Origin of the sequence: Streptomyces sp. NPDC087420 (genome assembly GCF_044744165.1) — a bacterium.
Lineage (GTDB): Bacteria > Actinomycetota > Actinomycetes > Streptomycetales > Streptomycetaceae > Streptomyces.
Map to the genome: position 1 here is coordinate 340,805 of NZ_JBIUXU010000008.1, position 56,877 is coordinate 397,681.

General features: G+C 72.4%; 49 protein-coding genes, 1 pseudogene and 1 riboswitch (1 of these 51 running past the window's edge). Of the genes and pseudogenes, 32 read left to right on the forward strand and 18 right to left on the reverse strand.

The window, feature by feature from the left end:
- Positions 1-76 precede the first annotated feature (76 nt).
- Entirely contained in the window at positions 77-490 is a 414-nt protein-coding gene (locus ACIO1C_RS19010) for a cobalamin B12-binding domain-containing protein (RefSeq protein WP_401864807.1), read from the forward strand.
- Positions 491-2,151: 1,661 nt separating this feature from the next.
- On the opposite strand, the gene ACIO1C_RS19015 is transcribed toward ACIO1C_RS19010, so the two are convergent.
- Both ACIO1C_RS19015 and ACIO1C_RS19020 read right to left on the reverse strand, forming a co-directional pair.
- The gene (locus ACIO1C_RS19015) at positions 2,152-3,915 is read right to left on the reverse strand and encodes a DUF5691 domain-containing protein (protein ID WP_401864810.1); all 1,764 of its coding nucleotides are present in this window, start codon (positions 3,913-3,915) and stop codon (positions 2,152-2,154) included.
- Between the two features lie 386 nt (positions 3,916-4,301).
- Positions 4,302-5,648 carry an SWIM zinc finger family protein gene (locus tag ACIO1C_RS19020; protein WP_401864813.1) on the reverse strand — a complete coding sequence of 449 codons (1,347 nt, stop codon included), beginning with the start codon at positions 5,646-5,648 and terminating at the stop codon, positions 4,302-4,304.
- A 134-nt stretch (positions 5,649-5,782) separates the two neighbouring features.
- Here ACIO1C_RS19020 and ACIO1C_RS19025 point away from each other — a divergent pair, with 134 nt between their 5' ends.
- The 6 genes from ACIO1C_RS19025 (at position 5,783) to sucD (ending at position 13,391) form a co-directional block, all read left to right on the forward strand.
- On the forward strand, positions 5,783-6,241 hold the full coding sequence (locus ACIO1C_RS19025) for a hypothetical protein (protein ID WP_401864816.1): 459 nt from the start codon (positions 5,783-5,785) through the stop codon (positions 6,239-6,241).
- A gap of 118 nt (positions 6,242-6,359) precedes the next feature.
- Complete coding sequence (locus ACIO1C_RS19030) at positions 6,360-7,472, forward strand: AAA family ATPase (RefSeq protein WP_401864819.1); 1,113 nt, start codon at positions 6,360-6,362, stop codon at positions 7,470-7,472.
- Complete coding sequence (locus ACIO1C_RS19035) at positions 7,469-9,913, forward strand: DUF5682 family protein (protein ID WP_401864822.1); 2,445 nt, start codon at positions 7,469-7,471, stop codon at positions 9,911-9,913. The genes ACIO1C_RS19030 and ACIO1C_RS19035 overlap by 4 nt, the downstream gene beginning before the upstream one ends.
- Positions 9,910-11,088, forward strand: a complete 1,179-nt coding sequence (locus tag ACIO1C_RS19040; RefSeq protein WP_401864824.1) for a VWA domain-containing protein — start codon at positions 9,910-9,912, stop codon at positions 11,086-11,088. The genes ACIO1C_RS19035 and ACIO1C_RS19040 overlap by 4 nt, the downstream gene beginning before the upstream one ends.
- 219 nt (positions 11,089-11,307) lie before the next feature.
- Positions 11,308-12,486 (forward strand): ADP-forming succinate--CoA ligase subunit beta, encoded by a 1,179-nt coding sequence (gene sucC, locus ACIO1C_RS19045; RefSeq protein WP_401864826.1) that lies wholly within the window; start codon positions 11,308-11,310, stop codon positions 12,484-12,486.
- A gap of 20 nt (positions 12,487-12,506) precedes the next feature.
- The gene (sucD, locus tag ACIO1C_RS19050; protein WP_327234892.1) at positions 12,507-13,391 is read left to right on the forward strand and encodes a succinate--CoA ligase subunit alpha; all 885 of its coding nucleotides are present in this window, start codon (positions 12,507-12,509) and stop codon (positions 13,389-13,391) included.
- Positions 13,392-13,493: 102 nt separating this feature from the next.
- Here the strand turns inward: sucD and ACIO1C_RS19055 are convergent, their stop codons facing one another.
- Positions 13,494-14,366 (reverse strand): RNA polymerase sigma factor, encoded by an 873-nt coding sequence (locus ACIO1C_RS19055; RefSeq protein WP_401864829.1) that lies wholly within the window; start codon positions 14,364-14,366, stop codon positions 13,494-13,496.
- 75 nt (positions 14,367-14,441) lie between these two features.
- Between ACIO1C_RS19055 and ACIO1C_RS19060 the strand changes: the two genes are divergently transcribed.
- Positions 14,442-16,292, forward strand: coding sequence for a DUF6350 family protein (locus tag ACIO1C_RS19060; RefSeq protein ID WP_401864831.1), 1,851 nt, complete (start codon positions 14,442-14,444; stop codon positions 16,290-16,292).
- On the opposite strand, the gene ACIO1C_RS19065 is transcribed toward ACIO1C_RS19060, so the two are convergent.
- Positions 16,282-17,271 carry a hypothetical protein gene (locus ACIO1C_RS19065; RefSeq protein WP_401864834.1) on the reverse strand — a complete coding sequence of 330 codons (990 nt, stop codon included), beginning with the start codon at positions 17,269-17,271 and terminating at the stop codon, positions 16,282-16,284. The two genes, ACIO1C_RS19060 and ACIO1C_RS19065, sit on opposite strands and share 11 nt — an antisense overlap.
- Before the next feature lie 276 nt (positions 17,272-17,547).
- Between ACIO1C_RS19065 and purN the strand changes: the two genes are divergently transcribed.
- Both purN and purH read left to right on the forward strand, forming a co-directional pair.
- Complete coding sequence (gene purN / locus ACIO1C_RS19070; protein ID WP_401864837.1) at positions 17,548-18,207, forward strand: phosphoribosylglycinamide formyltransferase; 660 nt, start codon at positions 17,548-17,550, stop codon at positions 18,205-18,207.
- The gene (gene purH / locus ACIO1C_RS19075; RefSeq protein WP_401864839.1) at positions 18,204-19,793 is read left to right on the forward strand and encodes a bifunctional phosphoribosylaminoimidazolecarboxamide formyltransferase/IMP cyclohydrolase; all 1,590 of its coding nucleotides are present in this window, start codon (positions 18,204-18,206) and stop codon (positions 19,791-19,793) included. The genes purN and purH overlap by 4 nt, the downstream gene beginning before the upstream one ends.
- A gap of 128 nt (positions 19,794-19,921) precedes the next feature.
- On the opposite strand, the gene ACIO1C_RS19080 is transcribed toward purH, so the two are convergent.
- Positions 19,922-20,527 (reverse strand): RDD family protein, encoded by a 606-nt coding sequence (locus ACIO1C_RS19080; protein ID WP_401864842.1) that lies wholly within the window; start codon positions 20,525-20,527, stop codon positions 19,922-19,924.
- A 241-nt stretch (positions 20,528-20,768) separates the two neighbouring features.
- Here ACIO1C_RS19080 and ACIO1C_RS19085 point away from each other — a divergent pair, with 241 nt between their 5' ends.
- The 10 genes from ACIO1C_RS19085 (at position 20,769) to ACIO1C_RS19130 (ending at position 32,967) form a co-directional block, all read left to right on the forward strand.
- A complete protein-coding gene (locus ACIO1C_RS19085; RefSeq protein WP_401864845.1) occupies positions 20,769-21,629 on the forward strand; it encodes a bifunctional methylenetetrahydrofolate dehydrogenase/methenyltetrahydrofolate cyclohydrolase in 861 nt (286 codons plus the stop codon).
- Positions 21,630-21,656: 27 nt separating this feature from the next.
- Entirely contained in the window at positions 21,657-22,451 is a 795-nt protein-coding gene (locus ACIO1C_RS19090; protein WP_401864847.1) for a DUF3017 domain-containing protein, read from the forward strand.
- Between the two features lie 405 nt (positions 22,452-22,856).
- Positions 22,857-23,846, forward strand: coding sequence for a malate dehydrogenase (locus ACIO1C_RS19095; RefSeq protein WP_327234884.1), 990 nt, complete (start codon positions 22,857-22,859; stop codon positions 23,844-23,846).
- A 200-nt stretch (positions 23,847-24,046) separates the two neighbouring features.
- On the forward strand, positions 24,047-25,549 hold the full coding sequence (locus ACIO1C_RS19100) for an aldehyde dehydrogenase family protein (protein WP_401864850.1): 1,503 nt from the start codon (positions 24,047-24,049) through the stop codon (positions 25,547-25,549).
- Between the two features lie 202 nt (positions 25,550-25,751).
- On the forward strand, positions 25,752-27,311 hold the full coding sequence (locus ACIO1C_RS19105) for a GMC family oxidoreductase (RefSeq protein WP_401864852.1): 1,560 nt from the start codon (positions 25,752-25,754) through the stop codon (positions 27,309-27,311).
- Positions 27,308-28,513: a glycine betaine/L-proline ABC transporter ATP-binding protein gene (locus tag ACIO1C_RS19110; RefSeq protein ID WP_401864854.1), complete on the forward strand. Its 1,206-nt coding sequence runs from the start codon at positions 27,308-27,310 to the stop codon at positions 28,511-28,513. Before ACIO1C_RS19105 ends, ACIO1C_RS19110 begins: the two co-directional genes overlap by 4 nt.
- Complete coding sequence (locus tag ACIO1C_RS19115) at positions 28,513-30,513, forward strand: ABC transporter permease subunit (RefSeq protein ID WP_401864856.1); 2,001 nt, start codon at positions 28,513-28,515, stop codon at positions 30,511-30,513. The genes ACIO1C_RS19110 and ACIO1C_RS19115 overlap by 1 nt, the downstream gene beginning before the upstream one ends.
- A gap of 1 nt (position 30,514) precedes the next feature.
- Complete coding sequence (locus tag ACIO1C_RS19120; protein ID WP_401864858.1) at positions 30,515-31,522, forward strand: ABC transporter substrate-binding protein; 1,008 nt, start codon at positions 30,515-30,517, stop codon at positions 31,520-31,522.
- 83 nt (positions 31,523-31,605) lie between these two features.
- On the forward strand, positions 31,606-32,025 hold the full coding sequence (locus ACIO1C_RS19125) for a TerD family protein (RefSeq protein ID WP_401864861.1): 420 nt from the start codon (positions 31,606-31,608) through the stop codon (positions 32,023-32,025).
- 30 nt (positions 32,026-32,055) lie between these two features.
- Entirely contained in the window at positions 32,056-32,967 is a 912-nt protein-coding gene (locus ACIO1C_RS19130; RefSeq protein ID WP_401864862.1) for a VWA domain-containing protein, read from the forward strand.
- 79 nt (positions 32,968-33,046) lie between these two features.
- On the opposite strand, the gene ACIO1C_RS19135 is transcribed toward ACIO1C_RS19130, so the two are convergent.
- From ACIO1C_RS19135 to ACIO1C_RS19145, 3 genes are all read right to left on the reverse strand, one after another.
- Positions 33,047-34,645, reverse strand: coding sequence for a purple acid phosphatase family protein (locus tag ACIO1C_RS19135; protein ID WP_401864865.1), 1,599 nt, complete (start codon positions 34,643-34,645; stop codon positions 33,047-33,049).
- A gap of 156 nt (positions 34,646-34,801) precedes the next feature.
- A complete protein-coding gene (locus ACIO1C_RS19140; RefSeq protein WP_401864866.1) occupies positions 34,802-35,539 on the reverse strand; it encodes an isocitrate lyase/phosphoenolpyruvate mutase family protein in 738 nt (245 codons plus the stop codon).
- A gap of 67 nt (positions 35,540-35,606) precedes the next feature.
- Positions 35,607-36,128, reverse strand: a complete 522-nt coding sequence (locus ACIO1C_RS19145) for a carboxymuconolactone decarboxylase family protein (protein ID WP_401864868.1) — start codon at positions 36,126-36,128, stop codon at positions 35,607-35,609.
- 47 nt (positions 36,129-36,175) lie between these two features.
- Between ACIO1C_RS19145 and ACIO1C_RS19150 the strand changes: the two genes are divergently transcribed.
- The 4 genes from ACIO1C_RS19150 to ACIO1C_RS19165 all read left to right on the forward strand — a co-directional run bounded on the left by ACIO1C_RS19150 (position 36,176) and on the right by ACIO1C_RS19165 (position 39,773).
- Positions 36,176-37,618 (forward strand): PLP-dependent aminotransferase family protein, encoded by a 1,443-nt coding sequence (locus ACIO1C_RS19150; protein WP_401864871.1) that lies wholly within the window; start codon positions 36,176-36,178, stop codon positions 37,616-37,618.
- Between the two features lie 135 nt (positions 37,619-37,753).
- A complete protein-coding gene (locus ACIO1C_RS19155; RefSeq protein ID WP_401864874.1) occupies positions 37,754-38,143 on the forward strand; it encodes a VOC family protein in 390 nt (129 codons plus the stop codon).
- Between the two features lie 139 nt (positions 38,144-38,282).
- Positions 38,283-38,561 carry a hypothetical protein gene (locus tag ACIO1C_RS19160; RefSeq protein WP_401864877.1) on the forward strand — a complete coding sequence of 93 codons (279 nt, stop codon included), beginning with the start codon at positions 38,283-38,285 and terminating at the stop codon, positions 38,559-38,561.
- Positions 38,562-38,591: 30 nt separating this feature from the next.
- Positions 38,592-39,773 carry a glutathionylspermidine synthase family protein gene (locus ACIO1C_RS19165; protein WP_401864878.1) on the forward strand — a complete coding sequence of 394 codons (1,182 nt, stop codon included), beginning with the start codon at positions 38,592-38,594 and terminating at the stop codon, positions 39,771-39,773.
- Positions 39,774-39,816: 43 nt separating this feature from the next.
- Here ACIO1C_RS19165 and rocD read toward each other — a convergent pair whose 3' ends face one another.
- Positions 39,817-41,022 carry an ornithine--oxo-acid transaminase gene (rocD, locus tag ACIO1C_RS19170; RefSeq protein ID WP_401864880.1) on the reverse strand — a complete coding sequence of 402 codons (1,206 nt, stop codon included), beginning with the start codon at positions 41,020-41,022 and terminating at the stop codon, positions 39,817-39,819.
- A 183-nt stretch (positions 41,023-41,205) separates the two neighbouring features.
- Positions 41,206-41,296: riboswitch (ZMP/ZTP riboswitch) on the forward strand.
- Between the two features lie 37 nt (positions 41,297-41,333).
- Here rocD and glyA point away from each other — a divergent pair.
- Entirely contained in the window at positions 41,334-42,602 is a 1,269-nt protein-coding gene (gene glyA, locus ACIO1C_RS19175; RefSeq protein WP_401864883.1) for a serine hydroxymethyltransferase, read from the forward strand.
- Positions 42,603-42,840: 238 nt separating this feature from the next.
- Here glyA and ACIO1C_RS19180 read toward each other — a convergent pair whose 3' ends face one another.
- The 3 genes from ACIO1C_RS19180 to ACIO1C_RS19190 form a co-directional block, all read right to left on the reverse strand.
- Entirely contained in the window at positions 42,841-43,617 is a 777-nt protein-coding gene (locus ACIO1C_RS19180; RefSeq protein WP_401864884.1) for a hypothetical protein, read from the reverse strand.
- 67 nt (positions 43,618-43,684) lie between these two features.
- Complete coding sequence (locus ACIO1C_RS19185; RefSeq protein ID WP_401864886.1) at positions 43,685-44,659, reverse strand: hypothetical protein; 975 nt, start codon at positions 44,657-44,659, stop codon at positions 43,685-43,687.
- Positions 44,652-45,305: an RNA polymerase sigma factor gene (locus ACIO1C_RS19190; RefSeq protein ID WP_401864889.1), complete on the reverse strand. Its 654-nt coding sequence runs from the start codon at positions 45,303-45,305 to the stop codon at positions 44,652-44,654. The genes ACIO1C_RS19185 and ACIO1C_RS19190 overlap by 8 nt, the downstream gene beginning before the upstream one ends.
- Before the next feature lie 85 nt (positions 45,306-45,390).
- Here ACIO1C_RS19190 and trpS point away from each other — a divergent pair, with 85 nt between their 5' ends.
- Both trpS and ACIO1C_RS19200 read left to right on the forward strand, forming a co-directional pair.
- A complete protein-coding gene (gene trpS / locus ACIO1C_RS19195) occupies positions 45,391-46,404 on the forward strand; it encodes a tryptophan--tRNA ligase (protein ID WP_401864891.1) in 1,014 nt (337 codons plus the stop codon).
- Positions 46,405-46,612: 208 nt separating this feature from the next.
- Positions 46,613-47,206, forward strand: coding sequence for a 2'-5' RNA ligase family protein (locus tag ACIO1C_RS19200; RefSeq protein ID WP_401864894.1), 594 nt, complete (start codon positions 46,613-46,615; stop codon positions 47,204-47,206).
- Positions 47,207-47,223: 17 nt separating this feature from the next.
- On the opposite strand, the gene ACIO1C_RS19205 is transcribed toward ACIO1C_RS19200, so the two are convergent.
- Positions 47,224-47,979, reverse strand: a complete 756-nt coding sequence (locus tag ACIO1C_RS19205) for a decaprenylphospho-beta-D-erythro-pentofuranosid-2-ulose 2-reductase (protein ID WP_401864897.1) — start codon at positions 47,977-47,979, stop codon at positions 47,224-47,226.
- Between the two features lie 50 nt (positions 47,980-48,029).
- Entirely contained in the window at positions 48,030-49,388 is a 1,359-nt protein-coding gene (locus ACIO1C_RS19210) for an FAD-binding protein (protein ID WP_401864900.1), read from the reverse strand.
- A gap of 218 nt (positions 49,389-49,606) precedes the next feature.
- On the opposite strand from ACIO1C_RS19210, the gene ACIO1C_RS19215 reads away from it, so the two are divergent.
- The gene (locus ACIO1C_RS19215; RefSeq protein ID WP_401864902.1) at positions 49,607-50,560 is read left to right on the forward strand and encodes a YihY/virulence factor BrkB family protein; all 954 of its coding nucleotides are present in this window, start codon (positions 49,607-49,609) and stop codon (positions 50,558-50,560) included.
- Here ACIO1C_RS19215 and ACIO1C_RS19220 read toward each other — a convergent pair.
- On the reverse strand, positions 50,517-51,803 hold the full coding sequence (locus tag ACIO1C_RS19220; protein WP_401864904.1) for a D-alanyl-D-alanine carboxypeptidase family protein: 1,287 nt from the start codon (positions 51,801-51,803) through the stop codon (positions 50,517-50,519). The genes ACIO1C_RS19215 and ACIO1C_RS19220 overlap by 44 nt on opposite strands.
- A 160-nt stretch (positions 51,804-51,963) precedes the next feature.
- Here ACIO1C_RS19220 and ACIO1C_RS19225 point away from each other — a divergent pair, with 160 nt between their 5' ends.
- Both ACIO1C_RS19225 and ACIO1C_RS19230 read left to right on the forward strand, forming a co-directional pair.
- Positions 51,964-52,239, forward strand: a complete 276-nt coding sequence (locus ACIO1C_RS19225; RefSeq protein ID WP_401864907.1) for an SCO4848 family membrane protein — start codon at positions 51,964-51,966, stop codon at positions 52,237-52,239.
- Between the two features lie 158 nt (positions 52,240-52,397).
- Positions 52,398-53,726 (forward strand): metallophosphoesterase, encoded by a 1,329-nt coding sequence (locus ACIO1C_RS19230; protein ID WP_401864909.1) that lies wholly within the window; start codon positions 52,398-52,400, stop codon positions 53,724-53,726.
- Between the two features lie 126 nt (positions 53,727-53,852).
- Here the strand turns inward: ACIO1C_RS19230 and ACIO1C_RS19235 are convergent, their stop codons facing one another.
- Genes ACIO1C_RS19235 through ACIO1C_RS19245 form a run of 3 tightly spaced genes read right to left on the reverse strand, consistent with a single transcriptional unit; the run spans position 53,853 to position 55,471 of the window.
- On the reverse strand, positions 53,853-54,587 hold the full coding sequence (locus tag ACIO1C_RS19235) for a TetR/AcrR family transcriptional regulator (protein WP_401864912.1): 735 nt from the start codon (positions 54,585-54,587) through the stop codon (positions 53,853-53,855).
- Between the two features lie 11 nt (positions 54,588-54,598).
- The gene (locus ACIO1C_RS19240) at positions 54,599-55,018 is read right to left on the reverse strand and encodes a thiol-disulfide oxidoreductase DCC family protein (RefSeq protein WP_401864915.1); all 420 of its coding nucleotides are present in this window, start codon (positions 55,016-55,018) and stop codon (positions 54,599-54,601) included.
- A gap of 6 nt (positions 55,019-55,024) precedes the next feature.
- Positions 55,025-55,471 carry a hypothetical protein gene (locus ACIO1C_RS19245; protein WP_401864918.1) on the reverse strand — a complete coding sequence of 149 codons (447 nt, stop codon included), beginning with the start codon at positions 55,469-55,471 and terminating at the stop codon, positions 55,025-55,027.
- 189 nt (positions 55,472-55,660) lie between these two features.
- Here ACIO1C_RS19245 and ACIO1C_RS19250 point away from each other — a divergent pair.
- Together ACIO1C_RS19250 and ACIO1C_RS19255 are read left to right on the forward strand one after the other, a co-directional pair.
- A pseudogene (locus ACIO1C_RS19250) lies at positions 55,661-56,413 on the forward strand (vWA domain-containing protein); the annotation flags it as partial.
- A gap of 32 nt (positions 56,414-56,445) precedes the next feature.
- A protein-coding gene (locus ACIO1C_RS19255; RefSeq protein ID WP_401864920.1) for a helix-turn-helix domain-containing protein crosses the window boundary here: on the forward strand, positions 56,446-56,877 show its beginning. Its footprint extends 906 nt past the window's final position; 432 of the gene's 1,338 nt are visible here — the first part of the coding sequence; it begins with the start codon at positions 56,446-56,448; its stop codon lies off the right edge, out of view.

Genomic DNA, 56,877 nt, shown 5'->3' on the forward strand with positions numbered 1-56,877 from the left:
GTTCGTTCACTACTCCGGGCCTTGGCGGCCGCGGGGACCCGTGCCAATGACGGCACAGTCGGTTGTGGAGGCAGTGATGGGTGTGACCGATCCGATCCGCGTGGTGGTGGCCAAGCCGGGTCTCGACGGACACGATCGCGGGGCCAAGGTGATCGCGCGTGCGCTGCGCGACGCCGGCATGGAAGTCATCTACACCGGGCTCCACCAGACCCCCGAACAGATCGTGGACACCGCGATCCAGGAGGACGCCGACGCGATCGGCCTGTCCATCCTCTCGGGCGCCCACAACACCCTCTTCGCGAAGGTCATCGACCTGCTGGGGGAACGGGACGCGCTGGACATCAAGGTCTTCGGCGGCGGCATCATCCCGGAGGCGGACATCGGCCCCCTGAAGGAAAAGGGCGTGGCGGAAATCTTCACACCGGGCGCGACGACCACGGCGATCGTGGACTGGGTCAACGCGAACGTCCGCCAGCCGACGGGGGCGTGACGCCCTGTCGGGCGGGGGTAGGGGTGTCGGCGGCGCGGGGCTGGCGGGGCCGCCGGTGGCATGGGCCCGGTGGCCTGGTGGCCGGCGGGGACGCCAGTCGCATTGGCCGGTGGCCCGGTGGCCCGTGGCCCGGTGGTGGGACGTTGGTCGCGACGGCCGGTAGGACTGGGGCTCGGTCGTCCCGTAGCCCCGTAGCCCCGTAGCCCGTAGCCCCGTAGACCCGTAGATCGGTGGCCCGGTGGCCCGGTGGATGGACGCCGGGTGCGATGCCCAGCGGCCCGGTGGGCGGAGACGGGCGAGGGCCGCCGGCCGGTGTCCGGTGGCGCGGTGCGGCCGACCGGCCGCCGGCCGCGACGCCCAGGAGCTGGTGCCCCCGTGGGCCCGACGCTCCGGCCGGTGGCCGGACGCCGTTGGCAACTACCGGGGGCGGCGGTCCGGTGGGCGGTCGTACGGGCCCGGTGGCCGACGGGCGGTCGTGGTCGCTGGCGGCCCGCCGTGGCGGGCGGCTTTGTCGACGTCCTGGCCCGGCTGCGGGCCGGCGCCGACGCGCTCCCGCAGAAGCAGGACTTGGGCGGTCGCGGGTCGCGACCGGCGACTGGCGACCGGCGTCAGACCACCCGCCACTCCCGACAGGCCTACGGGCCGCTGGGCCGCAGGCTTCCACGCGCGGCGACCAGCGACCCGCGACCGCCCAACGGGCCATCGCACACGCCACCCGACAGGGCGTAGGCCCCACCACCGCCACGCCGGGTGGCCGAGATCGCCTCAGCCCACCGGTCACCACAACCGGCCTCCGCCGTCCGGCCACGGGTCATGGCGCACCTATCGGGGCCAGAGACGCCGGGCTCCGCTCGCCGCGACCGCCGACCGACGCCCGACCACTCCCCGACCGGCCTGCGGCCCACCGGACCGCTATGACCGGCCAGCGGGCCGGTGGCCAGAGCTACCCAGCCAGGCGGCCACCGGCCACCGGGCCCCGCGCGCCGCAACCCACCACCGCCCGAAGGGCAACCGCACACACCACCCGACAGGGTGCAGGCCCCAACCACCGTCACGCCGCGCAGCCGAGAATGACTGGGCCCACCGATCGTCACAACTGGCCTCCGCCGTCCAGCCACGGGCCATGGCGCACCACCCATCGGAGTCAGAGGCGCCGGGCCCCCCTCGCCGCGACCGCCGACCGACGCCCCACCGGTCTGCGGACCGCTACGACCGGCCACCCGGCCGGTCGACAGGGCGTAGGCCCCCACCACGTCACGCCGCGCAGCCGGGAATGACTGGGCCCACCGGTCATCACAACCGGCTTCCGCTTTCCGGCCACTCGCCGTGGCGCACCCCCATCGGGGCCGGGGTCGCAGGGGCCACCGGTCGTCGCGACCGCCGACCGACGCCCGACCACTCCCCGACCGGCCTGCGGACCACCGGACCGCCTGGCCAGAGCTACCAGGCCACGCGGCCACCCGCTTCCCGGCGTCGGCGGTCGGCGGTCGGCGGTCGCGGGGATCGGCCCTGCGCACCCGGCCCCGGTGGGTGGTGCCCTGCGGCCCGTGGTCGCCGGGCGTCGGCCCTGCGACCGGGCCCGGCGCCCCTGGCGCCGATTGGCGGTGTGCCGCAGCCCGTGGTTGCACGCCGGTTGCGATGGCCGGTGAGGCTGAGGCGGCTCAGCCGCGCGGCGCCACGGTGGTGGGGTCCTGCGGGTCCGTCGGGGTGGCTGCGGACCCGGGGGCGGGCGGGGGCGGCGTCAACTCCGCTTGCATGGTGGCGCGCAGGCGGAGCGTGGAGACCAGGCGCTGGAACGCCTCGGACCAGTAGCCGCCCGCCCCCGGGGACGCGGTCTCGGATTCGTCCGGGGTGGCCGTGAGCAAGTCCAGGCGGCTCGCCTCGGCCGGGTCCAGGCAGCGCTCGGCGAGGCCCATGACCCCGCTGAAACTCCACGGGTAGCTTCCCGCCTCCCGGGCTATGTCCAGCGCGTCGACCACCGCGCGGCCGAGCGGGTCCGCCCAGGGCACCGCGCAGACGCCCAGCAGCTGGAACGCCTCCGACAAGCCGTGCGCCGCGATGAACGCCGCGACCCACTCCGCCCGCTCCCCGGCCTCCAGCGTCGCCAGCAACTTGGCCCGCTCCGCGAAGGACGACGTACCGGGTCCGGTCGCCGGCGATGCGGAGGGCGGGCCGAGGAGCACACGGGACCAGTGGGCGTCGCGCTGGCGGACGGCGGCCCGGCACCAGGCCGCGTGCAGTTCGTCCCGCCAGCCGTCCTGGACGGCGAGCGTGACGATCTCCTCCGGAGGCCGGCCCCCCAGCCGCTCAGGCCAGACGGCGAGCGAGGCCGCCTCCACCAACTGGCCCAGCCACCAGGACCGTTCGCCCCGGCCGGCGGGCGGCACGGCCACCACACCGTCCCGCTGCATGTCCGCGTCGCATTCGTGCGGCGCCTCGACGGCGATCGTCGGCCCGTCCCCCGTACGGTCCAGGCTCACGCAGGTCGCCGCCCGCGCCGCCATCCGGCCGGCGAGCGCGGAGTGCGGCAGGGCGGAGAGCAGTTCGGCCGCGGTGGAGCGGACGTTGCGGCTGCGGTCCGACAGCGCCTGCTCCAGGAACGGTTCGTCCGCCCCCGACAACCCCGTACGCAGCGAGTCGAGGAACATCAGCCGGTCCTCCGCCCGTTCGGTCGGCCACGTCGAGGCCAACAGCTCCAGCGCCGCCTCGGGCCCCTCCGCCCGTACGGCTCCGAGCAGGGTGACGCGCTCCACGAACAGGCCTTCCTGCCAGAGCGCCGCGACGGCCTCCGGGTCGTGCACGTCCGGCAGCGCCGAGCCGCCCGGCGCGCCCCGCAGGGCGAACTTCCAGTCCGGATTGAGCCGCGCCAGCCAGAGCCCGCGCGGCCCGGCGAACTTCAGGGCACCCGGCCGCAGGTCGGTACGGGCCCGCGCCGCGTCGAGCAGCGCCGGCAGTACGGAGGCGGGCGCCCGGTAGTCGTACGCGCCCGCCGCGGCCAGCCACTGGGGCAGCAGCTCGGTGAGGTCCGGCGCCGTACCGCGCCGGCCTCCCGCGCCCGCGGGCGCCGCCCGGTCGGCGAGCAACTGCACCAGCCGCTGCCGCGCCGGCTCGGGCAGCGGCCTGCGGGTGTCACGGGGCGCCGGTTCGGGACGCGCCGCCGCACGCGCGGGAAGCAGCCCCGCCCGGCGGCGGACGGTGTGGAAGGCGGCGGAGTCCAGCAGCGCGGTGGGCGCGTCCTTGCCGGGGACCAGGATCCCGGCGGGCGGGGTACGGCGGTCCGTACCGAGCAGCGCCGAGACGACGAGGTCCTCCCACGGCGCCCCATGCGCCTCCGGGACGGCCGAAGCCGCCCCGCCGGCAGCGGTGTTCGTACGGTCCGAGGCGGCGCTGTGCGTACGGTCCGAGGCGGCTGGGGTGTCGGTCATCGGGTCCTCCATCGGGTCCTCCGAACGGGCTTGGCAAGAAGGGACGGTGGCGGATGGGGCGGGGTGGGCTCAGACGGGTGAGGTGGGTGGCTGGAGATCGGCCGGGTGAGGTGCGGCGGGACGTCATGGCGCGGGACGCGACGCGCTCCTGCGGCGGGAAGCGGTGGCGACGGCTGCGAGGCGCCCGTGCCGCCGGGAGCCGTGCCGCCGGGAGCCGTGGCGCGGGGTGCGAGGCCGCCGGTGCGGCGGCAAAACGGGTCGCGGGACGCGAGGCCCCAGTGAGGACCTACCGGCTGAGACCGGGTCAGCCATCGCCGTACGCGGTCGAGGTTCGGCCTGGCGCGGTCACGCAACCCGGCCCCGCCCGGCGACCCCGCCCCGCCCCGTCACGTCAGCGCGACCGTCCCCGTCGCCTCCGGCGACCACGCCGCCAAGGGGTGGAACCCCCGGTGCCCGCACTCGCCGAAGACCGTGACGGGGCCGCCTCCGGAGAGCGCGGCCAGCTTCCACAGGCCCGGCCGTGAGAGCGTCGCGGGCGCCAGGGGCAGCGCCGATTCGCCGTCCGCGTCGGCCACCTGCCAGCCGCCGCCCGCGTCCGGGACGGGTATGACACCGGTCAGCGTCACCGGCCAGGACTCCAGCCAGGGGTCCTCCCGCAGCGCCGAGCCGTACGCGGCCAGCGCGTCGGACGTGGAGCCGCCGGGCGGCGGCCCGTCCACCGGCGCCGGCGCGCCGAACTGCTCGCCCCAGTCGGCGCGCAGCTGACCCGCGCCCCCGTGCGGCGTGACCTCCGCGTCCAGCACCGCGCCCACCGGCAGGGACAACTGCGGGGACCTGCCCGCCGCCCCGAAGGACAGGACCAGCGCCCAGCGCCCGGAGCCCCGGCCGTGGAGCCAGACGCGGCGGGTGACGACCTTGCCGTCCGAGGTGTCGTACTGCGCCAGGACCAGCCAGTGGTCCCGCACCGGCGCGCCGGACGACGGCGACGGGAGACCGATCCGGGTACGGACCGTCGTGGCCAGAGGCTCCGGCACCCCGTCGAGGCCCAGCCAGCCCACGTTCAGCAGATGCAGCAGCGACGACTCCTCCAGCAGTCGCGCCGGCCAGCCGGGGCCCGATCCGGGGATCGCGCCCAACTCCCGCACCCGGCCCGCCAGACCGGGCGCCTGCGCGTCGACCATCCGGGCCGCCGTCTCCTCCCACAGCCCGTACCCCGCCTGCTCCGCCGGGGCGAGACCGCCCCGCAGCAGATCCGCCAGCCGCCGCTCCAACTCCACCGCCCCCGCCGTGATCCGCCCCGCCCGGCGCTCCGCCCTGCGCCGCGCCGCCTCCGGATCGGCGGCCTGCGCCGCCCCGCCTCCGGCAGGGCTCCCCTCGTCGCCGCTCCGCTTCCCCCGGGCGTCGAGCCACTCCCGCGCCCAGTCCGGCGCCTCGGCCTCCGCCACGGCCGTCTCGTCCGCCGCCCGGAGCAGCAGCAGCCCGAGCGCGTGCTTGCACGGGAACTTCCTGCTCGGGCAACTGCACTTGTACGCGGGGCCCGTGGTGTCCACCACCGTCCGGTACGGCTTGCTGCCGCTGCCCTTGCACAGGCCCCACACCGCCCCCGCGGCGCTGCTCCCCGCCTCCGACCACGGCCCGGCCGTGCCCAGCTTGTTGCCCGCCTTGCGTGATGAGTCGTCAGGAGCCAGAGCCAGCACCTGTTCCGTCGTCCAGCGCACCCCCGCTTTATTCATGTGTACGACGGTAGAACCCCCCACTGACAATCCGTCTGACCTGCGGATTCGTAAGCCGGGAAGCATCCGTGCTTTGCCTTCTCTTTGCTATCGTGGTGGCTCCGCACGACCCAGGCCCACCAGGGGGACCCTTGATGAACCGCACCGTCCGCGCCCTTGTCACCACCGCCGCCGTGACCGGCCTCGCGTTCGGCCTCGGCGCCTGCTCCGAGGCCGCGGACCGGGTGGACAAGGCCGTCACCGACGAGGTGGACAAGGCGGTCACCGACGAGGTCGACAAGGCCATCAACCAGGAGTACCAGGTCACGTACGAAGTGACCGGCACGGACGTCGACTCGATCGATTACCACGCGAGTGGCGGCACGGCGACCGAGCCCAAGATCGAGACGGTCGACAAACCCACCCTGCCGTGGAAGAAGACGGTCACGCTCAAGGGCATCATGCCGCCCGGCGTCATGCCGATCGCGCTGGAGGTGGCCGGCGCCGAGGTGAAGTGCACGATCACCTACAAGGGCAAGGTCATCAAGGAGGCCGAGGGAGCGGGCACCGTCGCGGCCGGCGGCTGCATCGCGGTCTCGCCGATCGTGCAGTGACCCTGCGGTAGGCGGCCGTTACCCCTCTGACCAGCAATGACCAGCGGCGACCCTCGATTGTCAGTGCCGTGGTGCACGGTGGAACCCACACCCGGTCCATCGATCTGGAGGGGGATCCATGACCGTGCCCGAGACCACGGACACCACTGGCGGAGAGGTCCTGCGACCGCACGCCGAGCACGCGTTCGCCGGCGAGCTCAGGGCGCTGGCCGCGGCCGACGACCGGCCGCGGCCCGCCCGTTGGCACCTGTCGCCCTGGGCCGTGGCCCTGTATCTCCTCGGCGGCACGCTCCCGGACGGAACGGTGATCACGCCCAAGTACGTGGGCCCGCGGCGCCTCGTGGAGGTCGCGGTCACCACGCTCGCCACCGACCGGGCGCTCCTGCTCCTCGGCGTGCCGGGCACCGCGAAGACGTGGGTGTCCGAGCACCTCGCGGCGGCCGTCAGCGGCGACTCGACCCTGCTCGTGCAGGGCACGGCGGGCACGCCCGAGGAAGCCATCCGGTACGGGTGGAACTACGCGCAGCTGCTCGCCCACGGCCCGAGCCGTGACGCGCTCGTCCCGAGCCCGGTGATGCGGGCCATGTCCGAGGGCATGACCGCGCGCGTCGAGGAACTGACCCGTATCCCCGCCGACGTACAGGACTCGCTCATCACGATCCTGTCCGAGAAGACACTGCCGATCCCCGAGCTGGGGCAGGAGGTGCAGGCGGTCCGCGGCTTCAACCTGATCGCGACGGCCAACGACCGCGACCGGGGTGTCAACGACCTGTCGAGCGCCCTGCGCAGGCGCTTCAACACCGTGGTCCTGCCGCTGCCGGCCACCCCGGAGGCCGAGGTCGACATCGTCTCCCGGCGCGTCGGCCAGCTGGGGCGCTCGCTCGACCTGCCGTCCGGACCCGAGGGCATCGACGAGATCCGCCGGGTCGTCACGGTCTTCCGTGAACTGCGCGACGGCGTCACGGCCGACGGGCGCACCAAACTCAAGTCCCCGTCCGGAACGCTCTCCACGGCGGAGGCGATCTCGGTCGTCACCAACGGCCTCGCGCTCGCGGCGCACTTCGGCGACGGCGTCCTGCGCCCCGGCGACGTGGCGGCCGGCATCCTCGGCGCGGTGGTCCGTGACCCGGCGGCGGACCGGGTGATCTGGCAGGAGTACGTCGAGACGGTGGTCCGGGAGCGCGACGGCTGGAAGGACTTCTACCGCGCGTGCCGCGAGGTGAGCGCATGACGGCCCGGGGGCCGCTGCTGCTGGGGGTCAGGCACCACGGGCCCGGGTCCGCGCGGGCGGTGCTGCGGGCGCTGGACGCGGCGGCGCCGGGGGTGGTCCTCGTCGAAGGGCCTCCCGAGGGGGACGCGTTGGTGGCGCTCGCCGCCGACGAGGCGATGCGACCGCCGGTCGCGCTCCTGGCGCACGCCGTGGACGATCCCGGGCGCGCGGCCTTCTGGCCGATGGCGGAGTTCTCGCCCGAATGGGTCGCCCTCCGGTGGGCGCTGGCCCATGACGTACCGGTCCGCTTCATCGACCTGCCCGCTGCCCACTCACTCGCGCTCCCCTCCGAGGACGGGGACGGACACGCGGACGGGGAAGCGGAGGGAGGCGGCGGAGAAGGAGAAGAAAAAGCAGGGGGTACGGGGAGCGGCGACAGCGGCGGGCTCCGGATCGATCCGCTCGCCGTGCTCGCCGAGGCCGCCGGGTACGACGACCCCGAGCGGTGGTGGGAGGACGTGGTCGAGCACCAGGGCCCGGGCCGTACGGGTGACCCGTTCGCGCCGTTCGGCGCGGTCGCCGAGGCCATGGGCGCGCTGCGCGAGGAGTACGGCTCCGGAGGGGAGCGCCGTGACCTCGTCCGCGAGGCCCACATGCGCGTCCACCTGCGCGCCGCGCGCAAGGAGTTCGGGGACGACCGGGTCGCCGTCGTCTGCGGCGCCTGGCACGTCCCCGCCCTCACCGGCCCGTACACCGCCACCGCGGACCGCGCGCTGCTCAAGGGACTGCCCAAGGTCAGGGCGGAGATGACGTGGGTGCCCTGGACCCACCGCAGGCTCGCCCGCCACAGCGGCTACGGCGCCGGGATCGACTCGCCCGGCTGGTACGGGCACCTCTTCGCCGCGCCGGATCGCCCCGTGGAGCGCTGGCTGACCAAGGTCGCCGGTCTGCTGCGCGACGAGGACCGGATGGTGTCCTCCGCCCACGTCATCGAGGCGGTACGGCTCGCGGAGACCCTCGCCGTGATGCGCGGCCGCCCCCTCGCCGGGCTCACGGAGACCACGGACGCGATCCGCGCCGTGATGTGCGACGGGTCCGACGTGCCGCTCGCGCTCGTCCAGGACCGGCTTGTTGTCGGGGACGTCCTGGGCGAGGTGCCCGACGCGGCGCCCGCCGTGCCGCTCCAGCGCGACCTCGCCAGGATCCAGCGCATGCTGCGCCTCAAACCGGAGGCGCACGAACGCGAGGTGGACCTCGACCTCCGTAAGGAGACCGACGCGGCGAAGAGCAGGCTCCTGCACCGGCTGCGGCTCCTCGGTGTCGGCTGGGGCGTCCCCGGCGCGGGACGGGGGAGCACCGGCACGTTCCGGGAGAGCTGGCGGCTGTGCTGGGAGCCCGAGCTGTACGTGAAGGTCGCGGAGGCCGGCGTCTGGGGCACGACCGTGCTCTCGGCCGCCACCGCCAAGGCCGAGTCCCGGGCGGTGTCGGCGACCGCGCTCGCGGAGGTCACCGCGCTGGCCGAGGAGTGCCTGCTGGCCGAACTGCCGGACGCGCTGCCCGTCGTGATGCGCGCCCTCGCCGACCGCGCCGCCCTCGACGCGGACGTCGGCCACCTCGCCCAGGCACTGCCCGCCCTGGCCCGCTCGCTGCGGTACGGGGACGTACGGTCCACGGACACCGCCGCGCTCGGCGAGGTCGCGGCGGGGCTCGCCGAGCGCGTCTGCGTCGGCCTGCCGCCCGCGTGCGCCGGGCTCGACGCGGACGGCGCGGCCCAGATGCGGACCCACCTCGACGGTGTCCACACGGCCATCGGCCTGCTCCCCGCCGTCCGGGACCGCGATCTGGCCGCGCGCTGGGGAGCCGTCCTGCTCAAGCTCGCCGGGCGGGACACGATCCCCGGCGTCATCCGGGGGCGGGCCGCCCGCCTGCTGCTGGACGACGGCCGGCTCCCCGAGGACGAGGCGGCCCGCTTCATGGGACTCGCGCTGTCCCCCGGCACCCCGCCGGCCGACGCGGCGGCCTGGATCGAGGGCTTCGTCGGCGGCGCGCCCGGCGGAGGCATGCTCCTGGTCCACGACGCGCGCCTGCTGGGCCTGGTCGACACCTGGCTGACCGGCGTCCCCGCCGAGGCGTTCACGGACGTGCTGCCGCTGCTGCGCCGCACGTTCTCCGCGTACGAACCGGGCGTCAGGCGCACGCTGGGCGAGCTGGTCCGGCGCGGCCCCGCCGCCGGCCCGGCGACCGGGACGGCCGCACCGCACGAGGCGGCCGCCCCCGGCTTCGCCGCCACGCTCGACGCGGCACGCGCGGACGCCGTCCTCCCGGTGCTGCGCCTCCTGCTGGGGCCGGGCGCCGGACAGATCGACGTACGCGAGCGGGCCCGTGTACGCGAAGAGAGCCACGTACGGACCCAGGCGCACGTACCGGAACTGGACCACGCGACGACGGAAGGGAATCGATGACCACGGACCGTACGGAATCCGCCATCGACGAGCGGCTGCGCCGCTGGCGCCTGGTGCTCGGCGGGGACGGCGCGGACGGCACCGGCTGCACCCTCGCCGGCACGGACGCGGCGATGGACGGCGCGCTCTCCGCCCTCTACGGCTCCCGCAGGGCCGGCGGCTCCGGGGGCGCCGCCGGCGGCAGCCGGTCCGCGGGGCTCGGGGCGTCCGCGCCGTCCGTGGCCCGCTGGCTGGGCGACATCCGTACGTACTTCCCCAGCTCCGTCGTCCAGGTCATGCAGCGTGACGCCATCGACCGGCTCGGGCTCTCCGCGCTCCTCCTGGAGCCGGAGATGCTGGAGGCGGTCGAGGCCGACGTCCACCTCGTCGGCACGCTCCTGTCGCTGAACAAGGCGATGCCCGAGACGACGAAGGAAACGGCACGCGCGGTCGTCCGCAAAGTGGTCGAGGACATCGAGAAGCGGCTCGCCACCCGCACCCGCGCCACCCTGACCGGCGCCCTCGACCGGTCCGCGCGGATCAACCGGCCCCGCCACCGGGACATCGACTGGGACCGCACGATCCGGGCCAACCTCAAGAACTACCTGCCCGAGCACGGCACGATCGTCCCCGAGCGCCTCATCGGGTACGGACGCGCCTCACAGGCGGTGAAGAAGGAGGTCGTCCTCTGCATCGACCAGTCGGGCTCGATGGCCGCGTCCGTCGTGTACGCGTCGGTGTTCGGCGCGGTCCTGGCCTCGATGCGCACGCTCGACACCCGGCTCGTCGTCTTCGACACCGCCGTCGTGGACCTCACTGATCAACTGGACGACCCGGTCGACGTGCTCTTCGGCACCCAGCTCGGCGGCGGCACGGACATCAACCGCGCCCTCGCCTACTGCCAGGCCCGGATCACCCGCCCCGCCGACACCGTGGTCGTCCTGATCAGCGACCTCTACGAGGGCGGGATACGGGACGAGATGCTCAAACGGGTGGCGGCGATGAAGGCGTCGGGGGTGGAGTTCGTCGCGCTGCTCGCGCTGTCCGACGAAGGCGCCCCCGCCTACGACCGGGAGCACGCGGCGGCCCTCGCCGCGCTCGGCGCGCCCGCCTTCGCCTGCACCCCCGACCTGTTCCCCGACGTGATGGCGGCGGCGCTGGAAAAGCGCCCGCTGCCCATCCCCGACATGGCGTAGGGGGCTCTGTGACAGGTATCACCGCTCAGGTGCGATCCGCGATTTAGGGACCTACCGCCCACGGGGATAACCTGCGAGACGGACATGCCGCGTACCGGACAGCGTGTACGCCTCCCTCAGTGACAGCGCAGTCACGTTGCCCTTCGCGGCACGCCCACGCCGACAACGAACCCGCGATCACCAGGCTGCGGATTTCAGAACACAAAGGGACGGACACGCGTGGACCTGTTCGAGTATCAGGCGAGGGACCTCTTCGCCAAGCACGGTGTACCGGTGCTGGCCGGTGAAGTCATCGAGACGCCTGAGGCGGCCCGCGGGGTGACCGAGCGTCTCGGCGGCAAGGCTGTCGTCAAGGCGCAGGTCAAGGTCGGTGGACGCGGTAAGGCGGGCGGCGTGAAGCTCGCCGCGGACCCGGACGAGGCCGTCGAGAAGGCGGGCCAGATCCTCGGCATGGACATCAAGGGCCACACGGTCCACAAGGTGATGCTGGCCGAGACCGCGGACATCGCGGAGGAGTACTACGTCTCCTTCCTGCTCGACCGCACCAACCGCACCTTCCTCGCCATGGCCTCCGTCGAGGGCGGTGTCGAGATCGAGGTCGTCGCCGAGGAGAACCCCGACGCGCTCGCCAAGATCCCGGTCGACGCCTACGAGGGCTGCACCGCGGAGAAGGCCGCCGAGATCGTCGCCGCCGCGAAGTTCCCGGCCGACATCGCGGACCAGGTCGCGGACGTCCTCCAGAAGCTGTGGACCGTCTTCATCAAGGAGGACGCGCTCCTGGTCGAGGTCAACCCGCTGATCAAGTCGGGCGACGGCAAGATCATCGCGCTGGACGGCAAGGTCTCGCTCGACGAGAACGCCGACTTCCGGCAGCCCGACCACGAGGCGCTGGAGGACAAGGCCGCGGCGAACCCGCTGGAGGCCGCGGCCAAGGCCAAGAACCTCAACTACGTCAAGCTCGACGGCCAGGTCGGCATCATCGGCAACGGCGCGGGTCTGGTCATGTCGACCCTCGACGTCGTCGCGTACGCCGGTGAGGCCCACGGCGGCGTGAAGCCGGCCAACTTCCTCGACATCGGCGGCGGCGCGTCCGCCGAGGTGATGGCGAACGGCCTGGAGATCATCCTCGGCGACCCGGACGTCAAGTCCGTGTTCGTCAACGTCTTCGGTGGCATCACCGCCTGCGACGAGGTCGCCAACGGCATCGTGCAGGCCCTGGAGCTGCTGAAGTCCAAGGGCGAGAACGTCGAGAAGCCGCTGGTCGTGCGCCTCGACGGCAACAACGCGGAGCTGGGTCGCAAGATCCTGTCCGACGCCAACCACCCGCTCGTGCGGCGCGTGGACACCATGGACGGCGCGGCCGACAAGGCCGCCGAGCTCGCCGCAGCAGCGAAGTAAGGACGAGGGAAACCACAACCATGGCTATCTTCCTCACCAAGGACAGCAAGGTCATCGTCCAGGGGATGACTGGCGCCACGGGCATGAAGCACACGAGGCTCATGCTCGCCGACGGCACGAACATCGTCGGCGGCGTCAACCCCCGTAAGGCCGGCACCTCCGTCGACTTCGACGGCACCGACGTACCCGTGTTCGGGTCCGTGGCCGAGGCCATCGAGAAGACCGGCGCCGACGTCTCCGTCGTCTTCGTCCCGCCGGCCTTCGCGAAGGCCGCCGTGGTCGAGGCGATCGACGCCGAGATCCCGCTGGCCGTCGTGATCACCGAGGGCATCGCGGTGCACGATTCCGCGGCGTTCTGGGCGTACGCGGGCGTGAAGGGCAACAAGACCCGGATCATCGGCCCGAACTGCCCCGGTCTGATCACCCCCGGCCAGTCCAACGCCGGCATCATCCCGGGCGACATCACCAAGCCCGGCCGCATCGGTCTTGTGTCCAAGTCCGGCACGCTGACCTACCAGATGATGTACGAGCTGCGTGACCTCGGCTTCTCGTCCGCCGTCGGCATCGGTGGCGATCCGGTCATCGGTACGACGCACATCGACGCGCTCGCCGCGTTCGAGGCCGACCCCGACACCGACCTGATCGTCATGATCGGCGAGATCGGCGGCGACGCCGAGGAGCGCGCGGCCGACTTCATCGCGAAGAACGTCACGAAGCCGGTCGTCGGCTACGTCGCGGGCTTCACCGCGCCCGAGGGCAAGACCATGGGCCATGCCGGCGCCATCGTCTCCGGCTCCTCCGGTACGGCCCAGGCGAAGAAGGAAGCCCTGGAGGCCGCGGGCGTGAAGGTCGGCAAGACGCCGACCGAGACCGCGCAGCTGGCCCGCGCGATCCTCGCGGGCTGATACGGGGGGCTACGGGGGCTGACACTCCCGAGGTCGCCGGACGGGCGGGAAAGCCCGTCCGGCGACCGGGGCGGGCGCGCGTCCGCCCGTGCGCGCCCCGCCTCAGAGGGCCAGCGGTACCAGCCGTTGCGGTCCGCCGAACGGTGTGTCCTGCAATCGGTCCCGCAGGGCCAGGTCCTCTTTGCTCCACGCCTCGGGACCATTCGTGACCGGCACCCCGCCGACCGGCTGCGGGGCCGCCAGCGGCTCCCAGTACCGGGTCGGCGCGGTGGCCAGCGTGAAGCCGGTCGCCCCCACGATCAACGCCGTGAAGGCGATCGCCGTCCGCGTCCACAACCGGGCGCGGCGCTCCGCACTCCTCCGTACCGCCCGCGCCGGAGGGATCGCCGGCGGGGTCACCGCCCGCGTGAGCGCCCCCAGCCGCCGGTGCAGCGCGTCCGGGTCCGCCAGCTCGGGCAGCCGGTCGGCCACCGCCTCGCGTGCGTGCAGCAGCCGCCGTGCCGTCCCCAGCGTGCTCGCCTCCGTCTCCGCCGCCGTCTCCGGCAGGTCCAGGCCCAGCCCGTCGTACAGCATCAGGACGCGGCGGTACTGGGGCGGCAGCTCCAGCAGCGCCTCGCGCAGCGCCCGTCCGTCCCGTCCGTCCCGCTGACCGGTGATCAGGTCGGGGCGCCGGTGGACGCGGCGCAACCGGTGCCAGGGCGACAGGGCGTACTCGTACGCGGCAGCCCGTACCCATCCCGCCGGATCCCGGTCCACCGCGACCTCGGGCCAGCGCCCCCACGCCTGATGGAAGGCGCGCTCGACGGACTCCTGGGACAGGCCGCGCCGTCCGGTCAGCAGATACGTCTGTCGTACGAGGGAGGGCGCGGTGTGGGTGTACAGCGCGTCGAAGGCCTGGGCGGGCGTGAAGGGGGCGGCCCCCGCCGCCTCCGTACCTGCGTCATGGTCCTCTGGAGAACGGGTGAAAAAGTACATAAACATATATTGAGCGACACCACGGTCATTAGCTTGTTACCCGGATAAAGCGCGTGTCGTTGGCAGCATGGCGCCGTGACCCAAGTGACCGATCGCAGCACGACGTTGTCCTCGGCCTCGGCGGCGGAACGGGGCCGGGCCGCCGCGCTGACCGCGTCCTTCCTCCGCGGAGCCATCGCCGCGGGCCTCGGCCTCGGGGCGCTCGCCGTGCTGGTCATGGCGATGTGGATCACCTCGCCGTACCCCGACAGCGGCGCCCGCGGCGCCCTGCGCGTCGCCGCCGCGCTCTGGCTGCTCGCGCACGGCGTCGAGCTGGTGCGGCCCGACACCATGTCAGGGGCTCCCGCCCCGCTCGGCGTTGTCCCTCTGCTGCTCGTGGCCCTGCCGGTGTGGCTCACCCACCGCGCGGCGAAGGACGCCCTCGAACCGGAGGAGGGCAGGCCGCAGCTCACCGCGCTCGGAGCCGTGGCCACCATCTCCGGCGGATACCTGCTGGTCGGCGGCGCCGTCGTGTTCTACGCGTCGGGCGGACCGCTCACCGCGCATCCGCTGCGCGCCGCGCTCCTGCTGCCCCTGGTGACCGTGCTCTCCTCGACCGCCGGCGCGTGGTCGGGCAGTGGCCGGCCGGTCGGCCCCCTGCCCCTGTGGCTGCCCGCAGGGGTACGGGAACGCCTCGTCCGTACCGTCTGGGCACCGCGCGCCCGCCGCAGGACCGCCGTCGCGCTGCGGGCCGCCGCCGCCGCGGTCCTGGCGCTGCTGGGCGGTGGGGCACTGCTCGTCGGGGCGTCACTGGTGTGGCACGGGGGTGCGGCGCAGCTGTCGTTCAGCCAGCTCGCGGGGGACTGGTCGGGGCGGTTCGCCGTCCTCCTGCTGGGGCTGGCGCTGGTGCCGAACGCCGCCGCGTGGGCCGCCGCCTACGGCCTGGGGCCCGGGTTCGCGCTCGGTACGGCGGCCACGGTCACCCCGCTGGGGATGACGGGCACCCCCGCGCTGCCGTCGTTCCCGCTGCTCGCCGCCGTGCCGGAGGGGCACGGGACACCGCTGCACTGGGCGGCGGCGGGGGTGCCGGTGGTGGCGGGGGTGGTGGTGGCGTGGTTCACGGTACGGGTGGCGGCGCCGCCCTTCTCCGTACGGGAGGAGGCGTGGAGCCTGCGCGCGACGGCGCTGACGGCCGCGCTCGGGGGTGCGCTGGGCGCGCTGTTGACGGGGGTTCTGGCGATGGCGGCGGGCGGGCCGCTGGGCACCGCGGACCTGGCCGTGTTCGGACCCGTGGGGTGGCTGACGGGGCTGGCGGCGCTGGGGTGGCTGGTGGGGGTGGGGGTGCCGGTGGCGGTGGTGATCAGGGCGTGGCGGCTGCGGGAGCGGCGGGTGAAGGCGGAGGTGTCGGACGCGCCGGTCGCGGGGGTCGTCGGCGGGGAATCCGGGGGCTTGGAATCCGGGGGTGGGGCCGTGGTGTGGTGGGCACCTTGGCGCCGGACGGCCAGACCGGTGGTGGCGCCGGCCGAAGGGAAACAGGCCGAGAAGGACGAGGCGAAGGAGAACGGTAAGGCCGATGGGACGGGGACCCCCGCCGAGCCGGTCCCTGACCTGGAGTCGTACGACGTCCTACCGGCCGACGCCTGGCACGACCGGGGGACGCGGGAGGCGCGGTGGGCCGCGATCAAGGACGCGTCGGGCGGCCTGATGGCCGACTTCCCGGCCGTACCGCTGCTGCCACCGCCCCCGGAACCCGAGCCCGTAACGCCCTCGGAGCCGCCCTCTGTGGAGGAGGACGGCTCCGAGGAAGAGGGACGCGAACGGATCCCGGTTCAGGACGCGAAGGCCGGCCCGGCACCGGAAGCGAATCTGGAGCCGCTGCCGCTGCCGCAGCCGGATCCAGGCCCAGACCCGGGCCCGGATCCCGGTCAGCCCAGCGTCACTCCTTGACGCCGAAGATCGAGCGCAGTGAATCCGGCAGGTGGCTGTTGCAGGACAGCCGGGCCTCCTGCGTCAGCGAGTCGTTGACGCACGTGTAGTAGTCGCGGTACGCGAGCTGTACGGAGAACGTCACCGCCACGATCGCCAGCGCCAGACCGGCCGTCACCAGGCCGCTCACCGCCGCCGTCTTCTGCTGGCGGTTCGGGTTCGCCGCCGCGCCGGGCGCGGGGGTCTGCGCCGAGGCAGCGGGACGCGCCGGGGTCGTGTCCGTACGGAAGGCGGCGCCGGGGCCCGAGGCGGCGGAGCCGTCGGTCGCCGGCGGCCGCGGCTTGTTGCGCAGGGAACTGATGCCCCAGTAGACGCCCAGCGCCCCGAGCAGCAGCGCGATCTCCGAGAGGTCGAAGAGCGCGAAGAAGAAGGCCCACATGCCGGAGAGCAGCGCGTAGCGGGCGCGCCGCTGGACGGGGTCGGTCGGGTCCCAGCGCAGGCCGCCGCGGCCTCCCTCGGAGCCGTCCTGGCGTCCGTTCCCGGGGCCTTTCTGCTCGTTCTGCCCGTTGCCCTGATTCCCGGGACGGCTCCCGAAGCCGCCCGAGGAGCGGCCGGGCTGGCGGCTGCTCCACTGGCTGCCCCAGCCGCCGCGGTCGCCCCGGTCGGAGTCGGACCCGTCGTCCGGCGAACCGCCGTTCTCGGGCAGGCGGGGCTGCCACGGCTGGTCGGGCCGGTCGGCGGGCGGCGGCGCGAAAGGATTGTCGTCGGAGGAACCGGAGGAACCGGAGGAACCGGAGGAACCCGTCGACCCGGAAGATCCTGAAGACCCGTCCGATCCCGATCCCGATCCCGAGGCGGAGTCGGAAGGCCCACCCGACCCCTGAGAACCGCCCGGAGCCCCCGAGGCCCCTGTGGAAGAGGACTGGCGTTCCCGTGGCAGCAGCACCGGCCCAGTGGGCGGCGGGAGGTGGAGTGCCGTGCGGCGGCGTCGGTCCTGCATCTGGTGAACGTCTTCCCCTCAGACCCAGCGCGCGGGGGTCTTGTGTCGTATGGGCCGTCCCGGAGACGGAACCCTGTCCCCAGACGCTACCTCCCGGCCACGCCCCCGTCCCGTGGGGGCCGCTCGGTGTGCCGGTATCGTTGCTGACGGTCGGCTCCTTCGTAGAGTTCCCCGTATCGGGGATCGTGACTCGTTCGTACGACCACACAAAGCCGCCGACCACACCGGCCCCGCACGCTCGGCGAGGCCGTGCCCGCTTCCAGAAAGGCGCCCACCGTGGCCTCCCTGCCCCCCACCGGTCTGCCTCCCACCGGCCGGCCGGCCCGGCTCGTGGTCCTGGTCTCGGGTTCGGGTACGAACCTCCAGGCGCTGATCGACGCCATCACCGCCGACCCCATGGGTTTCGGGGCGCGGATCGTGGCCGTCGGCGCCGACCGCGACTCGATCGTGGGACTGGAACGCGCGGAGCGCGCCGGGGTGCCCACCTTCGTGTGCCGCGTGAGGGACCACGGGACGCGCGAGAAGTGGGACGCGGCGCTCGCCGAGGCGACCGCCGCGTACGAGCCGGACCTGGTGGTCTCGGCCGGCTTCATGAAGATCGTGGGGAAGGAGTTCCTCGCGCGCTTCGGCGGCCGGTTCGTCAACACCCATCCTGCTCTGCTGCCCAGCTTTCCCGGTGCCCACGGCGTACGCGACGCGCTCGCGCACGGCGTGAAGGTGACCGGCTGCACCGTCCACTTCGTCGACGAAGGCGTCGACGAGGGCCCGATCATCGCGCAGGGCGCGGTGGAGGTCAGGGACGAGGACTACTCGGACGACGGCGTCGCGCTCCATGAGCGCATCAAGGAAGTCGAGCGACGCCTGCTCGTCGATGTCGTGGGGCGTCTGGCCCGGCACGGCTACCGCATTGAGGGACGAAAGGTAACGATCCAGTGACCGCCGAAGGTACGAAGCGGCCGATCCGCCGCGCGCTGGTCAGCGTCTATGACAAGACGGGCCTGGAAGAGCTGGCCCGTGGACTGCACGAGGCCGGGGTCACCCTGGTCTCCACCGGTTCCACCGCCGCGAAGATCGCCGCCGCCGGGGTGCCGGTCACCAAGGTCGAGGAGCTGACGGGCTTCCCCGAGTGCCTGGACGGGCGCGTCAAGACACTGCACCCGCGTGTGCACGCCGGCATCCTCGCCGACCTGCGGCTCGACGCGCACCGTGAGCAGCTCGCCGAGCTGGACATCGAGCCGTTCGAGCTGGTTGTCGTCAACCTGTACCCGTTCCGGGAGACGGTCGCCTCGGGGGCGACCGACGACGAGTGTGTGGAGCAGATCGACATCGGCGGCCCCTCGATGGTGCGCGCCGCCGCCAAGAACCACCCGTCCGTGGCCGTCGTCACCAGCCCGGAGCGGTACGGGGACGTCCTCGCGGCCGCACAGGACGGCGGGTTCGACCTGACGACCCGTAAGCGGCTCGCGGCGGAGGCGTTCCAGCACACGGCCGCGTACGACGTGGCCGTGGCGTCCTGGTTCGCCGCCGACTACGCGGCCGTGGACGCGGAGGCCGACAGCGGTTCCGCCGCGGACCGCCTGCCGGACTTCCTCGGAGCCACGTACCTCCGTAAGAACGTGCTTCGTTACGGCGAGAATCCGCACCAGCCCGCCGCGCTCTACACCGGCGCCGAGGGCGGCGGCCTGGCCGAGGCCGAGCAGCTGCACGGCAAGGAGATGTCGTACAACAACTACACGGACACGGACGCCGCGCGCCGTGCCGCGTACGACCACCCCGAGCCGTGTGTCGCGATCATCAAGCACGCCAACCCGTGCGGGATCGCGATCGGCGACGACGTGGCCGAGGCGCACCGCAAGGCACACGCGTGTGACCCGCTTTCCGCGTTCGGCGGTGTGATCGCCGTCAACCGCCCGGTGTCCGTGGAGATGGCCGAGCAGGTCGCCGAGATCTTCACCGAGGTGATCGTCGCCCCGGACTACGAGGACGGCGCGGTCGAGGTGCTGGCCCGCAAGAAGAACATCCGCGTGCTGCGCTGCGCCGACGCGCCCACGGCTCCGGTCGAGGTCAAGGTGATCGACGGCGGGGCGCTGCTCCAGGCCACCGACCGCTTCCAGGCGGCGGGCGACGACCCGGCGAACTGGACGCTGGCGACCGGCGAGGCGCTGTCGGCGGCGGAGCTGGCCGAGCTGGCCTTCGCGTGGCGCGCGAGCCGCGCCGTCAAGTCCAACGCGATCCTGCTCGCCAAGGGCGGGGCGTCGGTGGGGGTCGGCATGGGTCAGGTCAACCGTGTCGACTCCGCGAAGCTCGCGGTGGAGCGGGCGGGGGAGGAGCGGGCGCGCGGCGCGTTCGCCGCGTCCGACGCCTTCTTCCCCTTCCCCGACGGGCTGGAGATCCTCCTGGAGGCGGGGGTCAGGGCCGTGGTGCAGCCGGGCGGGTCGGTCCGTGACGAGCAGGTGGTCGAGGCGGCGCGGAAGGCCGGCGCGACGATGTACTTCACGGGGACGCGCCACTTCTTCCACTGACGTTCGTCCACTGACCTTTTCCGCTGAGTGACTCTCCGTACGACGAAGGCCGCGCTCCCGGTAGGGGAGCGCGGCCTTCGGTCGTCGCGTGATGTGGCACTAAGGCGCTTGGTTCGCCCGCCATGCGATCAGTTGGACTTGATGACCAGCGACGAGCAGACCTTGTCCGCGAGCGTCTGGTTCTTCGAGTCCCACAGCGGCCACAGGAAGCCGATGTAGCAGATGACGCCGTCGAGGAAGTGGGCGAGACGGCGGACGAACGCCATGCCGATACCGAGCGGCTGGCCGTCGGCCTCGCGCAGCAGACGGATGTTCAGGGCCTTCTTGCCGATGGTCTGGCCGGTCTTGCCCTCCTGGATCAGCTGCCAGATGGCCACCGCGAAGACCGCGCAGATCCCGAGCAGGCGCAGGAAGGTGCCGAAGCCGCCACCGATGGCGGCACCCGCGAAGACGATGATGTACGGCACGAGGAGGACGAGTCCGTCGACCAGGGTGCCGAGGACACGCGCGCCCCAGCTGGCGAGTTCCGGCGTGCCGCCGTATCCGGGACCCTGCGGGGCGGAGTAGGGCGCGGGGCCGCCGGGCGCGGGGTAGCCGTACCCCTGCTGCGGCACGCCCTGCGGGGCCTGCTGGGGGTAGCCGTAGCCCGGCTGGGGCGGCTGACCGGGCTGACCGGGCTGGCCAGGCTGACCGGGCTGCTGCCCGTACGGGTTCTGGGGGTCGCCGAAGCTCATTTGGGGACTTCCTCCGTTGGATGCGGGACGGTGCGGGTCCGCGCGGAGGAAACGGTGGTTCATAAGCGGTCCGGCCCCCCGCACTGCCCGCTGTGGTGCGCCGATCATGCTGGTAGGACTGTCCTCTTTTTGTCCAGTCGGTATCCGTATGCGTTGTGCAAGTGCAACCTGGGCGGATCCGTGACGGCCGGACCGGGACCCGAATTGGAACAGGGACGGGTCCATCCGCGAGGATGGGGCCATGACCGCCCAGATTCTCGATGGCAAGGCCACCGCAGCCGCGATCAAGTCCGACCTGACCGCCCGCGTGGCGGCCCTCACGGCGCGGGGCGTCCTGCCCGGCCTGGGGACGCTGCTGGTCGGGGACGATCCGGGCAGCCGGTGGTACGTGAACGGCAAGCACCGCGACTGCGCGGAGGTCGGCATCGCGTCGATCCAGCGTGAACTCCCCGACACCGCGACCCAGGAAGAGATCGAGGCCGTCGTCGCGGAGCTGAACGCGAACCCCGAGTGCACGGGGTACATCGTGCAGCTGCCGCTGCCCAAGGGCATCGACACCAACCGGATCCTGGAGCTGATGGACCCTTCCAAGGACGCGGACGGGCTGCACCCGATGAGCCTCGGCCGGCTGGTGCTCAACGAGACCGGCCCGCTGCCGTGCACCCCGTACGGGATCATCCAGCTGCTGCGCCACCACGGCGTCGAGATCGCGGGCGCGCACGTGGTGGTCGTCGGACGCGGCATCACGGTGGGGCGCTCGATTCCGCTGCTCCTGACCCGTAAGTCCGAGAACGCGACGGTGACGCAGTGCCACACCGGCACCCGTGACCTGTCGGCGCACCTCAGGCAGGCGGACATCATCGTGGCGGCGGCGGGCGTGCCGCACATCATCAAGCCCGAGGACGTGAAGCCGGGCGCGGCCGTCCTCGACGTCGGCGTCAGCCGGGACGAGCACGGCAAGATCGTCGGCGACGTGCACCCCGGGGTCGCCGAGGTGGCCGGCTGGATCTCGCCGAACCCCGGCGGTGTCGGCCCGATGACCCGCGCCCAGTTGCTGGTCAACGTGGTCGAGGCGGCCGAACGCGCCGTCGCCGCGGGCTGACCGGGTCCGAACGGGAAAGGGGCACCCATGGGTGCTGGTACGAGCGCGAGTGACACGCCGGAACCGAAAGGTGTACGGCAGGCCGTCGCCGTGGAGCCGGGTGCCACGGGGGCGGCGGAGGCCGCCGTGCTGGGCCTGGCGGAGAAGGAGGCGGCGGCGAAGGCCGGCTCGGACGCGGGGGTGGCCCCGGACGCCGTTGTTGACGCGGGCGTGGACCTGGACGCGGGTGCGGTCACGGATGTTGACGCGGGCGGGGGCGCCGACGTGGACGCGGACGCGCGCGCGGATCAGGGTGCCGACGTTGACGCGGACGTCGCTCCGCGTGTGGGCGCGAGCGAGGACGCGCGTGCGGACGCCGACCCGGACGCGGCTGCCGTACCCGGCGAGTCCGACGGCACCAACGACCCCGGTCCGGACGACGACTCCGAGTCGCGGCGCTTCCCCGCCGTCACGACGGACACCGCCCGGCCCGAGGGCGGCGGCCGGGCCGCGCCCCCGGACGCGCCCGCGCCCGCCCGGCAGTGGCCGCTGCTCAGCGTCCTCGGGACCGTCGGCCTCGGGCTCCTGGTCGTCGGCACACACCCCTTCGACGAGGCGTTCCGGATCGGCACGATCCTCATCGGCGTCGCGCTGATCGGCGGCGCCGTCCTGCGCCGTGTCCTGCCGTCCGTCGGCATGCTCGCCGTGCGCTCGCGCTTCACCGACATGGTCACGTACGGCCTGCTGGGTCTGGTGATCATCATGCTCGCGCTGATGACGCAGCCCAAGCCGTGGCTGGAGATCCCGTTCCTGGAGGACATCGTCCACTCGACCGTGCCGTAAGCCGTGCGGGCGTAAGGCGTGTGGAGCGGCCGGTTGTACGAGAACGGCGCTCGTCCCCTCCCCCGAGGGAGGACGAGCGCCGTTCGTCTGTGTCCGGGGGCGTTTCCCCCGCAGACATCAGCGTCATGGACGCGTCGGAGGGGATCAAGGGTTGCCTGCCGCCTGTGGCAGGGAGGTGACGATTCCGCCTTGCGGTGTCCGTAGGCGCACCGCGTCAAGGTCGTGAGCCGTGCCACAAAGGGGGCGGCGATCCAGGGGCGCCGGGGTCCGATAGCCTGACCGCTGGATATCTCTTCACGTCAAGATTCGCATCGGGGTTGAGTCCGGAACCCCGACCGGCGCCGGGGAGATGTCCCGCACCAGGGGCAGGGACCCCCGCCACCCAGCTGTCTTACGGAGATCGCCATGACCCGCACTCCCGTGAATGTCACCGTCACCGGCGCGGCCGGCCAGATCGGCTACGCGCTGCTCTTCCGCATCGCCTCCGGCCATCTGCTCGGCGCGGATGTGCCGGTCAAACTGCGTCTCCTGGAGATCCCGCAGGGTCTCAAGGCCGCCGAGGGCACGGCGATGGAGCTCGACGACTCCGCGTTCCCGCTGCTGCGCGGCATCGAGATCACGGACGACCCGAACGTCGCCTTCGCCGGCGCCAACGTCGCGCTGCTGGTCGGCGCCCGCCCCCGTACCAAGGGCATGGAGCGCGGTGACCTGCTCTCCGCCAACGGTGGCATCTTCAAGCCGCAGGGCAAGGCCATCAACGACAACGCTGCGGACGACATCAAGGTCCTCGTCGTCGGCAACCCGGCCAACACGAACGCGCTGATCGCCCAGGCCGCCGCCCCGGACGTACCGGCCGAGCGCTTCACCGCGATGACCCGCCTGGACCACAACCGCGCGATCTCGCAGCTGGCGCGGAAGACCGGCGCGGCCGTCTCCGACATCCGCCGCCTGACCATCTGGGGCAACCACTCCGCCACGCAGTACCCGGACATCTTCCACGCGGAGATCGCCGGCAAGAACGCCGCGGAGACCGTCAACGACGAGGCGTGGCTGGCCGACACTTTCATCCCGACCGTCGCCAAGCGCGGCGCCGCGATCATCGAGGCGCGTGGCGCGTCCTCGGCCGCGTCCGCCGCCAACGCCGCCCTCGACCACGTGTACACCTGGGTCAACGGCACCGCCGAGGGCGACTGGACCTCCATGGGCATCCCGTCGGACGGCTCCTACGGCGTGCCGGAGGGCATCATCTCGTCCTTCCCCGTCACCACCAAGGACGGCGTGTACGAGATCGTCCAGGGCCTGGACATCAACGACTTCTCGCGGGCGCGGATCGACGCCTCGGTGAAGGAGCTCCAGGAGGAGCGCGACGCCGTCCGTGAACTCGGCCTGATCTGATCGGCCCGATCTGATCGTCACGACATCGAGGCCCCGATCCGCCGACATACCCGGGCGGATCGGGGCCTTGTGTCTTCCCCGGCGTGACCCCGCGCACTTTCGGACACCGAAACCGCATGCTTCCGGCCCCTTGGGGCAGGCGCCCCGATCGCCAGTTCTCGCTGGTGGAGGACGTTCTGTGAGGGAAGGCAAGACGCGACGTGTCGGCACAACAGACCATTCATGTGGGCGGGGAGTGGCGTGAAGCCGTCTCCGGTGCCACACGCGACATCCTCGACCCCGCCGACGCGACGGTTCTCGCCGTGGTGTCCGAGGGCGGGACCGAGGACGCGGACGCGGCGGTCGCCGCGGCGCGTACGGCGTTCGACGAGGGCCCCTGGCCCGGGACCCCGGTCGCCGAGCGGGCCGCGCTGCTGCGCCGTACCGCCGATCTGCTGATCCGCAACCGCGAGACCATCGCGCTGCTGGAGAGCCGGGACTCCGGGAAGACCCTGGAGGAGGGCCGCGTCGACGTCGAGTGTGTCGCCGACACCTTCCGCTACTTCGCCGACCTGGTGATGAACGAGAGCGGCGGCCGGGTCGTCGACGCGGGCTCGGACACCGTCCACAGCGTGGTCGTCCACGAACCCGTCGGCGTCTGCGCGCTGATCACCCCCTGGAACTACCCGCTCCTCCAGGCCAGCTGGAAGATCGCACCGGCCCTCGCCGCGGGCAACACCTTCGTCGTCAAGCCCAGCGAACTCACCCCGCTCACGACGGTCGACCTCATCGACCTGCTCGCCGAGGCCGGCCTGCCCGCCGGGGTCGCCAACCTGGTCACCGGTGCGGGCGCCACCGTCGGCGCCCGGCTCGCCGAACACCCCGACGTGGACCTGGTCTCCTTCACCGGCGGCCTGAGCAGCGGTACGAAGGTGATGCAGGCGGCGGCCCCCGGCGTGAAGAAGGTCGCCCTGGAGCTGGGCGGCAAGAACCCGAACGTCGTCTTCGCCGACGCCTGCGCCACGGACGAAGGTTTCGACACCGCCGTCGACCAGGCGCTGAACGCCGCCTTCATCCACAGCGGCCAGGTCTGCTCGGCCGGCTCACGACTGATCGTCGAGGAATCGATACGCGAGCGCTTCGTCGGTGAACTGGCCCGGCGCGCCCAGCGCGTACGGCTCGGGCGCGGCACGGAGAAGGACGTGGAGTGCGGACCGCTCGTCTCCGCCCAGCAGTTGGCGAAGACGGAGGAGTACGTCGCCTCCGCGCTCGCGGAGGGCGCGGTCCTGCGCTCCGGCGGCAAGCGTCCCGAGCCCTCCGGCGTCCGGTCCGCCGACGGCTACTTCTACGAGCCGACGGTCCTCGACCAGTGTCATCGCGGGATGCGGGTCGTACGGGAAGAGGTCTTCGGGCCCGTGCTGACCGTCGAGACCTTCCGCACGGAGGACGAGGCCGTGGCCCTCGCCAACGACACCGAGTACGGCCTGGCCGGCGGTGTCTGGAGCGCCGATCCCGGCCGGGCGCGGCGGGTCGCCGGGCGACTGCGGCACGGCACCGTGTGGATCAACGACTTCCACCCCTACCTCCCGCAGGCGGAGTGGGGCGGCTTCGGCAAGTCCGGCATCGGGCGGGAGCTGGGGCCCGCCGGGCTGGCCGAGTACCGCGAGGCCAAGCACATCTACCAGAACCTCGCGCCGCGGCCCGTGCGCTGGTTCGCCGGCTGACGGGCGGCCCGGTCCGTACCCCGGAATCCCCCATTTCCGTGCTTCGGTCCGAATTGGCATCTCCCGTTTTGGCGTTCCCACGCGTCTACCTCATGTAGGCCTCCCCACCACGCCACCACCCCCACCACCTCAGCACCCCCACCGCATAAGCCCCCCACCGCGTTGGCTCCCCACGCCACCGCAGCAGAGGAGTACAGCAGCCATGGGATCCACGGCCGAGTACGACTACGTCGTCGTCGGAGGCGGCACCGCCGGATCGGTGATCGCCTCCCGCCTCACCGAGAACCCGGACGTCACCGTCGCCGTCATCGAGGGCGGCCCCTCCGACGTCGACCGCCCCGAAGTCCTCACGCTGCGCCGCTGGATGGGCCTGCTGGGCGGTGAGCTGGACTACGATTACCCGACCACCGCCCAGCCACGCGGCAACTCGCACATCCGGCACAGCAGAGCCCGGGTGCTCGGCGGCTGCTCCTCGCACAACACCCTCATCGCCTTCAAGCCCCTGCCGTCCGACTGGGACGAATGGGCGGCGGCGGGGGCTGCCGGGTGGGACGCCGACGCGATGGACCCGTACTTCGCGCGGCTGCGGAACAACATCGTGCCCGTCGACGAGCGGGACCGTAACGCGATCGCCCGCGACTTCGTCTCCGCCGCGCAGGAGGCCCTCGGCGTCCCGCGCGTCGAAGGCTTCAACCGGCAGCCGTTCTATGAGGGGACGGGCTTCTTCGACCTCGCGTACCACCCGGAGGACAACCGGCGCTCGTCGGCGTCGGTCGCGTACCTGCACCCCTTCCTGGACCGGCCCAACCTCCATCTGTTCCTGGAGACCTGGGCGTTCGCGCTGGACTTCGACGGCACCCGGGCGCAGGCCGTGCGCGCCTGGACGAAGGAGGGCGACGAGGTACGGGTCGCGGCCCGGCGCGAAGTGGTCGTCTGCGCGGGCGCGGTGGACACCCCGCGGCTGCTGCTCCACTCGGGCGTCGGGCCGCGCGCCGACCTGGAGAAGCTCGGCATCCCCGTCGTCCACGACCTGCCCGGCGTCGGGGAGAACCTGCTGGACCATCCCGAGTCGGTGATCGTCTGGGAGACGGACGGGCCGATCCCGGAGAACTCGGCGATGGACTCCGACGCGGGCCTGTTCGTCCGGCGCGACCCGGAGAGCCAGGGCCCCGACCTGATGTTCCACTTCTACCAGATCCCGTTCACCGACCACCCGGAGCGCCTCGGGTACGAACGCCCCGAGCACGGCGTGTCGATGACCCCGAACATCCCCAAGCCGCGCAGCCGCGGCCGGCTCTACCTGACGAGCGCCGACCCGGCGGAGAAACCCGCCCTGGACTTCCGGTACTTCACCGACGAGGACGACTACGACGGCCGCACTCTGGTCGACGGCATCAGGATCGCCCGCCAGGTGGCGGCCGCCGACCCGCTGGCGAAGTGGCTCGTACGGGAGGTCTGTCCCGGCCCCGACATCACCTCGGACGACGAGCTGAGCGCGTACGCCCGGGCCTGCGCGCACACCGTCTACCACCCCGCCGGCACCTGCCGGATGGGGGCCGCGACCGACGAGCTCGCCGTGGTCACCCCGGATCTGAGGATCCGCGGGCTCGACGGCATCCGCGTCGCCGACGCGTCCGTCTTCCCGACGATGCCCGCCGTGAACCCGATGATCGGGGTCCTGATGGTCGGCGAGAAGTGCGCGGAACTGCTGACCGAGCCGGATCCCCGAGCAGCCACCGACCGAAGGAGCCCGACCCGATGAGCCAGAGCACCCCGACCGGACCGGCCGCCTCCGCCACCCCTTCCGAGCTCACGGCTCCCTCCGGCCTCACCGCCCCAGCCGGCTCGCGCGCCTCCGCCGATTCCGCCACCTCCGCCGATTCCGCCACCCCCGTCTTCGCCGTTCGCGGCCTGTGGAAGGTCTTCGGCCCCAAGGCGCACCGTGTGCCCGGTGACCCCGATCTAGGCGCGCTCACCCCCGCCGAGCTGCGGGAGAGCACCGGCTGCACCGCCGCCGTACGGGACGTGTCCTTCGACGTGCGCAAGGGCGAGGTCTTTGTGGTCATGGGCCTGTCCGGGTCGGGGAAGTCCACCCTCGTCCGCTGCCTGACCCGGCTCATCGAGCCGACGGCCGGCGCCGTCGCCATCGACGGAGAGGACGTCCTGTCCATGGACAAGGGCCGGCTGCGCGAGTTGCGCAGGCACCGCGCCGCCATGGTCTTCCAGCACTTCGGACTGCTCCCGCACCGCTCGGTCCTCGACAACGTCGCCTACGGCCTGGAGATTCAGGGCATGGGCCGCACCGAGCGGCGGGCGAAGGCCGCCGAGGTCGTCGGCAAGGTAGGTCTCGAAGGGCTGGAGGACCGCAGGCCGGGACAGCTCTCCGGCGGTCAGCAGCAGCGTGTCGGACTGGCCCGCGCGCTCGCCGTGGACCCCCAGGTCCTGCTGTTCGACGAGCCGTTCAGCGCGCTCGACCCGCTGATCCGCCGCGACATGCAGGAGGAGGTCATCAGGCTGCACCGCGAGGAGGGCCGCACGATGGTCTTCATCACCCACGACCTCACCGAGGCACTGCGCCTCGGCGACCGTATCGCGCTGATGCGCGACGGCCGCATCGTGCAGCTGGGCACCCCGGAGGAGATCGTCGGCCGGCCCGCCGACTCGTACGTACGCGACTTCGTCCGTGACGTCCCGCGCGAGCAGGTCATCACCGTCGGCGCGGCCATGCGGCGTGTGCGGACGGGGGACTCGGAATCGGGTCCCGCGCTCGCCCCGACGGCCACCGTCTCCGAGGCGATCGAGGCCGTCGCCCGGACCGGCGAGGCGTCGGCGCGGGTCGTCGAGCACGGGCGGCTGGTCGGGATCGTCGACCGGGAGCGGCTGCTGGGGGTGGTGGCCGGGACGGCCGCCGGCCCCGCGACCGGCCCGGGCCCGGGCTACGGAACCGGTCAGGCGGTCGCGTGATGGCCACCGCCGCCGCGTCCTCCGGCTCCGGATCGGGCTCCGCCTCCGCCGCACCGGGCCGCGGGCTCTCCGCCGCCCTGACCAGGCGCGGGCTCGGCAAGGCGCTGCTGCTCGCGGCCTTCGCCGCCGTCCTCGTCCCCCTCGCCCTCACCCGCTGGCCGGGCACCCCCTGGCCCGCCGCCCTCACCGTCGACCTGACGGGCCCGCTCGGCAGCGCCAGCGACTGGATCATCGACAACCGGGACAGCCACCCGCTCTTCCTCTACTTCTTCGGCTACATCAGCAACGGCGTCGTGCTGTCCGTGCGCGGGGTGTACCTGCTGCTGCTCGGCATCGGCTGGGCGGGCGTCACGGCGCTGGCCGGGCTGATCGCCTGGCGGGTCGCCGGGGTACGGCTCGCACTCACCGCGGCCCTCTCGTTCGCCGTCTGCGGACTGCTCGGCATGTGGGTGCCGACCATGCAGACGCTCGCCCTGATGGTGGTCGCGGTCACCGTCTCCGTGGCGCTCGGCGCGCTGCTCGGCCTCGCCGCCGGGCTCTCCGACCGGCTTTACCGCGCCCTGCGGCCCCTGCTCGACACCATGCAGGTGCTGCCCGCCTTCGCCTATCTGCTGCCCGTCGTGCTGATCTTCGGCATCGGTGTCCCGGCGGCGGTGCTCGCCACCGTCGTGTACGCGGCTCCGCCGATGGCACGGCTCACCGCCCTCGGACTGCGCGACGCCGACGGCGGCGTCATGGAGGCCGTGGCCTCGCTCGGCGCGACCGGCCGCCAACGGCTCCTCACCGCCCGGCTGCCGCTCGCCCGCAAGGAACTGCTGCTCGGCCTCAACCAGACCATCATGATGGCCCTTTCGATGGCCGTCATCGCGTCCGTGATCGGCGCCGGGGGCCTGGGCGACCGGGTGTACCAGGCGCTGGCCTCGGTGGACGTCGGCGCGGCCCTCGCGGCCGGGCTGCCGATCGTGCTGCTAGCCGTGGTGCTCGACCGAACGACCGCCGCCGCCGGGTCCGGGACCGCCGCGGGCAAGGACGCCGCAGCACGGCGTGGCGGGTGGCTCCGCTGGGGCGCCGTGGCGCTCGCCACCGCGGCCGTGGTCGCCGTGGGCCGGCTCGCCGACCGGCTCACCTGGCCCGAAGGCTGGACCGTACCGATAGCGGATCCGGTCAACACCGCCGTCGGCTGGATGACCGACCACCTCTACTCCGGCGTGCCCGTCGTCGGCGGCACCGCCGACTGGGCCGGGCATTTCACCACCTGGATCCTTGATCCGGTACGGGGCGGCCTCCAAGCCCTGCCCTGGTGGTCCCTCCTGCTGATCGTCGCCGCGCTCGCCCTGCTCATCGGCACCTGGCAGACCGCCCTGACCGCCGTCCTCGCCCTCGCGGCGATCGGTGTCCTCGGCGTGTGGAAGCCGTCCCTGGACACGCTGTCCCAGGTACTGGCCGCCGTCGCGGTGACGCTGGTCATCGGCTTCGCCGCCGGGATCGCGGCCGCCCGCAGCACCCGGGTGGAAGCGGTGCTGCGCCCGCTGCTCGACGTCTTCCAGACCCTCCCGCAGTTCGTCTATCTCATCCCGGTGGTCGCCCTGTTCGGCGTCGGCCGGGCCCCGGCGGTGGCCGCCGCGGTCGTCTACGCGCTGCCGGCCGTCGTACGGATCACCACACAGGGACTCCGGCAGGTCGACCCGGCGGCGATGGAAGCGTCCCGCTCGCTCGGCGCGACCGGCACCCAGCAGCTGCGCAAGGTCCAGCTGCCCTTGGCGGGACCCGCGCTGCGGCTCGCCCTCAACCAGGGCGTGGTGCTCGTGCTCGCCGTGGTCATCATCGGCGGACTGGTCGGTGGCGGGGCGCTCGGATACGACGTCGTGTTCGGCCTCGCCCAGGGCGATCTCGCGACCGGGCTGGTGGCCGGAGCGGCCATCGTCTGCCTCGGTCTGATGCTCGACCGGGTGACCCAGCCCACCGAACGACGCCAGGCCCGCACCAGGAAGGAGGCCTGACATGAAGCTGACCCGTACGCGTACCCGTACCCGGACGCGCACCTCTGGCCGTATCCGCACCCACCGCGCCGCCGCCCTGGGGACGCTGCTCGCCCTCCTCACCGGCTGTGGCGCCGCCGACATGACCGAGCAGGCGTCCCCGTACGCCAACGCGCAGGGCTCGAAGACCGTCACCCTCTCCGTCCAGTCCTGGGTGGGTGCCCAGGCCAACGTGGCCGTGGCGGCCTATCTGCTCGAACACGAGCTGGGTTACCGGGTGGACACCGTCCAGGTCGACGAGATCCCGGCCTGGGACGCCTTGAGCCAGGGCCGCGTCGACGCGATCCTGGAGGACTGGGGCCACCCGGACCAGGAGAAGCGGTACGTCACCGACAAGAAGACGATCGCGCCGGCCGGGGACCTCGGGGTCACCGGGCACATCGGCTGGTTCGTGCCCACGTACTTCGTGAAGCAGCACCCGGACGTCACCGACTGGCGCAATCTCAACAAGTACGCGGACCAGTTCCGTACGGCGGAGAGCGGCGGCAAGGGGCAGCTGCTCGACGGCTCACCGTCGTACGTCACCAACGACAAGGCGCTGGTCAGCAACCTGGACCTCGACTACCAGGTGGTCTTCTCCGGTTCGGAGGCGGCGCAGATCACCCAGATCAAGCAGTTTGCCAAGGAGAAGAAGCCCTTCCTCACCTACTGGTACACACCCCAGTGGCTCTTCGAGAAGGTCCCGATGACGGAGGTGAAGCTGCCCGCGTACAAGGACGGTTGCGACGCCGACCCCGCGAAGGTGGCGTGCGCGTACCCGAACACCCCGCTCCAGAAGTTCCTCAATGCGGACTTCGCGAAGACCGGCGGCAGGGCGGCCACGCTCCTCAAGAACTTCTCCTGGACCACCGCCGAACAGAACGAAGTGGCCCTGCTCATAGCCGACGAGGGCCTCTCGCCCGAGGACGCGGCGGCTCGGTGGGTGAAGACGAACGAGCGGACCTGGCGCACCTGGCTGTCGGCGAAGTGACGGAGTAGCGGACCGGTAACAGCCCTGCCGCAGGCGGGTCCTGACGGCCGGTCGGTGACGTCCGGCGTGGCACGGTGGAAGACATGACCAACCTTGCCAAGGGTGCCAACGTCCCGCTGCCCACCACGGCGTTGCGCGCCACCCTCACCTGGCGACCCGGTCCCGGCGTACCGGACGTGGACGCGTCCGCACTCGTGCTGGACGGACGGCGGCGGGTGCGGGGCGACGACGACCTCGTCTTCTACAACCAGCCGGCCCATCCGTCGGGGGCGGTCGTTCGCGGGCCGGGACGGCCGGGCGAGGAGTCCCTCGGTCTCGACCTGGGGCGGGTTCCGGCCGAGGTGGCGTCGGTGGTGCTGGCGGCCTCGGCGGACGGGGGGCCGTTCGGCCGCGTTCCCGGCCTGCGCCTCCAGGTGACCGACGCGGGTACGGGCGCGATGGTGGTCGCGTTCGACATCGGCGACGCGACGACGGAGACGGCGTTCGTCTTCGGCGAGGTGTAGCGGCGGGCGGGGGGCTGGCGGTTCCGGGCGGTGGGGCAGGGGTACGCGTCAGGACTGGCCGGTCTGGCGACGGACTTCGGGGTGGCGGTCTCGGACGAGCAGCCGCCCGCGCCCGCGGGGCCCTGGTCGCCGAGTCAGGCGGCGCCCTCCCTGCCGGCGTCCTCCCCGCCGTCGTCGCGGCTCAAGAAGCGGCGGCTGATCTCCATGGAGAAGCGGCTGGCCGACGAAGGCCACGGCGAGCTGCTCTCGTATACCAGGAAGGCGGCGGTGAGCCTGGAGAAGCACGGCCTGGGCGAGCACACCGCGCGGGTCGCGCTCTGCCTCGACATGTCGGCGTCGATGTCCGACCTCTACGAGTCGGGCCAAATCCAGGCCCTCGCCGAACGGGTCCTGGCGCTGGCCCTGCGCTTCGACGACAACGGTGAGGTCGATGTCTTCCCCTTCGCCACCTTCGCGGAGGAGGCGGGCGGCATGGGACTGGCCGACTACCGGGGCCGGACCGGTGTGCTGCACCAGGAGGCCGACGTCGGCGGCTCGACCGACTACGGCGAGGCGATGCGCCTGGTGCGCGGGCGTTACGCCGGCTCGGCGGACTTACGGTCCGCCCCGCTGCTCCCGGACGCGGACGCGGGGGCGGTCGAGCCGCCGGTGTTTGTCATGTTTGTCACCGACGGCGCGACCAGTGGGCCGGAGGCGGCCCTGGAGCATGTGCGGTCGTCCAGCTACGAGCCGGTGTTCTGGCAGTTCATGGCGATCGGGGAGCCGGACGAGTTCGAGTTCCTGGCGGAACTGAGCGCGCGGCCGGGGCCGTACCTCGACAACATCGGGTTCTTCTCCGTGCGTGACCCGGGCGAACTGACGGACGAACAGCTCTATGACCTGCTGTTGGCGCGCTACCCGCGCTGGCTGGCGGCGGCGCGTGGCCGGGGGCTCACACCGTGACCCGCCGGCCCCGGCGACACGCACGTACGCGAGGTGGATGCGGCCGGGGCCTGGGCCGGAGCTGGTCGGTCAGGCCGGTTCAGCGCTTCCCGTCGGAGCGCTTGCGGTGCAGCGTGAACTTCTCGAACACCGACAGGTCGCCGTCCGGCTTGTTCACGTTGTAGTACGTGACGTGCAGGGTTGTCGTGTCACCGGCGTGCCGGCCGGGGCCGACGGTGAACGACGCGAAGCCGTACGGGTGGTCGACGTCGCGGACGCCCGTCCAGACGGCCTGCTCCTTGACGTACGTCGACGTGCGCTTGGAACCGGCCGGCGCGGACGCCGACACCGCCGTGATCACCTTCGCGGTCCCGTCCTTGAAGAAGGACTGGTTGGTCGTCCCGGAGACCCCGCCGCCACCGAGGATCATGTGCACGGTGCCGTGCGTGGTGTCGATGGCGTCCGTCGCCGACGACACCGGGTTCGGGGTGAGCGTCTCGCTGCCGGAGACCACCCCGCGAACGGCCAGGGAGCGCTCGTAGTTGTGCTCGTGTCCGCACAGGACGAGGTCGACGCCGTACTTGTCGAACAGGGGCCCGTACTTCTGCCGCAGCCCGAGGTCCGCGCCGTTGGCGTCGGTGGAGCTGATCATCACCTGGTGCATGGCGACTACCACCCAGTCGATGTCACGGGAGGAGCGGGCGGCCCGCAACTCCTTCTCCAGGAAGGCGAGCTGGCGGCCACCGGAGTAGCCGCTGATGTACACGTCACCGCCGTCCTGGAGGGCGTTGTCGTCGTTCTGGAGCACGATCACCCGCACCGAGCCGGCGGTGAACGCGTACCAGAGGTTGTCGAGTTCGGCGTCCGTCTCCGTGGAGGGCAGGTCGAAGTACGTCTGGTAGGCGCCGAGCCCGATGGGGCCATTGGCCTTCTCGATCTCGTGGTTGCCGGCCGCCGGCATCCACGCCCGGAAGCGCGCGGAACGGGTGTTGTTGGTGAAGAAGTTGTTCCAGGTCCGCACCCGGTCGACGTCGAGATTCGCGTAGCAGAGGTCGCCGTTGAGCAGGTGGAAGAGGGGCGCCACCTGCTCGATGCCCGTGACGATGTCCTTGGTGGCGGGGGTCGAGTTGGCGTCCATGATGCTGGTGCCGTCGGCCGACCAGGTCACCTGGGGCGCCGACTGGTCGCCGAAGCTGGTGAAGGTCAGCGGGGCCCGCCCGCGCGGCGCGGTCCTGAACACGGCGCTGTCCGGGGTCGCCCCCTCGTGCGAGGCCATGTACACGTAGTCCGTACCGGGCTTGAGGCGGGACAGCTCCGCGTGGTGCACGTACACGACCCGGCCGGACTTGCCGTCGGTGTACGTACGGGTCTTTGCGGCCGTGCTGGAACCGAAGCCGTGCTCCGGCGTCCCGTACATCACGCGGGGCCGCTTGACCGGGCCGTCGGTGAGCCAGGAGACGACCATCTGGCTGCTGGGGTCGGCCCCGAAGGTCAGGTGCAGGCCCTGCACCGGCGGCGCGCCGCCCGCGTCGGCCGTCGGGTGGAAGGCGGGGGAGCCGAAGGACGTGTCCGCCGCGGCCGGGGTCGCGCCCAGCAGCGGGAGCGCGGCGGCGCCGGCGCCGGCCGTTCCCAGCAGGCCCAGCGCGTGGCGGCGGCTGAGTCCGTCGGGCAGGTCCGCCGAATCGTTCGATGTGGCCATCGTTGTTCCTTTCGGGGGCGTTTCGGCAAGCACGCGAACACTCGTCCGCGTCTGCGACCGCCCGATGAACACGACCTTGCGCACGCACGACAAAACGCGCCGCAGCCTTCCGGTCACAAAACAGAGGGAGTTGACCCCATTCGTCTCCCGCCCTCGTCAGCCCGCGGACACGCCCCAGCCCCGCAGTTGGTCCGCGATCCCCCGGACCGCCGCCACCGCCCGGCGCTGGAACTGCGGGCCGAAGGTGACGCGCGTCGCGCCGAGCCGGCCGCACTCGGCCACGGCCGGACCGTCCGGCGTCGCGAGGGCGTTGACCGGTCCTCCGACCCCGGCGCGGACGGCGGCGAGTGCCGCGGCCGGCGCGGTGATCGGGTAGACGCAGTCCGCGCCGGCCGCCACGTACAGCCGGGCCCGCGCCACCGCCTCGGCCGGATCGGCGACCCCGCAGAGAAAGGTGTCGACGCGCGCGTTGACGAAGAGGTGGCCGCCGGCCTCCGCCCGTACCTCCGCCAGCCGGTCAGCCTGCCGCCGCGCGTCCTGGAGGACACCGCCCGACGAGTCCTCCAGGTTGCAGCCCACGGCCCCGGCGTCCAGGAGCCGGGCCACCAGCTCCTTGGGCGCCAGGCCGTACCCGTCCTCGACGTCCGCCGAGACCGGTACGGAGACGGCGCGCGTGATCCGCGCGATCGCCGCGAACATCTCGTCCGCCGGGGTCGCGCCGTCCTCGTACCCGAGCGAGGCCGCGACCCCGGCGCTCGGCACGGCGAGCGCCGGGAAGCCCGCGTCCGCGAACGCCCGGGCACTGGCCGCGTCCCAGGGGCCCGGCAGGACGAGCGGGTCACCGGGGGCACGGTGGTGGTGCAGGGCGCGGAAGGCCGTGGCTGAGGCTGTCATCGGGGCTCGTACTCCATGAAATGGCGGCGATACGGCGATACGGGGATACGGCGATACGTGTGCCGGGTCAGCTCTTGAGCGAGCCCGGCGTGTAGTGGCCCGGGACCGCCCGGGTCGCCACCGAGAACCGGTTCCAGCTGTTGATCACGGTGATCGCCGCGATCAGGTGGGCCAGTTCGGTCTCGTCGAAGTGCGCGGCGGCCCTCTCGTACACCGCGTCCGGTACAAAACCGTCCGTCAGGACGGTGATCGCCTCGGTCAGTTCGATCGCCGCGATCTCCTTGGGCGTGTAGAAGTGCCGCGACTCCTCCCACGCGCTCAGCTGGATGATCCGCTCCACCGACTCGCCGGCCGCCAGCGCGTCCTTCGTGTGCATGTCCAGGCAGAACGCGCAGTGGTTGATCTGCGAGGCATGGATCTTGACCAGTTCGAGGAGGGTGGGGTCGACGCCCTGCCGGGCCGCCGCGTCCAGGCGGACCATGGCCTTGTAGACCTCGGGTGCGAGCTTCGCCATGGCCAGTCGGGGCGTGTGCTCGGCGGCGTACGTGTGGGTGTGGGCGGTGGTCCCGATTGCTTCACCAGTCGTCATGCCTACGACGATAGGCGGCGGGTGGCACAGGCGTATGGTCCACTTCCATGACGGATTCCTGGGCCAATACGGCACCCGGCGAGGCGCGCGACGCGCCGGACCACCACACCGTCCTCGGCGCCGACCTCCACCTGGAGCTGCGCGGTCCCGGACTGCGCACCGGCCTCATGGACGCCCTGCGCGAAGCCGTCCGCACCGGCAGGCTCGTCCCCGGCGCCCGGCTGCCCTCGTCCCGCTCCCTCGCCGCCGATCTGGGCATCGCGCGGAACACCGTCGCCGACGCCTACGCCGAGCTGGTCGCCGAAGGCTGGCTCACCGCCCAGCAGGGCTCGGGCACCCGCGTGGCCCGCCGCGCCGCGCCCCGTACACCCGCGCCCGCCGCGCCCAGGACCCGCCCCACCCACCGCAGGGCCACGTACAGCCTGATGCCCGGCGCCCCCGACCTCGCCGGATTCCCCCGCGCGCAGTGGCTCACGGCCGCGCGCCGGGCGCTCACGGACGCGCCCCACGAGGCGTTCGGGTACGGCGACCCCGCCGGCCTGACCGAGCTGCGTACCGTCCTCGCCGACTACCTCGCCCGGGCGCGCGGGGTGTACGCGGCCCCCGAACGCATCGTCATCTGCTCCGGCTTCTTCCACGGACTGACGCTGCTGGGCACGGTCCTCCGGGCGCGCCGGGTGCGCGGGGTGGCGGTCGAGTCGTACGGCCTGCGTGCCCACCGGAAGGTGCTGACGGACGCGGGCCTCCGCACGCCCGCGCTGCCGCTGGACGGGTACGGCACCCGGACCGGGGAGCTGGCGGGTGTACGGGACGCCGGGGCGGTGCTGCTGACCCCGGCGCACCAGTTCCCGACCGGTGTCGCGCTCCACCCCGACCGGCGGGCCGCCGCCGTCGACTGGGCGCGCGCGACCGACGGGCTGATCCTGGAGGACGACTACGACGGGGAGTTCCGCTACGACCGCCAGCCCGTCGGCGCCCTTCAGGGCCTCGATCCGGAGCGGGTGGTCTACCTCGGCACCGCGAGCAAGTCCCTGGCGCCGGGGCTGCGGCTCGGCTGGATGGTGCTGCCCGAGGGGCTGGTGGCGGAGGTGACCGCGGCGAAGGGGGAGGTGGACTGGGCGTCGAGCGCGCTGGACCAGCTCACGCTCGCGGAGTTCATCGCCTCGGGCGCGTACGACCGTCATGTCCGCTCGATGCGGCTGCGCTACCGGCGCCGCCGCGACCAGCTCGTCGAGGCGCTGGCCGGGCGGCCTGACATCCGGGTGACCGGCATCGCCGCCGGGCTGCACGCCGTGGTCGAACTTCCCGTGGGCACCGAACGGTCCGTGATCGAGGCGGCGGCCTGGCAGGGGCTCGCGGTCAGCGGTCTGGCGCGCCTCCGCCACGACACGGCGGAACCGGGACCGGACGCGCTGGTCGTCGGGTACGGAACGCCGCCGGTCAGCGCGTGGGCGGGCGCGCTGGACGCGCTGTGCCGGGCGCTGCCGTGACCGCCGATGTCGTGAAAAGTGTGGTGACAGCGCGAGGCCCCGAGCCTAAGATCTTCGGTACGGCATCGCGTGTCGGTCACCGTCCGGGTGAGGCATGGAGGTAGCCCGTGAGTTGCCTTATGGAGGCAATCCACTGTGTCGGTCCAGCTGAATCACACCATCGTCCACTCCCGTGACAACCGGGAATCCGCGACCTTCTTCGGTCGCGTCATGGGGCTCGAGGTGGGCACCGAGTGGGGCCCGTTCATCCCCGTCGACCTGAGCAACGGCGTCACCCTCGATTTCGCGACCATCCCCGCGGAGTCGATCGTCACGCAGCACTACGCGTTCCTGGTCACCGAAGAGGAGTTCGACGAGATCTTCGGCCGTATCCAGGGCGAGGGACTCACGTATTACGCCGATCCGCACCGCAAGCACCCCGGCGAGATCAACCACAACGACGGCGGGCGCGGTGTTTACTTCCTCGACCCGGCCGGTCACGCCCTGGAATGCATTACGCGCCCGTACGGCGGGTTCGTGAACTAGGCCTCCGGGTGCCCCTCTTGGGGCAGGGCCTAGGCTGGGCGGCGGTTCGATCGACAGTTCGTACGGACGGGCCTGTGTACGGTTCCGGAGCCGGGGCCGTACACGGGCCCGAGTCCGTATCCGAGGGGGAGGACGGCGCATGGCGGCGCGGCAACGGAGACTGAGGTCGAGCGGGGTGGTGCTCGGCGGCATGGGGATGCTGGCGCTCACGCTCACCGCGTGCGGTTCGGATCCGGACAAGCGGTGTGTGGACCGCGTGACCCACGAGAAGCTGCCGAAGTACGAGTGCGACGACGACGGCCGTGGCGCGTACTACTACGGCGGCTCGTTCAAGAACGGCAAGGCCCAGGGCGGCAGCTTCGACAAGTCGGCGGTCGACCGGGGCGGCTTCGGCCACTCCGGCTCCGGCGGCGGCTGACCGGCGCGCCGGCCGGCCCGGAAACCGCTGATGAAACGTCACACCGTCACGCCCCGTCCCGGCTGGCAGCAGACCGTCGAGGAACAGGGCGTCATCTATCCGCTCACCCGTCACCCGGACGGGTCCCTGCGCCCGTACTGGGACGAAAGCGCCTACTACAGCTTCACGCTCCCCGAGGTCGAGGCGCTCGAAGAGGTCGTCGAGGAACTGCACACGATGTGCCTGGGCGCCGCCGCGCACATCGTGGAGCACGACCGGTTCGCCGACCTCGGCATCACCGATCCCCGGCTCGCCGCGCTGATCGCCGAGTCCTGGCGCCGCCGCGCCGAACTGCCCACCGTCTACGGCCGGTTCGACCTGCGCTACGACGGTACGGGCCCGGCCAAGATGCTGGAGTACAACGCCGACACCCCCACCTCGCTGGTCGAGGCCGCCAGCGCCCAGTGGTTCTGGATGGAGGAGCTCTTCCCCGGCGCCGACCAGTGGAACTCCCTCCACGAACGGCTCGTCGACGCCTGGCGCAACCAGGCCTCCCTCCTGCCGCCCGGCCCCGTGCACTTCGTCCACTCCGACGGGGACGAGCTGGGCGAGGACCTGATGACGGTCGCGTACCTCCGCGAGACCGCAGCCCAGGCCGGCCTCGCCACCGAGGCGCTGTCCGTCGAACGGCTCGGCTGGGACCGGCTGTCCGGCCGCTTCGTGGACGAGCGGCTGCGGTTCGTCCGCAGCTGCTTCAAGCTCTATCCGTGGGAGTGGCTGACGACCGACCGGTTCGGCCCGCACGTCCTGGACACCCTGGACAACGGGGGCGGCACCGGCACCACCTGCTGGATCGAACCCGCCTGGAAGATGCTCCTCTCCAACAAGGCGCTGCTCGCGATCCTCTGGGAACTCCACCCCGGCCACCCCCATCTCCTGGCCGCCTATCTCGACGGCCCCCGCGAACTCGCCGACAAGGGCGGCTACGTCGCCAAACCCCTGCTCGGCCGCGAGGGCGCGGGCGTCACCCTCCACGAACCGGGCGGCCCGCCCGCCACGCCCGACGAACCCTCCTGCTACCAGGAGCTGGCGCCCCTGCCCGACTTCGACGGCAACCGCGTGGTGCTCGGCGCCTGGGTCGTGGAGAACGAGGCGGCGGGGCTCGGCATCCGCGAGTCGTCGGGCCCGGTCACGGACGAGTACGCCCGCTTCCTGCCCCACGTGATTCTCTAGACGCCGGATCGGGGCGGCCGGCGCGCCGTCCGCCGTACCCGCGCTATTCCGCGAGTACGGCCCTGAGCTGGTCGAGCCCCCAGTCCAGGTCCTCCTTGCTGATCACCAGCGGCGGCGCCAGCCGGATCGTGGAGCCGTGCGTGTCCTTCACCAGGACACCCCGGTCCATCAGCCGCTCGGAGATCTCCCGGCCCGTGCCCAGCGCCGGCACGATGTCCACCCCGGCCCACAACCCCCGCCCGCGCACGGTCTCCACGGCCCCGCCGCCGGCCAACAGCCCCAGCTCCCGGTGGAGATGGTCGCCCAGCTCCGCCGCCCGCCGCTGGAACTCCCCGGTCTCCAGCATCGCCACGACCTCCAGCGCCACCGCGCAGGCCAGTGGATTGCCGCCGAACGTCGAACCGTGCTCGCCGGGACGGAAGACCCCCAGCACCTCCGCCGAGGACACCACCGCCGACACCGGCACCACCCCGCCGCCCAGCGCCTTGCCCAGCACGTACATATCGGGCACCACCCCCTCGTGCTCACACGCGAAGGTCTTCCCGGTCCTGCCGAGGCCCGACTGGATCTCGTCCGCGATGAAGAGCACGTTCCGCTCGCGCGTCAGCTCCCGTACCCCCGCGAGGTAGCCCTGCGGCGGCACCAGCACCCCCGCCTCGCCCTGGATGGGCTCCAGCAGGACCGCCACGGTGTTGTGGGTGATCGCGGCCTCCAGCGTGGTGAGATCGCCGTACGGGACGATCTCGAAGCCGGGGGTGTACGGACCGAAGTCCGCCCGCGCCTCGGTGTCCGTGGAGAAGCTGATGATCGTGGTCGTCCTGCCGTGGAAGTTGTTCCCCGCGACGATGATCTTCGCGCGGCCGTCCGGCACGCCCTTGACCTGGTACCCCCACTTCCTGGCGGTCTTGACCGCCGTCTCCACCGCCTCCGCGCCCGTGTTCATGGGCAGCACCATCTCCATGCCGCACAGCTCCGCCAGCCGCGTACAGAACTCGGCGAAACGGTCGTGGTGGAACGCCCGCGACGTGAGCGTCACCCGCTCCAGCTGCGCCTTGGCCGCGTCGATCAGTCTTCTGTTGCCGTGACCGAAATTGAGCGCCGAATACCCGGCGAGCATGTCGAGGTAGCGCCGCCCCTCGACATCGGTCATCCACGCGCCGTCCGCCGACGCGACGACGACGGGGAGCGGGTGGTAGTTGTGCGCGCTGTGGGCCTCCGCCGAGGCGATGGCGTTCTCCGTTGTCGACACGGGTACTCCGTTCGTCCGGGACAGCGTGTCCGGTCGTCTGTGACGGTCTTCCGTGACGGGGTCGTCCGGGACAAGCTGTCCGGCGTAAGCAGGGACAACCTCCAGTTTCTCCCGTCACATGCCACGAGGGCCACGAAACCTCCGTCCCGGCGTGCCCCGGCCGCGGAACCTCTAGGCTGGGCCGTACCGTACGGCGACTGGCGAACGCGGAACTGACCGCGGGGGAGCCGTGCGGTGCCACACGTACGAGGTGCCGTCCGCCTGGGCGCCCCGGGACAACGACCCAGCAGCGGATCGCCCCGGAGGACGCCATGACACCCACACCCCGCCATCCCGCACTGTCGGCCACCGACCCCGACCTGGCCGCCCTCGTCGGCGCCGAGGAGCGGTTGCAGGCCGAGACCCTGCGGCTGATCCCCAGCGAGAACTACGTCTCGTCGGCCGTCCTGGAGGCCTCGGGCACCGTCCTCCAGAACAAGTACAGCGAGGGCTACCCCGGCCGCCGCTACTACGAGGGCCAGCAGGTCATCGACCAGGTCGAGCGGCTCGCCGCCGACCGCGCCAAGGCGCTCTTCGGCGTCGAGCACGCCAACGTCCAGCCCTACTCCGGATCGCCCGCCAACCTCGCCGTCTACCTGGCCTTCGCCGAGCCCGGCGACACCATCATGGGCATGGCCCTGCCCATGGGCGGCCACCTGACCCACGGCTGGAGCGTCTCGGCCACCGGCAGGTGGTTCCGGGGGGTCCAGTACGGCGTGCGCCAGGACACCGGCCTGATCGACTTCGACGCGGTCCGCGAACTGGCCCTCAAGGAGCGCCCCAAACTGATCTTCTGCGGCGGTACGGCCCTGCCCCGCACCATCGACTTCGCCGCCTTCGGCGAGATCGCCCAGGAGGCCGGCGCGCTGCTCGTCGCCGACGTCTCCCACATCGCCGGCCTGATCGTGGGCGGCGCCCACCCCTCCCCGGTGCCGTACGCCGACGTCATCTCCACGACGACCCACAAGACCCTGCGGGGCCCGCGCGGGGCGATGCTGCTGTCCCGGGAGGAGCACGCCAAGGCCATCGACAAGGCGGTCTTCCCCGGCCTCCAGGGCGGCCCCCACAACCAGACCACCGCCGCCATCGCGGTCGCCCTCCACGAGGCGGCCCGCCCGTCCTTCCGCGAGTACGCGCACGCGGTCGTCGCCAACGCCCGAGCCCTCGCGGACGAGCTGCTCGCCCGTGGCTTCGACCTCGTCTCGGGCGGCACGGACAACCACCTGGTCCTGATCGACCTCACCCCCAAAGAGGTCCCCGGCAAGATCGCCGCGAAGGCGCTCGACCGCGCGGGGATCGTCGTCAACCACAACACCGTCCCGTACGACACCAGGAAGCCCTTCGACCCCTCGGGCATCCGCATCGGCACCCCTTCCCTCACCTCCCGCGGCCTGTCCACCCACCACATGGCGACCGTCGCCGACTGGATCGACCGGGGCGTCGCGGCGGCTGCCGAGGGGAACGAGCCCGCCCTGACGGCCATCCGCGCGGAGGTGGCCGCCCTGATGTCCGCCTTCCCGGCCCCGGGCCTGCCCACCTAGGGCGTGTCCGCGAAGTGGCGTCTGGCCCGCGGCGCCTGGCACGCGCGCTCGCCGCGTTGTCGGACCGGGCGGGTACGTCCAGTACACGCTCGGTCCTCCGCCTTGCGATCGCACGCACCAGACGCCGCGGGCCACGCCCTTCGGGCGAACGACGCCACTTCGCGGACACGCCCTAGCCCCGGCCCCGGTGACCCCCGGCGCCCGGTCGATCCACGCCGCCGGTCGGTACGGCCCCGGCTCAGACGTCGAGGAGCCGGCGGCGCGGGCCGTCGTCCCGTATGTCGTTCCGGGTGAAGGGGCGGCGCGGCAGGCGGGCCGCCAGGGGGCGGATCGCCAGGCCCATCGTCATGCCCATGGCCAGAGCCGGTATCGCCCACCACCAGGCGAACCCTCCCGCGTCCACCGTCACGGCCCCCGCCGTGGGCCGCCCCTTCCCGGCCGCCGGGGGGACCGAAGGGGCGGCCACCGCGTCGTAGGCCACCTTCGGTCCCATCACGCCCAGTTCCACCAACAGGGCGTGCAGGGCGGCCGGGTCGTCCGCCCGGTGCCAGCGGCCCTCCCCTGAGTCCGGTGAGTCCGGCTCCGCGAACCGTGACTCCGTCCGGATCCAGATCAGCGAAGGATCCGGACTCGCGAACACCCGGTCCACCCGCCAGGGACTCACGTCGTGGGCCATCCAGACCACATTGATCTGGCGCAGCCCCCTCACCCCGTCCAACGACGACGGCCGCTTCTTCGTGCCCGTCGGGGAAGCCGCCGTACCGCCCCCGGCCCCCACCTCCTTCATCAACCGTGTGTACGCCTGGTCGACGTACAGGAGCGAGGCCGTCTCCGCGCTCTCGGGTGAAGTGATCAGCACACTCGTCGGACCGCCCGCCAGCGCGCCCGGCGCGCAGACCCAGACCAGTGCGAGCGTGGCCAGCAGCGCGGCCGACCGCATGAGCATCCGCATCTCTTCCCCCCTGCCGACGCGGCCGACAAGCCGTACGGACCGTCCGTACCGCGTCCGCGTCACCTCCTTTACACCGGCCGAGCCCACCAGGTTCCCCTTCTCAACCGACGGGTTCTCAACCGACGGGTTCTCAACCGGCCGGTTCCCGGCCGACCGATTCCGCGACGGTCCTCGCCCGCTGAAGCGACGTCACTCCCTCCAGCCGCAGCGTCAGCCGTTCGCCGTCCACCGCCGTGTCCTCGATCGCCGGCTCCCACAGCAGCGTGGGGCCCGCCATCCGCACCGACTCCGTCCAGCCCGCCCCGCCCGCGTCCACCAGCCGGAACCGCAGCTGATGCGGCCGGTCGAACCAGAGCCCGGTCGCCGCGCCCGGCAGGTCCACCCACTGCGGCATGACGCCCACCCGCTTCACGAAGCCGATGTCCAGTGACGCCCCGAACTCGTCGAGCCGTATCGTCCGCTCCCGGTCCGACCAGCACAGGCTGACCACGAACCGCCCCTCCGTCGCCTCGGCCACCGACACGACGTCCGGGCGGCCCAGCTCCCCAGGCACCTTCGGGGTGAAACCGGCCCGGCGCGCCGCCTCCGCGGACGTCACGGCAGGACCGCAGTCCGGCACCCGCGCCGAAGGCGCGCCCGGATCGGCGGACGCGCCCGGGTCGTACCGCACCTCGACCCCGCCGAATCCGAACCAGTCCACCACCGCCGCCCGCACAGGCGGCGTCAGCGCCAGCACCACCAGCAGCCCGGAGAACCCGGCCGCCAGCACCGGCCACCGGCTCCGCCGTGCCGGATGCCGCCCCCGCCCCCGCCGTCTCCGTCCACCGGAGACCGGCGTGGGCGGCGGGACCGCCTCGGCCAGCAGCTGGGCCAGGACCCGCTCGGCCATCGACTCGCCGTCCACCTCGGGGATCCGCAGACCGCGCCCCAGCGCCCGCAGTTCCTCAGGCAGCCCGTCCTCCGGCGCCCTCCCGCGCTTCTCCCGACCGGTGCGCCCGGTCCGACCGGTGCGCCCGGTGCGCCCGGTCCGCCCGGTCCGCCCGGCCCGGTCAGCCCGGTCAGCCAGGTCACCCCGCTCGGCCTCGTCGTCCTGCTCCTCATCCACGTCCCTCACCCCCTTCCGGCACCGGCATCGACACCGCCACGATCCGGCCCAGCTTCGTCAAGGCGCGGTTCAGCCGGGACTTGACCGTCCCCCGGGGCCAGCCCAGCGCCTCCGCCGTCTCCGCCTCGTCCATCTCCAGCAGATACCGGTACGTCACCACCTGGCGCTGCGACTCGGTCAGTCCTTCCAGCGCCGTCACCAGCAGCGCCCGCCGCTCCCCGGCCACGGCGGCCACCGCCGGATCCGCAGATTCCGGTATCAGCGGCTCGGCGCCCAGCAGCATCGCCTCCCGCCCGGCGACGGCCCGCAGCCGGACCGCCGAGCGCACCGCGTTCCTCGTCTCATTCACGACAATCCGTATCAGCCAGGGCCGGAACGGCGCGCCGTCCCGGAAGCTCCCCAGCGACCGGTACGCCTTGAAGAACGCGGCCTGCACCACGTCCTCCGCGTCCGCCCCCGCGCCACAGGCCACCGCGGCCCGCAGCGCCACGGCCGTATGGGCGCGCACCAGCTCCGCGTACGCCTCCGGCTCACCGGAGCGCACACGCGCGATCACCGCAGCCTCATCCGCAACCGTCAGGGTGCGGCCCCCCTCCAGGGTCCCCTCCCGAGTGCTCACACCGTTGATACACCGGCCGCGGCACATCGGTTCCAGGTACCTGGAAGATCGGTTCCCGGCTCGTCGGAGATCCGTTGCGGAGCTGTCGGCACCACCTGAGACAATGATGAGCATGGCTTCTGACCGTCCCCGCGCTCTCTCCGGTATCCAGCCCACCGCCGGTTCGTTCCACCTCGGGAATTACCTCGGTGCCGTCCGCCAGTACGTCGCCCTCCAGGAGACCCACGACGCGTTCTACATGGTCGTGGACCTGCACGCGATCACCGTTCCCCAGGACCCGGCCGAGCTGCGCGCCAACACCCGCCTCGCGGCCGCCCAGCTCCTCGCGGCCGGTCTCGACCCGCAGCGGTGCACGCTCTTCGTCCAGAGCCATGTGCCCGAGCACGCCCAGCTCGCCTGGATCATGAACTGCATCACCGGCTTCGGCGAGGCCTCCCGGATGACGCAGTTCAAGGACAAGTCCGCCAAGCAGGGCACGGACCGCGCGACCGTCGGGCTGTTCACGTACCCGATCCTCCAGGTCGCCGACATCCTGCTCTACCAGGCCGACGCCGTCCCGGTCGGCGAGGACCAGCGGCAGCACGTGGAGCTGACCCGCGACCTCGCCGAGCGGTTCAACTCGCGCTTCGGCCCGACCTTCAGGGTCCCGGCGCCGCACATCGTCAAGGAGGTCGCGAAGATCTACGACCTCCAGGACCCCACGATCAAGATGAGCAAGTCGGCGTCCACGCCCAAGGGCCTGATCAATCTGCTCGACGAGCCCAGGGCGACCGCCAAGAAGATCAAGAGCGCGGTCACCGACACCGGCACCGAGATCACCTTCGACACGGCTGCCAAGCCGGGGGTGAGCAATCTGCTCACCATCTACTCCACGCTGACCGGCGTCACGATCGCGGATCTGGAGCAGAAGTACGAGGGCAAGGGCTACGGCGCGCTGAAGACGGACCTGGCCGACGTCATGGTCGACTTCGTCACACCGTTCCGCGCGCGCACCCAGGAATACCTGGACGACCCGGAGACGCTGGACTCGATCCTGGCCGAAGGCGCCGAGAAGGCCCGTACGGTTGCGGGGGAGACCCTCGCCCAGACGTACGACAGAGTCGGTTTCCTGCCCGCCAAGCACTGACGCGGAGAGCGGGGCCGGTCGCTCCGCGCGACGGCCGGCCCGGCGCCCCGGCCCGGCGCCCGGCGCCGCCCGAAGTCGTGACATCCCGACCTCGGGGGGTGCTGGTCAGCCGGGCGGTACGACCGTCACACTGACGGGCGGCACCGCCCTCGCGCGACCCGCGCGAACCCGCACCACCACCCGACACACACGGACTGAGGAGAACGACGTGGGGACCGTAACGCTCGGCGTTTCGATCGCGGTCCCGGAGCCGTACGGCAGTCTGCTCCAGGAGCGGCGTGCGGCCTTCGGCGACACTGCCGCGCCCGGCATCCCCACGCACGTCACCCTCCTCCCCCCGACCGAGGTCGACGCGGCGGGACTGCTCGCGATCGAGGCGCACCTCGCCGCCGTCGCGGCGGCCAGCCGGCCGTTCCCGATGCGGCTGTCCGGCACGGGGACGTTCCGCCCGCTCTCCCCGGTCGTCTTCGTCCAGGTCGTCGAGGGCGCCTCGGCCTGTACCTGGCTCCAGAAGCGGGTACGGGACTCCTCGGGGCCGCTCGTACGGGAACTCCAGTTCCCGTACCACCCCCACGTCACCGTGGCCCACGGCATCGCCGAGGAGGCGATGGACCGCGCCTACGAGGAGCTGGCCGACTACGGGGCGCACTGGAGCTGCACCTCCTTCGCGCTGTACGAGCAGGGCGCGGACCTGGTCTGGCGCAAGCTGCACGAGTACGCGTTCGGCGGGGGCGGGGAGATCTCGGGGGTGCCCTCGCAGAGCACCCCCGTGGACCGGCACGCGCGCTCCCTGCGGCCCTGAGAGCCGCAAGGACGCTCTTAGACCGGCAGCCGCCGGAACAGCGGCCTCGGCAGGTGCCGCAGGGCCGACATCACCACCCGCATCGCCCCCGGCACCCACACCGCCTCCGAGCGCCGCCGCAGACCCAGTTCGATCGCCAGCGCGACCGCCTCCGGCGTGGTGGCCAGCGGCGTCTCCTCCAGGCCCGCCGTCATCTTCGACCGTACGAACCCGGGCCGCACGATCATGACCTGCACCCCCGTGCCGTGCATCGCGTCGCCCAGCCCCTGGGCGAACGAGTCCAGGCCGGCCTTGCTCGACCCGTAGATGAAGTTGGCGCGCCGCGCCCGCTCGCCGGCCACCGACGACAGCACCACCAGCGAGCCGTGCCCCTGCGTCTGGAGCGCGCCCGCGCACACCAGCCCGGCCGAGATCGCGCCGGTGTAGTTGGTCTGCGCGACGCGCACCGCCGCGAGCGGCGCGGCCTCGTCGTGCGCCTGGTCGCCGAGGACCCCGAACGCCAGCAGCACCATGTCGATGTCGCCCTCCGCGAAGACCTTCCCCAGGGTCTCCTCGTGCGAGGCCGGGTCCAGGGCGTCGAAGTCGACCGTACGGACGTCCGCGCCCAGCGTGCGCAGGCCGTCCGCGGCGCTCTCCAGGTCGGGGGAGGGGCGGCCGGCCAGCCAGACCGTACGGGTGCGCCGGGCGATCATCCGGCGGGCGGTGGCCAGGCCGATCTCGGACGTGCCTCCGAGGATGAGCAAGGACTGCGGGATACCGAAGGCGTCCTTCATCGGGGATCTCCTTAAGAGGTGAGAGGAAAAGCGGGTGTGGTGCGGGAGCGTCAGAGACCCAGCCGCCGTGCCAGGTCGGACGTGAAGACGGACCGCGGGTCCAGCCCGGCCCGCAGCGCGCGGAAGTCCTCCAGGCGCGGATACATCGCGGTCACCAGGTCGGGCCGGAGCCGCGCGTCCTTCGCGAGATAGACCCGGCCGCCCGCCGTCGCGACCTCCTCGTCCAGCTCGTCCAGGAACGAGCCGAGGCCGCTCAGCCCGACGGGGATGTCCAGCGCCAGCGTCCAGCCGGCCATGGGGAACGACAGCCACCCCGGATCGCCCTCGCCGAAGCGCTTGAGCACGGCGAGGAAGGACGGGCAGCCGCGCCGCGCGATGCTGCGTACGATCCGCCGCAGCGTCTCCTCCTGCCCGTACCCGACAACAAACTGGTACTGGACGAAGCCGTCGCGTCCGTAGATGCGGTTCCAGTGCGGCACGCCGTCGAGCGGGTGGAAGAACGAGGACAGGCGCTGGAGTTCCCCGGTCCGCCGCCGGGGGGCCCGGCGGTACCACAGCTCGTTAAAGGCGCCGACCGTGGTGCGTCCCAGGAGTCCTGACGGTAGGTGGGAGGGCGCGGCCGGCAGCTGCGCGGGCCGGAACGTGAGCGGGCGCCGCCGCGCGCGTGCCGGGAGTGCGTCCAGGGGCGCGTGCTCCCCCCGGGTCAGTACGGCGCGCCCCAGCGCCGCCCCCCGGCCCCGCGCGAGCAGGTCGATCCAGGCGACCGAGTACCGGTAGCGGTGGTCGGTCGCCGTGAGCCGCGCCAGCAGGTCGTCCAGGTCCGTGGCGCGTTCCGTGTCGACGGACATCAGCGAGGTCGCGACCGGAAGGAGCTGGACGGTCGCCGAGAGGATCACCCCGGTGAGTCCCATCCCGCCCGCCGTCGCGTCGAAGAGCGGGGTGCCGGGGAGGACCGTACGGATCTCGCCGTCCGCCGTCAGCAGGTCCAGGGACCGTACGTGGCGGGCGAACGAGCCCGAGACGTGGTGGTTCTTGCCGTGGATGTCGGCGCTGATCGCCCCGCCGACCGTCACATAGCGGGTCCCGGGGGTGACCGGCACGAACCACCCCAGCGGCAGCAGCACCTTCATCAGCGTGTGCAGGCTGGTCCCCGCGTCGCAGACGACCACCCCCGCCTCCGCGTCGATCGTGCGGACGCGGTCCAGGGCCGTCATGTCGAGGACCGAACCGCCCGCGTTCTGCGCCGCGTCGCCGTACGCCCGGCCGAGCCCCCGGGCGATCGAACCGCGGCGCCCGCAGTCGCGTACGGCGGCGGCGGCCTCCTCGTAGGAGCGGGGACGTACCAGCAGAGCGGTGGTGGGGGCGGTACGGCCCCAGCCGGTCATGGAGACGGCGGTATCGACAGACATGGCGGTATCAACGGACGCGGCGGTATCGACAGACATGGGGGTGACCGTATCGCCCCATACCTCATTCTTTGTCGCCTTTGGTGCAATGCCTGAGGGAACTCGTATGAATGGGTGGTCGGGGGAGTGCCGGAGGACGGCACACCGAGATCACCCCTGATCCGTCCGCGCTTCCGGGGGACCCGGACGCTGGTTTGCCCATCCGGGGGTACATCTCCTCCATGGACTGGCTGAAAAATCTCCCCGTCATCGGCCCGTTCGTCGCCCGATTCCTGCGTACGCACGCCTGGCGCTCGTACGAGACGCTCGAACGGGTGCACTGGACACGGCTGGCGGCGGCGATCACGTTCATCAGCTTCGTGGCGCTCTTCCCGCTGCTCACCGTGGCCGCCGCGATCGGCGCCGCGCTGCTCAGCAACAGCCAGCTCCACCGCGTGGAGCGCAGCCTCACCGACCAGGTGCCCGGCATCTCCAAGCAGCTCGACGTCAACAACCTGGTGGCCAACGCCGGCACGGTCGGGGTGGTCGCCGGCCTGCTGCTCCTGTTCACCGGCGTCAGCTGGATCACCGCCATGCGGGACTGCCTGCGGGCCGTCTGGGAGAAGGACCACCTTGACCAGGGCAACCCGTTCGTGGTCAGGGCCAAGGACGGCGTGGTCCTCATCGGCCTCAGCGCGGTCGGCCTCATCTCGCTCGGCGCCTCGGGATTCGGCTCCACCGCCATCGGCTGGACGGCCCGGCACCTGGGCATCTCCCAGGACGGGGCGGGCGGCATGCTGCTCCAGGCCGCCGCCGTCCTGACAGCCGCCGTCGCCGACTTCCTGATCCTCCTGTACGTGCTGACGCTGCTGCCGCGCGTGACCCCGCCCCACCGCCGGCTCTTCGTCGCCGCGGCGATCGGAGCCGTCGGCTTCGAACTGCTCAAGCTGCTGCTCGGCGGCTATCTGACAGGGGTGGCGGGGAAGACCATGTACGGCGCGTTCGGCGTGCCGATCGCGCTGCTGCTGTGGATCAACTTCACGGCGAAGCTACTGCTGTTCTGTGCGGCGTGGACGGCGACGGGGAGCAAGCGGGACCTGAGGAGGGAGAAGGCGGAGGCCGACTGGGCCGAGAACGGGGAAGGCCGCCCCCTCAAGAACGGGGAAGCCGGGGGCTCGACGGCCAGCGGCGATTGACCAGGTATCCGGCGCCCGCCAGCAGCACCACCACCCCGCCCACCACGGCCAGCGCGATGCCCATCCCGCTCGTGCCGCCCTTCGAGGCGCTCACGGCCGCCGCGGGCGCGTGCGTCTCGGTGGCCCCCGGGGCCGGCGTCGGGCTGCCGCTGGGCGCCGAGGCGTTCGTACGCGCCGACTTCGGCGGCACCAGCTCCCCGACCGGCGTGACCTTGCCGGTGGCCGCGAAGCCCCAGTCCAGCAGCCGCGCGGACTCCTGGTAGACCGCCTGGCTCTCCTCCGAGGACGGGTTCATGACCGTGACCAGCAGCACCTTGCCGTTGCGCTCGGCGACCCCGGTGAAGGTCGAGCCGGCGTGCGAGGTGTAACCGTTCTTCACCCCGGCGAGACCCTTGTACGAGGAGACCCCGTTGGCGCCCGTCAGCAGCCGGTTGGTGTTCTGGATCTCGAAGGTGTCGCGCTTGGGCTGCCCCTTGGCGTCCTTCTCCGGCTTCTTGCCCTTCTTGACCTTCGTCAGATCGCCGGGGAACTTCGCCGACTGGGTGGCGCAGTACTCCCGGAAGTCCTTCTTCTGGAGCCCGGAGCGGGCGAAGAGGGTGAGGTCGTACGCGCTGGAGACCTGGCCCTTCTCGTCGTACCCGTCGGGCGTCACGACGTGTGTGTCGAGCGCCTGGAGTTCATCGGCGTGCTCCTGCATGTCCTGGACGGTCTTCTTCACGCCGTTGTTCATGGCGGACAGCACGTGCACGGCGTCGTTGCCCGAGCGCAGGAAGACGCCCAGCCACAGGTCGTGGACGCTGTAGGTCAGGTTCTCCTTCACGCCCACCAGGCTGCTGCCCTCGCCCATTCCGGCGAGGTCGGCGGCCACCACCTTGTGCTCCTGGTCCTTGGGCAGCCGGGGCAGCAGCGTGTCCGCGAAGAGCATCTTGAGCGTGGAGGCGGGCGGCAGCCGCCAGTGCGCATTGTGCGCGGCCAGGACGTCGCCCGTCTCGGCGTCGGCGACGATCCACGACCGGCCGCTGAGCTTCTTGGGCAGGACGGGAGCACCGGGCCCGAGATCCACCTGCGTACCGGCCCGGCCGAGCCTGGCCCCGCCGACCGTGGACATCGCGGCCGGGGGCGTGGGCGACTTGCTGGCACTCGGCCCCTTGGTCGCGCTGTCCGCCGACGCGGGTACGACGGTCAGAACAGGCAGCAAGGTGGCGGTGAAGACCGTCAACGCGGTCTTTTTCAGAGCGGGCACGACCGAAAACGTACAGGGCGCGTCCCGCGAATCCGACACCGACGGGGGGAACCGCAGCGTCCGGCCCTCTGTGCCGCGCGGCCCGGCTTCCGTACCCCGCGTCGTCCGGCCCTCCGTACCCCGCCGCCGTCCCCGGAACAGCGGCGACGATACTGAATCCATGAAGCTCAGCCGCCGCGTGTCCTGGTTCCTGCTCGCGTTCGGGGTGTGGAGCTGGTTCATCTGGATCACTTTCGTCAAAAATCTGTGGCAGGACGCCAGCGGCCTGGCGTTCGACGGCGCGGGGGACCCGACGGCCTACTTCTGGGTGCATCTGGTGCTCGCCGTCACGTCCTTTCTCCTGGGGACGGCCGTGGGGACGATCGGGTTCCGGGGCGTACGCGCCGTACGGCGGGAAACAGCCACGCCCGCGCCGGAGGCCCGTATCCCCAGCTGACCGGGGTGATCGCCCGTCAACTGACCATCCTCCGCCGACCGGCCCCGGCCCGCACGCCCGCGCGCACGCCCGGCAGACTGTCGCCCAGGGCCGCATGGCCCTGCCGCCCCCGAGGGGCGGACGCAGGAAGTGCGGACAACAGAAGCAGGGGGCCGTCCGTGGTCGTCGTGGTCGTTCTGGTGGTGCTGGTGGTGGTCGCCCTGGTGGTGGCGGCGCACTGGTATGTGTGGCGGCGGCTCGTGCGGGACACCGCGCGGGAGGGCGGCGTGGCCCGCCGGGTCGGGACCGCCGCCGCGTTCGTCCTGCCGGTACTGGCCGTGGGAGCGGCGACGGTGGGCCGGGTCGGGGCGCCGTTCTGGCTCCAGCGGATCGTCGCCTGGCCGGGGTACCTGTGGCTCGCGGTGCTGATGTACCTGCTGCTGGCGCTGCTGGTGGGCGAGGCGGTACGGCCGCTCCTGCGGCGGTACGTGGACGGCCGCGCACAGGCCGTGGACGGCGAGGGGGGCTCGCGGGCGGGCGCTCGCGCCGGGAGTGACGTACAGCCGCACACGAAGACCGAGGCCACGGAGCCGGCGGAGCAGCCTGCCACCGCGTCCGCCGGTTCCGGCGGTTCACAGACAGGGGCCGTCATAACCGGCCAGGCCCCGCCCGCAGCCGCCGTCCCCTCGCGCCGCCTGTTCGTCTCCCGCGTTGTCGCCGGCGCCGCCGCGACCGCCGCCGCCGCGACCGTCGGGTACGGCACGTACGGCGTCCTGCGCGGCCCCCGCGTCAAGCGGATCACCGTCCCGCTCGCCAAGCTGCCGCGCGCAGCGCACGGGTACCGCATCGCCGTCGTCAGTGACATCCACCTCGGCCCGATCCTGGGCCGCGCCCACACCCAGCGCATCGTCGACACCATCAACTCCACCCGCCCCGACCTCATCGCCGTCGTCGGCGACCTCGTGGACGGCAGCGTCGAGGATCTCGGCCCGGCCGCCGAGCCGCTCGCCGGTCTGGAGGCACCGCACGGGGCGTTCTTCGTGACCGGAAACCACGAGTACTTCTCGGGCGCGCAGGAGTGGGTGGACCACGTCAGGGAGCTGGGGCTGCGGCCCCTGGTGAACGAGCGTGTGGAGATCGCGGGCTTCGACCTCGCCGGGGTCAACGACATCGCGGGCGAGAGCGAGGGCGACGGGCCCGACTTCGCGAAGGCCCTCGGCGACCGCGACCGGGACAGGGCGTCCGTACTCCTCGCGCATCAGCCGATCGTGATCCACGACGCCGTGCGCCACGGGGTCGGCCTCCAGCTCTCCGGGCACACCCACGGCGGCCAGCTGTGGCCGGGCAACTACCTCGCGGAACTGGCCAATCCGACCGTGGCGGGTCTGGAGCGGTACGGCGACACGCAGCTGTACGTGACGCGGGGCGCGGGCGCCTGGGGCCCGCCGGTCCGCGTCGGGGCGCCGTCGGACATCACGGTCGTGGAACTGGCTTCGCGCCAGGCCTGAGACCGTCGTACGCCCCTGCGCGGAGGTCAGCGCCCTTGCGCGGAGGTGAACGCTCCTGCGCGGAGGTGAACACCCCTGCGCGAGGGCCGGCGCCCCCGCTCGGAGGCCAGCGCCCCCGCTCGCAGCTCAGCGCCGCTTCCGCGCGGACGCCGCCTCCGCCATGCCCGGCAGGAAGTCCGTGAACAGCTCGTGCACCTCACGGACCAGCGGCCGGAGCACCCGGAAGCGGGAGAGCGAGACGCCCCGGGTGGTGAGCCGGGCGCCGCGCTCGGCCAGCCGGCGGCTGCGCTCGCTGCCCTCCGAGCGGTCGAACACCCAGTACAGGACCAGTCCCATCTGGGAGAGCCACATCAACTCGGGCAATATGCCGACCAGTTCGTCGGCGACCTTCGCCTTCGACCCGGCGAGCACCTCGCGGTGGACGGAGATGGCCGCCTCGCGGGCGGGCTCCGACTCGGGGGAGAAGGGGCTGAGCGGACTCTCGGGGTCGGCCGCGTTCTTGAAGAACTGCGCCGCGAACTCGTGGTACGGAGCGGCGATGTCGAGCCACGCCAGCAGCACCCCGGTGAGCCGCGCCTCCAGATCGGTCTCGGTGTCGAGCACCGGCCGGACCGCCGCGCGGTGTTCGGCGGCGATCCGGTCGTAGAAGCCCTGGACGAGGTGTTCCTTGGACGAGAAGTAGTAGTACGCGTTGCCCACGGAGACCCCGGCCTCCTGCGCGATGGCCCGCATCGTCGTCTTGTCGTACCCACGCTGCTGGAACAGTCGCAGCGCGGTCTCGAGGATGAGCGTGCGGGTCTGCTCGCTCTTGGGCGCCTTGGCGTCCTTCTCGTCCTTCTCGTCCTTCTTCTCGTCCTTCACAGTGACCGAGCCTAGTGCGACGCCGGGGGCGCTTCGCACCCCGAGGCCGCGTCGCAGGGAGCGGCGGTCAGCCGCCGGTACTTCGCCGCCGCCAGGACCGTGACCCGGGCGAAGGGAGCGCCGGACGGGGTGGCGAGCCAGTGCGCCTTGGCGCGGTGTTCGGCCAGCGCCCAGAGGCAGACGATCCAGGCGGCGGTGGAGCGGTAGACCTGGCCGCCGTCACCGATCACGGTGATCTCCTCCAGGGTGCCGGAGTGGTCGAGACCGGGGAACCGCCGCCGCGCCTCGGGCGAGGCGGCGGGGACCAGGTCCAGCGGTACGAGCGCGCGCTGGCGCAGGAGCCAGTGCCGCAGATGGACACAGAGCGGGCAGTTCGCGTCGTACAGCACGGTCAACCCCCGTACGGCCGTGTGTGCGTGAGAGGTGCCCATGGCCGGTCAGGCCCCGGCCGGCGGAGGTGTCGGCGCGGTCGGCGCCGTCCAGGGGGAGGGGCCGCCGGTCCAGCCCTGCGGGGGTACCGGCGGGATCTGGTCACGTTCCATGATGCCGCGCCGCCGGATCCGGTTGAGGACGTACACGTTGGCGAGGTGCATGCCGCCGAGCACCAGCAGGACGACGCCGACCTTCACAGACAGCGCCTCGAACAGCTCACGCGTGTTGCCGATGTTGTCGCCCCCCTTGAGATAGAGCGCGACAAAGCCGAGGTTGACCAGGTAGAAGCCCACCACCAGAAGGTGGTTGACGGCTTCGGCGAGCTTCTCGTTGCCGTGCAGCACATCGGCGAGGAACACCCGCCCCGCCCGGCTCAGTGTCCAGGCGACCCAGACGGTCAGCGCTCCGCTGATCGCCAGGTAGACCACATACGCGACCACAGTGAGGTCCATGCCCCACCCTCCTCTTGAACGTGTTCAAAAGCTCTTGTCGTGGACTGTAGCCTCAATTTTGAACATGTTCAAGACGAGCCGATCCAGCCGTTCGCAGCGAGTGTTGACATCGGTGTCACGGGGGCGCGGCAACAGGAGCAGACTGGAGCGATGGCATCCGTATCCCGCGATCGGGAGGGGCACGTGGAGGACGAACAGCTCCCCGTAGACATGCGCAAGCGCCTCTCCCTCCGCACGGCGCAGGTCGACCTCGCCCTCCACCACTTCGGCGTGGCCGGCGCGAGCGCGCGCGTGATCCTCGTCCTGGACGCGTCAGGCTCCATGGCGGGGCTCTACAGCCGGGGCACGGTCGCCGACCTGGTGGAGCGCGTGGCCGCCCTCGCCGCGCGCCTGGACGAGCGGGGCGGGACGCGGGCCTGGGCGTTCGCGTCGAACCCGGCGAGGCTCCCGGACGTCGACCTGGCAGGCCTGCCCGAGTGGCTGCGACTCCACGTACGCGTAGGGCAGTTCCGCCTCTTCGGCCGCCCCAGGAGGCCGCGTCGCGGGCTGCCGCCGGGTCAGACGGACATGCGGATGGTCGGCATCCAGAACGAGGAGCACAAGGCGATCGCGGCGGTCCGCGCGTACGTACGGGACAATCCGGCCCCGGTACCCACCCTGGTCCTCTTCTTCTCCGACGGCGGGATCCACCGGAACCGCGAGATCGAGGCCGAACTGCGCGCGTCCGTGGAGGAGCCGGTCTTCTGGCAGTTCGTCGGCCTTGGCCACTCCGACTACGGAGTCCTGACCCGCCTCAATACCCTCCCCGGCCGTCCGGTCGACAACGCGGCCTTCTTCACGGTGGACGACATCACCCGCACGTCGGACGCCGAACTCTACGACCGCCTGCTGTGCGCATTCCCCACCTGGCTGACGGCGGCCAACCGCGCGGGCATCGTCTGACGACGGACCCCACCTGGCCGTACCGTGAAGAAGTGACCGAACACCTTGGGGAGAAGCTTCGCCGGCTGCGGAAACTGGGCGGGCTGACGCAGGAGGAACTGGCGGAGAGGGCCGGTGTGTCCGTAGACGTCATCCGGCAACTGGAGCAGAAGCGGAAGGGATCCGCGCGGCTGCCGACCCTCCACGCGCTCTCCAAAGGGCTGGGGGTGGAACTGACGTCCCTTCTCGGCGACCCGCCCGGCGTACCGTCCAACGGGGAAAGCGATCCGCCCCAGATGGTCGCCCTCCGCCGCGCCGTCATGCCACCGCTCTTCGCCCCGCCGCCGGAGCCCAGCGGGGCCGAGACGCTGACCGTCGAGCTTCTCCGGGCCGAGATCGCGGACGCGTGGACGCTGTACCACGACGCGGAGTTCGGCCGGCTGGTGGAGATCCTGCCCGGCGTCATCGCGGACGCGCGCCAGACA

Excerpts from the sequence above, each read along its gene's own strand:
- ACIO1C_RS19040 (WP_401864824.1), top strand. The coding sequence starts at position 9,910 with ATGACCACGGACCGTACGGAATCCGCCATCGACGAGCGGCTGCGCCGC.
- ACIO1C_RS19140 (WP_401864866.1), bottom strand. The coding sequence starts at position 35,539 with ATGACAGCCTCAGCCACGGCCTTCCGCGCCCTGCACCACCACCGTGCC.
- glyA (WP_401864883.1), top strand. The coding sequence starts at position 41,334 with ATGACACCCACACCCCGCCATCCCGCACTGTCGGCCACCGACCCCGAC.
- ACIO1C_RS19120 (WP_401864858.1), top strand. The coding sequence starts at position 30,515 with ATGAAGCTGACCCGTACGCGTACCCGTACCCGGACGCGCACCTCTGGC.
- trpS (WP_401864891.1), top strand. The coding sequence starts at position 45,391 with ATGGCTTCTGACCGTCCCCGCGCTCTCTCCGGTATCCAGCCCACCGCC.
- ACIO1C_RS19085 (WP_401864845.1), top strand. The coding sequence starts at position 20,769 with ATGACCGCCCAGATTCTCGATGGCAAGGCCACCGCAGCCGCGATCAAG.
- ACIO1C_RS19145 (WP_401864868.1), bottom strand. The coding sequence starts at position 36,128 with ATGACGACTGGTGAAGCAATCGGGACCACCGCCCACACCCACACGTAC.
- ACIO1C_RS19020 (WP_401864813.1), bottom strand. The coding sequence starts at position 5,648 with ATGAATAAAGCGGGGGTGCGCTGGACGACGGAACAGGTGCTGGCTCTG.
- ACIO1C_RS19035 (WP_401864822.1), top strand. The coding sequence starts at position 7,469 with ATGACGGCCCGGGGGCCGCTGCTGCTGGGGGTCAGGCACCACGGGCCC.
- ACIO1C_RS19210 (WP_401864900.1), bottom strand. The coding sequence starts at position 49,388 with ATGTCTGTCGATACCGCCGTCTCCATGACCGGCTGGGGCCGTACCGCC.
- ACIO1C_RS19160 (WP_401864877.1), top strand. The coding sequence starts at position 38,283 with ATGGCGGCGCGGCAACGGAGACTGAGGTCGAGCGGGGTGGTGCTCGGC.
- ACIO1C_RS19190 (WP_401864889.1), bottom strand. The coding sequence starts at position 45,305 with ATGTGCCGCGGCCGGTGTATCAACGGTGTGAGCACTCGGGAGGGGACC.
- ACIO1C_RS19055 (WP_401864829.1), bottom strand. The coding sequence starts at position 14,366 with ATGTACTTTTTCACCCGTTCTCCAGAGGACCATGACGCAGGTACGGAG.
- ACIO1C_RS19165 (WP_401864878.1), top strand. The coding sequence starts at position 38,592 with ATGAAACGTCACACCGTCACGCCCCGTCCCGGCTGGCAGCAGACCGTC.
- ACIO1C_RS19125 (WP_401864861.1), top strand. The coding sequence starts at position 31,606 with ATGACCAACCTTGCCAAGGGTGCCAACGTCCCGCTGCCCACCACGGCG.
- ACIO1C_RS19010 (WP_401864807.1), top strand. The coding sequence starts at position 77 with ATGGGTGTGACCGATCCGATCCGCGTGGTGGTGGCCAAGCCGGGTCTC.
- ACIO1C_RS19030 (WP_401864819.1), top strand. The coding sequence starts at position 6,360 with ATGACCGTGCCCGAGACCACGGACACCACTGGCGGAGAGGTCCTGCGA.
- ACIO1C_RS19025 (WP_401864816.1), top strand. The coding sequence starts at position 5,783 with ATGAACCGCACCGTCCGCGCCCTTGTCACCACCGCCGCCGTGACCGGC.
- ACIO1C_RS19150 (WP_401864871.1), top strand. The coding sequence starts at position 36,176 with ATGACGGATTCCTGGGCCAATACGGCACCCGGCGAGGCGCGCGACGCG.
- ACIO1C_RS19110 (WP_401864854.1), top strand. The coding sequence starts at position 27,308 with ATGAGCCAGAGCACCCCGACCGGACCGGCCGCCTCCGCCACCCCTTCC.
- ACIO1C_RS19215 (WP_401864902.1), top strand. The coding sequence starts at position 49,607 with ATGGACTGGCTGAAAAATCTCCCCGTCATCGGCCCGTTCGTCGCCCGA.
- ACIO1C_RS19225 (WP_401864907.1), top strand. The coding sequence starts at position 51,964 with ATGAAGCTCAGCCGCCGCGTGTCCTGGTTCCTGCTCGCGTTCGGGGTG.
- ACIO1C_RS19080 (WP_401864842.1), bottom strand. The coding sequence starts at position 20,527 with ATGAGCTTCGGCGACCCCCAGAACCCGTACGGGCAGCAGCCCGGTCAG.
- sucD (WP_327234892.1), top strand. The coding sequence starts at position 12,507 with ATGGCTATCTTCCTCACCAAGGACAGCAAGGTCATCGTCCAGGGGATG.
- ACIO1C_RS19115 (WP_401864856.1), top strand. The coding sequence starts at position 28,513 with ATGGCCACCGCCGCCGCGTCCTCCGGCTCCGGATCGGGCTCCGCCTCC.
- ACIO1C_RS19135 (WP_401864865.1), bottom strand. The coding sequence starts at position 34,645 with ATGGCCACATCGAACGATTCGGCGGACCTGCCCGACGGACTCAGCCGC.
- ACIO1C_RS19245 (WP_401864918.1), bottom strand. The coding sequence starts at position 55,471 with ATGGACCTCACTGTGGTCGCGTATGTGGTCTACCTGGCGATCAGCGGA.
- ACIO1C_RS19065 (WP_401864834.1), bottom strand. The coding sequence starts at position 17,271 with ATGCAGGACCGACGCCGCCGCACGGCACTCCACCTCCCGCCGCCCACT.
- ACIO1C_RS19205 (WP_401864897.1), bottom strand. The coding sequence starts at position 47,979 with ATGAAGGACGCCTTCGGTATCCCGCAGTCCTTGCTCATCCTCGGAGGC.
- ACIO1C_RS19090 (WP_401864847.1), top strand. The coding sequence starts at position 21,657 with ATGGGTGCTGGTACGAGCGCGAGTGACACGCCGGAACCGAAAGGTGTA.
- ACIO1C_RS19240 (WP_401864915.1), bottom strand. The coding sequence starts at position 55,018 with ATGGGCACCTCTCACGCACACACGGCCGTACGGGGGTTGACCGTGCTG.
- ACIO1C_RS19015 (WP_401864810.1), bottom strand. The coding sequence starts at position 3,915 with ATGACCGACACCCCAGCCGCCTCGGACCGTACGCACAGCGCCGCCTCG.
- ACIO1C_RS19105 (WP_401864852.1), top strand. The coding sequence starts at position 25,752 with ATGGGATCCACGGCCGAGTACGACTACGTCGTCGTCGGAGGCGGCACC.
- ACIO1C_RS19095 (WP_327234884.1), top strand. The coding sequence starts at position 22,857 with ATGACCCGCACTCCCGTGAATGTCACCGTCACCGGCGCGGCCGGCCAG.